General features: G+C 60.6%; 56 protein-coding genes and 1 pseudogene (2 of these 57 running past the window's edge). 27 read left to right on the forward strand and 30 right to left on the reverse strand.

What is annotated here, in order from left to right:
• From pstB to SOP95_RS14170, 4 genes are all read left to right on the forward strand, one after another.
• Positions 1–499: the 3' portion of a phosphate ABC transporter ATP-binding protein PstB gene (pstB, locus tag SOP95_RS14155; protein WP_008064516.1), read on the forward strand. 335 nt of this gene lie to the left of the window's left edge; only the last 499 of its 834 coding nucleotides appear in the window; its start codon lies off the left edge, out of view; the stop codon is at positions 497–499.
• Positions 500–613: 114 nt separating this feature from the next.
• On the forward strand, positions 614–1375 hold the full coding sequence (gene phoU, locus SOP95_RS14160) for a phosphate signaling complex protein PhoU (RefSeq protein WP_008064514.1): 762 nt from the start codon (positions 614–616) through the stop codon (positions 1373–1375).
• Between the two features lie 80 nt (positions 1376–1455).
• Complete coding sequence (locus SOP95_RS14165) at positions 1456–2355, forward strand: response regulator (protein WP_323607392.1); 900 nt, start codon at positions 1456–1458, stop codon at positions 2353–2355.
• A gap of 287 nt (positions 2356–2642) precedes the next feature.
• The gene (locus SOP95_RS14170; RefSeq protein WP_274073737.1) at positions 2643–3539 is read left to right on the forward strand and encodes a peptidoglycan DD-metalloendopeptidase family protein; all 897 of its coding nucleotides are present in this window, start codon (positions 2643–2645) and stop codon (positions 3537–3539) included.
• A 113-nt stretch (positions 3540–3652) separates the two neighbouring features.
• Here SOP95_RS14170 and SOP95_RS14175 read toward each other — a convergent pair whose 3' ends face one another.
• The 3 genes from SOP95_RS14175 to phoB all read right to left on the reverse strand — a co-directional run bounded on the left by SOP95_RS14175 (position 3653) and on the right by phoB (position 7173).
• Positions 3653–4993: a hemolysin family protein gene (locus SOP95_RS14175; RefSeq protein ID WP_274073736.1), complete on the reverse strand. Its 1341-nt coding sequence runs from the start codon at positions 4991–4993 to the stop codon at positions 3653–3655.
• A gap of 123 nt (positions 4994–5116) precedes the next feature.
• Positions 5117–6403, reverse strand: a complete 1287-nt coding sequence (gene phoR / locus SOP95_RS14180; RefSeq protein ID WP_274073871.1) for a phosphate regulon sensor histidine kinase PhoR — start codon at positions 6401–6403, stop codon at positions 5117–5119.
• Between the two features lie 80 nt (positions 6404–6483).
• Positions 6484–7173 carry a phosphate regulon transcriptional regulator PhoB gene (gene phoB / locus SOP95_RS14185; RefSeq protein ID WP_020797927.1) on the reverse strand — a complete coding sequence of 230 codons (690 nt, stop codon included), beginning with the start codon at positions 7171–7173 and terminating at the stop codon, positions 6484–6486.
• A gap of 152 nt (positions 7174–7325) precedes the next feature.
• Here phoB and SOP95_RS14190 point away from each other — a divergent pair, with 152 nt between their 5' ends.
• Positions 7326–7712 (forward strand): COG4315 family predicted lipoprotein, encoded by a 387-nt coding sequence (locus SOP95_RS14190; RefSeq protein ID WP_274073735.1) that lies wholly within the window; start codon positions 7326–7328, stop codon positions 7710–7712.
• Between the two features lie 71 nt (positions 7713–7783).
• Here the strand turns inward: SOP95_RS14190 and ubiA are convergent, their stop codons facing one another.
• Both ubiA and SOP95_RS14200 read right to left on the reverse strand, forming a co-directional pair.
• Positions 7784–8674 (reverse strand): 4-hydroxybenzoate octaprenyltransferase, encoded by an 891-nt coding sequence (ubiA, locus tag SOP95_RS14195; RefSeq protein WP_323607393.1) that lies wholly within the window; start codon positions 8672–8674, stop codon positions 7784–7786.
• Complete coding sequence (locus SOP95_RS14200; protein ID WP_323607394.1) at positions 8674–9225, reverse strand: chorismate--pyruvate lyase family protein; 552 nt, start codon at positions 9223–9225, stop codon at positions 8674–8676. The genes ubiA and SOP95_RS14200 overlap by 1 nt, the downstream gene beginning before the upstream one ends.
• A 199-nt stretch (positions 9226–9424) precedes the next feature.
• On the opposite strand from SOP95_RS14200, the gene SOP95_RS14205 reads away from it, so the two are divergent.
• The 5 genes from SOP95_RS14205 to SOP95_RS14225 all read left to right on the forward strand — a co-directional run bounded on the left by SOP95_RS14205 (position 9425) and on the right by SOP95_RS14225 (position 12558).
• A complete protein-coding gene (locus tag SOP95_RS14205) occupies positions 9425–9592 on the forward strand; it encodes a rubredoxin (protein ID WP_003437744.1) in 168 nt (55 codons plus the stop codon).
• A gap of 20 nt (positions 9593–9612) precedes the next feature.
• The gene (locus SOP95_RS14210; RefSeq protein ID WP_323607395.1) at positions 9613–10761 is read left to right on the forward strand and encodes an NAD(P)/FAD-dependent oxidoreductase; all 1149 of its coding nucleotides are present in this window, start codon (positions 9613–9615) and stop codon (positions 10759–10761) included.
• 194 nt (positions 10762–10955) lie between these two features.
• On the forward strand, positions 10956–11231 hold the full coding sequence (locus tag SOP95_RS14215; protein ID WP_003213368.1) for an HU family DNA-binding protein: 276 nt from the start codon (positions 10956–10958) through the stop codon (positions 11229–11231).
• A gap of 425 nt (positions 11232–11656) precedes the next feature.
• Entirely contained in the window at positions 11657–12031 is a 375-nt protein-coding gene (locus tag SOP95_RS14220; RefSeq protein ID WP_274073731.1) for a DUF6124 family protein, read from the forward strand.
• 146 nt (positions 12032–12177) lie between these two features.
• On the forward strand, positions 12178–12558 hold the full coding sequence (locus tag SOP95_RS14225) for a helicase (protein ID WP_274073730.1): 381 nt from the start codon (positions 12178–12180) through the stop codon (positions 12556–12558).
• A gap of 43 nt (positions 12559–12601) precedes the next feature.
• On the opposite strand, the gene SOP95_RS14230 is transcribed toward SOP95_RS14225, so the two are convergent.
• From SOP95_RS14230 to exbB, 6 genes are all read right to left on the reverse strand, one after another.
• On the reverse strand, positions 12602–14002 hold the full coding sequence (locus SOP95_RS14230; RefSeq protein WP_323607396.1) for an aminoacyl-tRNA deacylase and HDOD domain-containing protein: 1401 nt from the start codon (positions 14000–14002) through the stop codon (positions 12602–12604).
• 78 nt (positions 14003–14080) lie between these two features.
• Positions 14081–16156 carry an ATP-dependent DNA helicase RecG gene (gene recG, locus SOP95_RS14235; protein ID WP_274073728.1) on the reverse strand — a complete coding sequence of 692 codons (2076 nt, stop codon included), beginning with the start codon at positions 16154–16156 and terminating at the stop codon, positions 14081–14083.
• A gap of 8 nt (positions 16157–16164) precedes the next feature.
• Positions 16165–17094, reverse strand: a complete 930-nt coding sequence (locus SOP95_RS14240) for a hydrogen peroxide-inducible genes activator (protein ID WP_274073727.1) — start codon at positions 17092–17094, stop codon at positions 16165–16167.
• Between the two features lie 193 nt (positions 17095–17287).
• Complete coding sequence (locus SOP95_RS14245) at positions 17288–18037, reverse strand: TonB family protein (protein WP_274073726.1); 750 nt, start codon at positions 18035–18037, stop codon at positions 17288–17290.
• Positions 18034–18462 carry a TonB system transport protein ExbD gene (exbD, locus tag SOP95_RS14250; protein ID WP_008064483.1) on the reverse strand — a complete coding sequence of 143 codons (429 nt, stop codon included), beginning with the start codon at positions 18460–18462 and terminating at the stop codon, positions 18034–18036. Before exbD ends, SOP95_RS14245 begins: the two co-directional genes overlap by 4 nt.
• 6 nt (positions 18463–18468) lie before the next feature.
• Positions 18469–19443 (reverse strand): tonB-system energizer ExbB, encoded by a 975-nt coding sequence (exbB, locus tag SOP95_RS14255; RefSeq protein WP_323607397.1) that lies wholly within the window; start codon positions 19441–19443, stop codon positions 18469–18471.
• A gap of 189 nt (positions 19444–19632) precedes the next feature.
• Between exbB and SOP95_RS14260 the strand changes: the two genes are divergently transcribed.
• Positions 19633–20490, forward strand: coding sequence for an SDR family oxidoreductase (locus SOP95_RS14260; protein ID WP_323607398.1), 858 nt, complete (start codon positions 19633–19635; stop codon positions 20488–20490).
• A gap of 126 nt (positions 20491–20616) precedes the next feature.
• On the opposite strand, the gene SOP95_RS14265 is transcribed toward SOP95_RS14260, so the two are convergent.
• The 6 genes from SOP95_RS14265 to SOP95_RS14290 form a co-directional block, all read right to left on the reverse strand.
• On the reverse strand, positions 20617–21357 hold the full coding sequence (locus SOP95_RS14265) for a hypothetical protein (RefSeq protein WP_274073723.1): 741 nt from the start codon (positions 21355–21357) through the stop codon (positions 20617–20619).
• A 73-nt stretch (positions 21358–21430) separates the two neighbouring features.
• The gene (locus SOP95_RS14270) at positions 21431–21811 is read right to left on the reverse strand and encodes a RidA family protein (RefSeq protein ID WP_003229509.1); all 381 of its coding nucleotides are present in this window, start codon (positions 21809–21811) and stop codon (positions 21431–21433) included.
• A 25-nt stretch (positions 21812–21836) separates the two neighbouring features.
• Entirely contained in the window at positions 21837–23942 is a 2106-nt protein-coding gene (spoT, locus tag SOP95_RS14275) for a bifunctional GTP diphosphokinase/guanosine-3',5'-bis pyrophosphate 3'-pyrophosphohydrolase (protein WP_008062824.1), read from the reverse strand.
• 57 nt (positions 23943–23999) lie between these two features.
• Positions 24000–24263, reverse strand: coding sequence for a DNA-directed RNA polymerase subunit omega (rpoZ, locus tag SOP95_RS14280; RefSeq protein ID WP_007921129.1), 264 nt, complete (start codon positions 24261–24263; stop codon positions 24000–24002).
• 167 nt (positions 24264–24430) lie between these two features.
• Positions 24431–25051 carry a guanylate kinase gene (gmk, locus tag SOP95_RS14285; RefSeq protein ID WP_274073722.1) on the reverse strand — a complete coding sequence of 207 codons (621 nt, stop codon included), beginning with the start codon at positions 25049–25051 and terminating at the stop codon, positions 24431–24433.
• A 12-nt stretch (positions 25052–25063) separates the two neighbouring features.
• The gene (locus SOP95_RS14290; protein WP_274073721.1) at positions 25064–25927 is read right to left on the reverse strand and encodes a YicC/YloC family endoribonuclease; all 864 of its coding nucleotides are present in this window, start codon (positions 25925–25927) and stop codon (positions 25064–25066) included.
• Between the two features lie 267 nt (positions 25928–26194).
• Between SOP95_RS14290 and rph the strand changes: the two genes are divergently transcribed.
• The 3 genes from rph to gltS all read left to right on the forward strand — a co-directional run bounded on the left by rph (position 26195) and on the right by gltS (position 28811).
• Positions 26195–26917 carry a ribonuclease PH gene (gene rph / locus SOP95_RS14295; protein ID WP_047535109.1) on the forward strand — a complete coding sequence of 241 codons (723 nt, stop codon included), beginning with the start codon at positions 26195–26197 and terminating at the stop codon, positions 26915–26917.
• Between the two features lie 28 nt (positions 26918–26945).
• Positions 26946–27314, forward strand: a complete 369-nt coding sequence (locus SOP95_RS14300; RefSeq protein WP_274073720.1) for a DUF4870 domain-containing protein — start codon at positions 26946–26948, stop codon at positions 27312–27314.
• A 291-nt stretch (positions 27315–27605) separates the two neighbouring features.
• Positions 27606–28811 carry a sodium/glutamate symporter gene (gltS, locus tag SOP95_RS14305; RefSeq protein ID WP_323607399.1) on the forward strand — a complete coding sequence of 402 codons (1206 nt, stop codon included), beginning with the start codon at positions 27606–27608 and terminating at the stop codon, positions 28809–28811.
• A gap of 72 nt (positions 28812–28883) precedes the next feature.
• Here the strand turns inward: gltS and SOP95_RS14310 are convergent, their stop codons facing one another.
• Positions 28884–29663, reverse strand: a complete 780-nt coding sequence (locus tag SOP95_RS14310; protein ID WP_008062840.1) for an exodeoxyribonuclease III — start codon at positions 29661–29663, stop codon at positions 28884–28886.
• Positions 29664–29745: 82 nt separating this feature from the next.
• Here SOP95_RS14310 and pyrE point away from each other — a divergent pair, with 82 nt between their 5' ends.
• On the forward strand, positions 29746–30390 hold the full coding sequence (pyrE, locus tag SOP95_RS14315) for an orotate phosphoribosyltransferase (protein WP_007975175.1): 645 nt from the start codon (positions 29746–29748) through the stop codon (positions 30388–30390).
• A gap of 70 nt (positions 30391–30460) precedes the next feature.
• Here the strand turns inward: pyrE and argB are convergent, their stop codons facing one another.
• The 4 genes and pseudogenes from argB to coaBC form a co-directional block, all read right to left on the reverse strand.
• Complete coding sequence (gene argB, locus SOP95_RS14320; protein ID WP_008047078.1) at positions 30461–31366, reverse strand: acetylglutamate kinase; 906 nt, start codon at positions 31364–31366, stop codon at positions 30461–30463.
• A gap of 17 nt (positions 31367–31383) precedes the next feature.
• Positions 31384–32787 (reverse strand): annotated as a pseudogene (locus tag SOP95_RS14325) (phosphomannomutase/phosphoglucomutase); the annotation flags it as partial.
• A 176-nt stretch (positions 32788–32963) separates the two neighbouring features.
• Complete coding sequence (gene dut, locus SOP95_RS14330; RefSeq protein WP_047535088.1) at positions 32964–33419, reverse strand: dUTP diphosphatase; 456 nt, start codon at positions 33417–33419, stop codon at positions 32964–32966.
• Between the two features lie 5 nt (positions 33420–33424).
• Positions 33425–34633 carry a bifunctional phosphopantothenoylcysteine decarboxylase/phosphopantothenate--cysteine ligase CoaBC gene (gene coaBC, locus SOP95_RS14335; protein WP_323607400.1) on the reverse strand — a complete coding sequence of 403 codons (1209 nt, stop codon included), beginning with the start codon at positions 34631–34633 and terminating at the stop codon, positions 33425–33427.
• Positions 34634–34768: 135 nt separating this feature from the next.
• Between coaBC and radC the strand changes: the two genes are divergently transcribed.
• Entirely contained in the window at positions 34769–35443 is a 675-nt protein-coding gene (gene radC, locus SOP95_RS14340; RefSeq protein WP_274073718.1) for a RadC family protein, read from the forward strand.
• A 137-nt stretch (positions 35444–35580) separates the two neighbouring features.
• Here radC and SOP95_RS14350 read toward each other — a convergent pair whose 3' ends face one another.
• Positions 35581–37167 carry an ABC transporter substrate-binding protein gene (locus tag SOP95_RS14350; protein ID WP_323607401.1) on the reverse strand — a complete coding sequence of 529 codons (1587 nt, stop codon included), beginning with the start codon at positions 37165–37167 and terminating at the stop codon, positions 35581–35583.
• Positions 37168–37614: 447 nt separating this feature from the next.
• Here SOP95_RS14350 and rpmB point away from each other — a divergent pair, with 447 nt between their 5' ends.
• Complete coding sequence (rpmB, locus tag SOP95_RS14355; RefSeq protein ID WP_003176907.1) at positions 37615–37848, forward strand: 50S ribosomal protein L28; 234 nt, start codon at positions 37615–37617, stop codon at positions 37846–37848.
• Positions 37849–37859: 11 nt separating this feature from the next.
• Complete coding sequence (rpmG, locus tag SOP95_RS14360; RefSeq protein ID WP_007894709.1) at positions 37860–38015, forward strand: 50S ribosomal protein L33; 156 nt, start codon at positions 37860–37862, stop codon at positions 38013–38015.
• 173 nt (positions 38016–38188) lie between these two features.
• Here rpmG and SOP95_RS14365 read toward each other — a convergent pair whose 3' ends face one another.
• Positions 38189–38551 (reverse strand): cupin domain-containing protein, encoded by a 363-nt coding sequence (locus SOP95_RS14365; protein ID WP_008054608.1) that lies wholly within the window; start codon positions 38549–38551, stop codon positions 38189–38191.
• Between the two features lie 234 nt (positions 38552–38785).
• On the opposite strand from SOP95_RS14365, the gene SOP95_RS14370 reads away from it, so the two are divergent.
• Together SOP95_RS14370 and SOP95_RS14375 are read left to right on the forward strand one after the other, a co-directional pair.
• Positions 38786–40279: an aldehyde dehydrogenase gene (locus tag SOP95_RS14370; protein WP_274073716.1), complete on the forward strand. Its 1494-nt coding sequence runs from the start codon at positions 38786–38788 to the stop codon at positions 40277–40279.
• Positions 40280–40440: 161 nt separating this feature from the next.
• Positions 40441–41583, forward strand: coding sequence for an MFS transporter (locus SOP95_RS14375; protein WP_274073715.1), 1143 nt, complete (start codon positions 40441–40443; stop codon positions 41581–41583).
• A gap of 79 nt (positions 41584–41662) precedes the next feature.
• On the opposite strand, the gene SOP95_RS14380 is transcribed toward SOP95_RS14375, so the two are convergent.
• Together SOP95_RS14380 and SOP95_RS14385 are read right to left on the reverse strand one after the other, a co-directional pair.
• Entirely contained in the window at positions 41663–43231 is a 1569-nt protein-coding gene (locus SOP95_RS14380; RefSeq protein ID WP_323607402.1) for a phospholipase D family protein, read from the reverse strand.
• Positions 43232–43291: 60 nt separating this feature from the next.
• Entirely contained in the window at positions 43292–44713 is a 1422-nt protein-coding gene (locus tag SOP95_RS14385; RefSeq protein WP_274073713.1) for an aminotransferase-like domain-containing protein, read from the reverse strand.
• A gap of 179 nt (positions 44714–44892) precedes the next feature.
• Here SOP95_RS14385 and SOP95_RS14390 point away from each other — a divergent pair, with 179 nt between their 5' ends.
• Positions 44893–45138: a DUF1127 domain-containing protein gene (locus tag SOP95_RS14390; protein WP_274073712.1), complete on the forward strand. Its 246-nt coding sequence runs from the start codon at positions 44893–44895 to the stop codon at positions 45136–45138.
• Between the two features lie 144 nt (positions 45139–45282).
• Here the strand turns inward: SOP95_RS14390 and SOP95_RS14395 are convergent, their stop codons facing one another.
• Positions 45283–46596 carry an NAD(P)/FAD-dependent oxidoreductase gene (locus SOP95_RS14395; RefSeq protein WP_323607403.1) on the reverse strand — a complete coding sequence of 438 codons (1314 nt, stop codon included), beginning with the start codon at positions 46594–46596 and terminating at the stop codon, positions 45283–45285.
• A gap of 146 nt (positions 46597–46742) precedes the next feature.
• Here SOP95_RS14395 and SOP95_RS14400 point away from each other — a divergent pair, with 146 nt between their 5' ends.
• Positions 46743–47096: a YkgJ family cysteine cluster protein gene (locus tag SOP95_RS14400; protein ID WP_274073709.1), complete on the forward strand. Its 354-nt coding sequence runs from the start codon at positions 46743–46745 to the stop codon at positions 47094–47096.
• A gap of 79 nt (positions 47097–47175) precedes the next feature.
• Here SOP95_RS14400 and SOP95_RS14405 read toward each other — a convergent pair whose 3' ends face one another.
• Positions 47176–47664, reverse strand: coding sequence for an Lrp/AsnC ligand binding domain-containing protein (locus tag SOP95_RS14405; RefSeq protein ID WP_003177284.1), 489 nt, complete (start codon positions 47662–47664; stop codon positions 47176–47178).
• Positions 47665–47821: 157 nt separating this feature from the next.
• Here SOP95_RS14405 and dadA point away from each other — a divergent pair, with 157 nt between their 5' ends.
• The 5 genes from dadA to SOP95_RS14430 all read left to right on the forward strand — a co-directional run bounded on the left by dadA (position 47822) and on the right by SOP95_RS14430 (position 53750).
• Positions 47822–49126, forward strand: a complete 1305-nt coding sequence (gene dadA, locus SOP95_RS14410) for a D-amino acid dehydrogenase (protein ID WP_274073708.1) — start codon at positions 47822–47824, stop codon at positions 49124–49126.
• A gap of 142 nt (positions 49127–49268) precedes the next feature.
• On the forward strand, positions 49269–50342 hold the full coding sequence (gene alr, locus SOP95_RS14415; protein ID WP_274073707.1) for an alanine racemase: 1074 nt from the start codon (positions 49269–49271) through the stop codon (positions 50340–50342).
• A gap of 128 nt (positions 50343–50470) precedes the next feature.
• Positions 50471–51019: a cupin domain-containing protein gene (locus SOP95_RS14420; RefSeq protein WP_007947433.1), complete on the forward strand. Its 549-nt coding sequence runs from the start codon at positions 50471–50473 to the stop codon at positions 51017–51019.
• Between the two features lie 182 nt (positions 51020–51201).
• Complete coding sequence (locus SOP95_RS14425; protein WP_323607408.1) at positions 51202–51615, forward strand: c-type cytochrome; 414 nt, start codon at positions 51202–51204, stop codon at positions 51613–51615.
• 212 nt (positions 51616–51827) lie between these two features.
• A complete protein-coding gene (locus SOP95_RS14430) occupies positions 51828–53750 on the forward strand; it encodes an acetyl-CoA hydrolase/transferase C-terminal domain-containing protein (RefSeq protein ID WP_323607404.1) in 1923 nt (640 codons plus the stop codon).
• 69 nt (positions 53751–53819) lie between these two features.
• On the opposite strand, the gene SOP95_RS14435 is transcribed toward SOP95_RS14430, so the two are convergent.
• A complete protein-coding gene (locus tag SOP95_RS14435; RefSeq protein WP_007934646.1) occupies positions 53820–54392 on the reverse strand; it encodes a xanthine phosphoribosyltransferase in 573 nt (190 codons plus the stop codon).
• A 57-nt stretch (positions 54393–54449) separates the two neighbouring features.
• Positions 54450–55527, reverse strand: the 3' portion of a protein-coding gene (gene rep / locus SOP95_RS14440; RefSeq protein WP_323607405.1) for a DNA helicase Rep. The gene runs 932 nt beyond the window's last position; only the last 1078 of its 2010 coding nucleotides appear in the window; its start codon lies off the right edge, out of view; the stop codon is at positions 54450–54452.

The raw sequence follows: 55527 nt of genomic DNA on the forward strand, positions 1-55527 counted from the left end.
CGTCGGCATGGTGTTCCAGAAGCCGAACCCGTTCCCGAAAACCATCTACGAAAACGTGGTCTACGGCCTGCGCATCCAGGGCATCAACAAGAAGCGCGTACTGGACGAAGCCGTTGAGTGGGCATTGAAAGGCGCGGCCTTGTGGGACGAAGTCAAAGACCGTCTGCACGAGTCGGCACTGGGCCTGTCCGGTGGTCAGCAACAACGTCTGGTGATCGCCCGCACCATCGCCGTGGAACCGGAAGTGCTGTTGCTCGACGAACCCTGCTCGGCACTCGACCCGATCTCGACGCTGAAGGTCGAAGAGCTGATCTACGAACTGAAATCGAAGTTCACCATCGTCATCGTGACCCACAACATGCAACAGGCCGCGCGGGTTTCCGACTACACGGCGTTCATGTACATGGGCAAACTGGTGGAATTCGGCGACACCGATACTCTGTTCACCAATCCGGCGAAGAAGCAGACCGAAGACTACATCACCGGACGATACGGCTAGCCGTACAGCCGCAAGCTTCGAGCTGCAAGCGGCAAGTAAAAGCAGTTCAGCGTAACGACTCAAATCAGCTTGCAGCTTGTAGCTTGCGGCTTACAGCTTTTGCGGAGCAATCGCATGATTAGTAAAGAAGGCCTTACCCACCACATTTCCGCGCAGTTCAACGCCGAACTGGAGGAAGTGCGCAGCCACCTCCTGGCCATGGGCGGGCTGGTCGAGAAGCAGGTCAACGACGCGGTCACCGCGCTGATCGAGGCCGATTCCGGCCTGGCCCAGCAGGTGCGCGAGATCGACGACCAGATCAACCAGATGGAACGCAACATCGACGAAGAATGCCTGCGCATCCTGGCCCGTCGCCAGCCGGCGGCGTCCGATTTGCGCCTGATCATCAGCATCTCCAAGTCGGTGATCGACCTGGAGCGCATCGGTGACGAAGCGACCAAGATCGCCCGTCGCGCCATCCAGCTGTGCGAAGAAGGCGAAGCACCGCGCGGTTACGTCGAGGTGCGGCACATCGGCGACCAGGTGCGCAACATGGTCCGTGATGCGCTGGATGCCTTTGCCCGTTTCGACGCCGACCTGGCGTTGTCGGTGGCGCAGTACGACAAGATCATCGACCGCGAATACAAGACCGCCCTGCGTGAGCTGGCAACCTACATGATGGAAGACCCGCGCTCTATCTCGCGGGTCTTGAGCATCATCTGGGTCCTGCGTTCGCTGGAGCGTATCGGCGACCACGCGCGCAATATCTCGGAACTGGTGATTTATCTGGTGCGCGGCACTGACGTTCGTCACCTGGGCCTCAAGCGCATGAAGGAAGAAGTTGAAGGGACCAGCGGCGAAACCGCTAATGTTCCGGGTAAATCTGACGATAAGTAAGATTGCCCAACTAAAGCGCCCGGCCTATTGGCCGGGCGTTTTCGTTTGGGGTTCACCGGGATTTTTTAAAGGGGTTGTGGATGAGTAAGGTCAGTGTGTTGGTCGTGGACGATGCTGCGTTCATTCGTGACCTGGTGAAGAAATGCCTGCGCAACTATTTTCCGGGCATGCGCATCGAAGACGCGGTCAACGGCCGCAAGGCTCAGTCGCTGCTGGCCAGGGAAGCATTTGACCTGGTGCTGTGCGACTGGGAAATGCCGGAGATGTCGGGCCTGGAACTGCTGACCTGGTGCCGCGGGCAAGACAGCCTCAAAGGCATGCCATTCGTGATGGTGACCAGCCGCGGCGACAAGGAAAACGTCGTCCAGGCGATCCAGTCCGGCGTTTCCGGTTACGTCAGCAAGCCGTTCACCAACGAGCAACTGATCACCAAGGTCAAGCAGGCGCTGCACAAGGTCGGCAAACTCGACATCTTGACGAGCGTGGCGGCGACCAAAACGATCTCGGCATTCGGTACCGACACCCTGAACGCATTGACCGGCGCCAAGCCTGCCGTGAGCACACCGGCGGCCGCTGTACCGTCCCCAGGCTTGCTCAACAGCCCACCGGTCAAGGCTCCAGTGGTTGCTGCTGCTGGCGGCGGCGGGCGTGGCCAGGGTCAGCTGCGGCTGCCCAATGGCATCCAGCCGTGCGTGATCAAGGCGCTGAGCCTCAAGGAAGCGCTGCTGGTGGTCAAGCGCACCGACAGCCTGCCGCAGGTCCTCGACAGCGCCGTACTGGATCTGGAGCAGGGCGAGAGTGCCGAAGTGGCGCGGCTCAACGGTTATCTGCACGCCGTGGTGGCCCACGAGCCAAAGCCCGACAGCGACTGGCTGCAACTGACCTTCCGCTTCGTCGATCAGGACGCTCAGAAACTGGACTACATCTCCCGCCTGATTGCGCGGGGTACGGCGCAGAAACACTTTATTCCTGGCGCGTAAGCCTGGCGTCGCCTGCCAGCCCGCCATCGCGAGCAAGCCGCTCCCACAGGGTTTGCACCGTCCTGTGGGAGCTAGCCTGCTGGCGATGTCGTCAGGTCAGTCGGCATCAATGTTGAATGACAGCCCGTCATCGCCAGCAGGCTAGCTCCCACAGGTGATCGTGCTAACTTCTTGCTCGCGAAGAGGCCCCTGAAATCACCGTACATCCATCTGAACATCTGCCGACTTCACAGGTCCATTGCGCCTGCTAGGCTCAAACCCAAACCTGACTCGACAGAATCCCGCCCATGTTCGCGCGCCTGCTGTTTTTCTGTGGTCTTTTCATCGCCTCGACGTCGGCCATGGCCATGACCATCTATAAGTCCACCGACGCCGATGGCGTGGTCTCCTACAGCGACCGCCCCACCAAAGGCTCCAGCGTGTTCACGTTCCGCGATCGCATGGTCGAAAACCTCGAGCGTCAGGTGTACCTCGTGATCATGAAAAAGGACGGTGTGGACAGCGTCTACGTGCGCAATGACCTCTATGCGCCGGTAGAAATCGAATTGAGTTTCACCGGTTTGAAGAACGTCAGCGGTGCGCCGAGTCGACCCATTCGTCGGGTGATGCCTTTGCGTAGCAGCATTCGCCTTGCGCAGCTCACGCCGACCAAGGCCGGACAGCCACTCGCGTATCTGCCAAAGTTCGAATATTCCCTGGGTGACCCCGCAGGCGCTGCCGTGGCCTACCGATATCCGTACCCCTGGCGTGGCGGGCCGTTTCGCGTGAGTCAGGGTGCCGAAGGCCAGTACAGCCACTTCGGCCCGAGGAATCGCTATGCCATTGACATCGCCATGCCGGAGGGCACGCCGATTATTGCCGCGCGGGGCGGGATGGTGGTTAAGACTGAAAATGGACAGACCGGGCGTGGCACCGATCCGTCGGGCAATTTCGTGCGGGTGCTGCACGATGACGGGACGATGGGTGTGTACCTGCACCTGCAAAAAGGTTCGGTCAGCGTTCGCGAAGGACAGCGGGTGGGGGTGGGCAGCCCGCTGGCGCTATCGGGCAATACCGGCAACAGCAGCGGGCCGCATCTGCACTTCGTGGTGCAGCGCAATACCGGGATGGGATTGGTGTCGATTCCGTACCAGTTCAAGCAACCGATGGGCGCGTTGCCCAACTTTGCGTTGGGCAAGCGGTGATGGATAGTCTGACGTGACGCCTTCGCTGGCAAGCCAGCTCCTACAGGATCTGCGCATAACCTGTAGGAGCAAGCTTGCTCGCGAAGGGTTCGACTCGGTTCCAGATCAGCCCATCAATCGAGCATCAACACCTTGGCCAGCACAATCTTCGGCCCTTTCATCTTCTTGATGATGATGCGCAGGCCTTCGACTTCCAGCACTTCTTCCTCTTCAGGTACGCGCTTGAGGCTTTCGTAGACCAGGCCTGCGAGGGTTTCGGCCTCGACGTGGTCCAGGTCAATGCCCAGCAGCCGCTCGACCTTGAACAGTGGCGTATCGCCCCGTACCAGCAGCTTGCCTGGCTGATAGGCGAGGATGCCGCGCTCGGCCTTGCGATGTTCGTCCTGGATATCGCCTACCAGCACTTCCAGCACGTCTTCCATGGTCAGGTAGCCGATGATGTTGCCATCGGCTTCCTCGACCACGGCGAAGTGCGAGCCGCCCTTGCGGAACTGCTCCAGCAATTGCGACAACGGCATGTGCCGCGACACGCGCTCCAGCGGACGGGTCAGTTCGGCCAGGTTGAACGACTCGGGAATGTGGTCCAGGGCCGCCAGTTCAAGCAGCAGGTCCTTGATGTGCAGCAGGCCGACGAACTCCTGGCGCTCGCTGTCATATACCGGGTAACGGCTGAACTTGTGGCGACGGAACATCGCCAGGATTTCCTTGAGCGGTGCATTGAACTCCAGGGTCACCAGGTCTTCGCGGGAGTTGGCCCAGTCGACCACTTCCAGTTCGCCCATTTCCACGGCCGAGGCCAGTACGCGCATGCCCTGGTCGCTCGGGTCCTGGCCACGGCTGGAGTGCAGGATCAGTTTCAGTTCTTCGCGGCTGTAATGGTGCTCGTGATGCGGGCCGGGTTCGCCTTGCCCTGCGATGCGCAGGATCTGGTTGGCGCTGGCGTTGAGCAGGTAAATGGCCGGGTACATGGCCCAGTAGAACAGGTACAGCGGCACCGCGGTCCACAGCGACAGCAATTCCGGTTTGCGGATGGCCCAGGATTTCGGGGCGAGCTCGCCGACCACGATGTGCAGGTACGAAATGATGAAGAACGCGGTGAAGAACGACACGCCCTTGACCACTTCCGGCGACTGTACGCCGACCGTTTCGAGCACCGGCTCGAGAATGTGCGCGAACGCCGGCTCACCGACCCAGCCGAGGCCGAGGGAGGCGAGGGTGATACCCAATTGACACGCCGACAGGTAGGCATCGAGCTGACTGTGCACGGTGCGCAGGATGTGTCCGCGCCAGCCGTGTTGTTCAGCGATGGCTTCGACCCGGGTCGAGCGCAATTTGACCATGGCAAATTCCGCCGCAACGAAAAAGCCGTTGAGCAACACCAGGATCAGAGCAAAAAGAATCATGCCGAAGTCGGCGAATATTGTTGCGAGGGTCAAGCCAGGGGAAGGGTCCATGATGGAGTTTTGCGGGTTCCGTGTAATCGAAAGAAAAGAAAAAAGTGCACCTGAAAGGCAGGCACAAGTCAGCCAATGTAGCGGCTGACCGTGCGATTGCCTAGTGGCGCGTGCTGGCCGGTATCAGTCAGTGGTGCTGATAACCCGTGATCTGCTGACCTGGGCGGGCGCAAAGTGGCAGGTAAACGTGCTGCCGTGCCCCGGCACACTGCTGATTTCCATCCGCGCGCGGTGGCGCAACAGAACGTGCTTGACGATTGCCAGGCCCAGGCCGGTGCCACCGGTGTTGGAATTGCGACTGGAGTCGACGCGGTAGAAACGTTCGGTCAGGCGCGGCAGGTGTTTGCTGTCGATACCGATCCCGGAATCCTGCACGCTCAGGTGCGCACCTTGCTCATCGCCCCACCAGCGAATGCGGATGTTGCCTTCGGCCTGGGTGTATTTCACCGCGTTGAACACCAGGTTGGAAAACGCGCTGCGCAATTCCGCTTCACTGCCCTTGAGCAGGATCGTCGGGTCGGCTTCCAGGGTGATTTTCTGGTTTTTCTGGCCGGACAGCTGCTGGGCGTCACCCTTGATCGATTGCAGCAAGCCGTCGATGGCCACCGGCTGATTATCCGACGGGTAATCGGTGGCTTCCAATTTGGCCAGCAACAGCAGGTCGTTGAGCAAGGTCTGCATGCGTCCGCCTTGCTGCTGCATTTGCTGCAGGGCACGGGTCCAGCGCGGGTTCACTTCCTCGACATTATCGAGCAGGGTTTCCAGATAGCCACAGATCACCGTCAGCGGCGTGCGCAGTTCGTGGGAAACGTTGGCGATGAAGTCTTTGCGCATCTGCTCCAGCTGATGGATACGCGTCACGTCGCGCACCAGCATCAGGTGTTCATTGTTGCCATAGCGAGTGATGTACAGCTGGATCCGCATCCGATCGTTGGTCGGCGAAGGGATTTCCAGCGGTTCGGCGTAGCTGTCCTGCTCGAAGTACTCCTTGAAGCGCGGATGGCGTACCAGGTTGGTCACCGGCTGGCCGCTGTCCTGCGGCGTCTTTAAGCCCAGCAGGGTTTCAGCGGCGCGGTTCCACCATTCCAGGTTGCCATCGCTGTCGAGCATGACCACCGCGTCCTTCAAGGCGGCGGTGGACTCCTGGACCCGGTCGATGACCGCTTGCAGGCGTCCGCGAACGCGTTGGTCGCGACGTTGCAGGTGGTAGATGCTGTCGAACACTTCGCCCCACAGGCCGTAGCCATCGGGTGGCGCTTCATCGGGTTTGTGCAGGCGCAGCCATTCGTGCAGGCGCAGCAGTTGCTTGAGGGTCCAGGCCAGGTAAACGCCAAGTCCCGCGGCGAGGCTCCAGCCGTAGTAGCCGGTGATCAGGCCGATCACCAGGCAGGCGGTGACCAGCAGCAGCATGTGGCGAATCAGGGTGCCATGCCAGTTTTGGTTCACTTGAAGCGCGTCCTTGTCAGCTTGTCGGGCGGTGAACGTCCGGATCAGGCTTTGGTAGAAAAACGATAACCGGTGCCGCGCACGGTTTGTACCAGGTTTTCGTAGGCATCGCCGAGGGCTTTGCGCAGGCGCCGGATGTGCACGTCGACGGTGCGCTCCTCGACATACACGTTGCCGCCCCAGACCTGGTCCAGCAACTGGCCACGGGTGTAGGCGCGTTCCTGGTGGGTCATGAAGAATTGCAGCAGACGGTATTCGGTCGGCCCCATTTCCGCCGGTTTGCCGTCGATGGTCACGCGGTGGCCGATCGGGTCGAGCAGCAGGCCGCCAACTTCGATTGGCGCTTCGCCATCGCTAGGGCCGGCTCGGCGCAGCACTGCCTTGAGGCGCGCGACCAGCTCGCGGGGGGAAAAGGGTTTGGTGATGTAGTCATCGGCGCCGACTTCCAGGCCCTGGATCTTGTTGTCCTCTTCGCCCTTGGCGGTGAGCATGATGATCGGGATGTCCCCGGTCAGCTCGTCGCGCTTGAGGCGGCGGGCCAGCTCGATGCCGGACGTGCCGGGCAGCATCCAGTCGAGCAGGATCAGGTCCGGCTTGCGGTCGACGATAATGGCGTGGGCCTGCTGGGAGTTCTCCGCCTCCATGCAGTCATAGCCGGCCATTTCCAACGCAACGGCGATCATTTCGCGAATGGGTGCTTCGTCGTCGACGATCAGAATGCTCCTGCCAACCATGCGTTAATCCTCTTGTCATTTAACTGTCTTGCGCCGCATTAGATAACGGAATTATTGCAGTCGTGTGACAGTATTTTAGTCCCCCGGCGATTGTCATGAACCTGGACTAAGCTCTAAGTCCGAATCCTGACAACCACAAACGGAAGGTTTCCATGAAACACATTGCTCAATCCTGGAAGGCTTTGCTGGTGACTGCTGCGCTAACGCTGCCGACCATGGCCTTCGCCGCCGACCCGGCGATGATGAAAGATGGGATGATGGTCGACCATAAGGGCATGACCCTGTACACGTTCGACAAGGACTCGGGCGGAAAGTCGATGTGTAACGACGACTGCGCCAAGAACTGGCCGCCATTGATGGCTCCGGCGGGTGCCACGGCGTCTGGCAAGTGGAGCGTCATCAAGCGCGATGACGGTACCAGTCAATACGCTTACGACGGCAAGCCGATGTATACGTTCGTGAAAGATGAAAAGCCGGGAGACATGAAGGGCGACAAGATGAAGGACGTCTGGCACGTCATGCATGAGTCGCAAAAATAACCGGTGCCGTAATTCGCAAAAAGATCGCAGCCCCTGTAGGAGCTGCCGAAGGCTGCGATCTTTTAACATCCTCAACGCAACCCGTAATCCAGCACAATCCCGACAAAAATCGCCAACCCCGCCCAATGGTTGTGCAAGAACGCCTTGAAACAACGCATCCGGTCTTTGCTGCGGGTGTACCAGAACTCCCAGGCAAAACAGCCCGCCGCCACCGCCAGACCGAGGTGGAACCAGCCCCCCAGCTCGAATTTCGAACCGGCCAGCAACAGGCAACCCAGCGCCAACCCCTGCAAGGTCAGGATGATCACCCGGTCGGCCTCGCCAAACAGGATCGCCGTGGATTTCACGCCGATCTTCAAGTCATCATCGCGGTCGGTCATCGCGTAGTAGGTGTCATAACCCACCGTCCACATCAGGTTGGCGATGTACAGCAGCCAGGCTGCCGCCGGCAGTTCGCCGGTTTCAGCGGTGAATGCCATCGGCATGCCCCAGGAGAACGCCGCCCCCAGCACCACCTGTGGGTAATAGGTGTAGCGCTTCATGAACGGATAACTGAACGCTAGCGCCAGGCCGCCGAGTGACAACCAGATGGTGGCGGCATTGGTGCACAGCACCAACAGGAAACTCACGCCCATCAGCAGCGCAAAGAACACCAGCGCTTCCCGGGAGCTGATCTTGCCGCTCACCAGCGGTCGCTGCTCGGTGCGTTTCACATGGCCGTCGACCTTGCGGTCCGCCCAATCATTGATCACGCAGCCGCCCGCGCGGGTCAGTACCACGCCGAGGACGAAAATCACGATATTGGCCAGGGACGGCGAGCCCTTGCCGGCAATCCACAGCGCCCACAGCGTCGGCCACAGCAGCAGATAGATGCCGATCGGCTTGTCCATGCGCGTCAGCTGAATGAAGTCCCAGGCCCGGGGATTCAAGCGGTTCAAGGACTTGAGCAGGCTCTGGTACATCAGCAATTCTCCGGATCGGCGCCGGCGGCGCTCCACAGGGTCGGCAGGAAGATCTCGGCCACCAGCACACTCAAGGCGCCACGGTCGAAGCGCGAGCGACGGCCCCACAGCCCGGGCGCGCGCACGTCCGTCGGCAGCCACGCCTGAGGATAGTGACAAACCTCGATGGCCCGGCGCTCAAAGGCGTGATCGCAAAACAGCAATTCGCCCAGGGAGCGGCTGCCCAGCTCGTCCATGTGCAAGCCGTCGCCCTGTAGCGCACTGCGGGCCGCGACACTGCGGGCAAACACCCAAGCCTCGCCATGGCCACGCAGATACACCTCGCGCACCCAGCCCTCACTGGCTTCGGCCAGGTCCAGGGCGGCACATTCGTCAGCGCGCAGAGGCTGCCAGCCTTCGAACAGCGGCGTGACGCTGAAGCCGTCATTCGACAAACGGGTCAGGCGACGGGTCAGTGATCCTTCGTCGAACAACCAGTCGAGGGTAGACGTGTCGGGGAGGGGAGCGAGTTGGCTTCTGGTCACCCAGAATGGGGGTTTTGAGTGCGGCACAGTGAGTCATTATTGGCAGCAAATGAGGCGGCGAGCTTACCATGTCAGCTGATAAGTTTGAGTGATCCGGGCGTCCATTGCGCCGAACACGCTTGCATCTGTCCGGCCCCATCAGTACAAAACGCCCTGAGCCGGACAGCAGCACTTTATCCATCGACCGTTCGCGCCAGTAAAAGCCTGAATTTGAGGAAGTACCTGAATGAAAAAGTGGCAATGTATCGTCTGCGGCCTGATCTATAACGAAGCCGACGGTTGGCCCGATGACGGCATCGCGCCGGGCACCCTGTGGCAAGACGTGCCGGAAGACTGGCTGTGCCCGGATTGCGGCGTCGGCAAAATGGATTTCGAAATGATCGAAATCAACTGAGACAATTAGAGGAGTAAGGAATGAACGCACCTGTCGTCATCATTGGTACCGGGCTGGCTGGCTACAACGTCGCCCGCGAGTTTCGCAAACTCGACAGCGAGACCCCGCTGCTGCTGATTACCGCCGATGACGGGCGCTCCTACTCCAAGCCCATGCTCTCCACCGGATTCGGCAAGAACAAGGATGCCGACGGCCTGAGCATGGCCGAGCCGGGCGCGATGGCCGAGCAGTTGAAGGCCGAAGTGCGTACCCATACCCGCATCAGTGGCATCGACCCGGGCCACAAGCGTCTGTGGATCGGCGAGGAAGCAGTGATCTACCGTGACCTGGTGTTGGCCTGGGGCGCCGAAACCGTGCGCGTGCCCATCGAAGGCGACGCAGCGGATTGCGTATTCCCGATCAACGACCTGGAAGACTACGCGCGCTTTCGCGCGGCAGCGGCCGGCAAGCGACGGGTATTGTTGCTGGGCGCCGGCCTGATCGGCTGTGAATTCGCCAACGACCTGACCCTGGGTGGCTACGAGGTGCAACTGGTGGCGCCGTGCGAGCAGGTCATGCCGACCCTGTTGCACCCGGCGGCGGCTGCAGCGGTCCAGGCCGGGCTGGAAAGCCTGGGCGCACGCTTCCACCTCGGCCCGGTACTCAATCGCCTGCAGCGGGTTGCTGACGGCCTGGAAGCCCATCTTTCCGACGGTCAGGTGATTCCGTGCGACGTGGTGGTCTCGGCCATTGGCCTGCGTCCGCGCATCGACCTGGCCGCGGCTGCTGGCTTGCAAGTCAATCGCGGCGTAGTGGTCGACCGCCACCTGCAAACCTCCCACGCCAACATCTACGCCTTGGGTGACTGCGCCGAGGTCGATGGGCTGAATCTGTTGTACGTGATGCCCCTGATGAGTTGTGCGAGAGCGCTGGCCCAGACCCTCGCCGGTAACCCGACGGTGGTCAACTATGGTCCGATGCCCATTACCGTGAAAACCCCGGTCTGCCCCTTGGTGGTATCGCCGCCACCACGGGGTTCGGAGGGCGTCTGGACGGTCGAAGGGCAGGGCGCCGACATCAAGGTTTTATGCCGCGATAGCAACGGCAAACTGCTCGGATATGCCCTGACAGGCGCGGCCGTGATGGAAAAACTGGCCCTCAACAAAGAGCTTCCGGCACTGCTGGCGTAAATACCGGTCGTTCTGTCGGAATAACCCCCCTTTTGCTCAAACATTGGCCGCGCCGACACTGGCGCGGCTCCTCGCTGCGTGCCATCCTCACTCCCGTCTGCCGCAGAGTAGAGCACCTGCGGCGCTTTGGGCGCTGCTCCGCAGAGAGCAGCACGGACATAACAACAACAAACCGTCAAAGGGGCTTCACTCATATGCGTAAACCAGAACTCGCCGCAGCCATTGCTGAAAAAGCAGATCTCACCAAAGAGCAGGCCAACCGCGTCCTCAATGCCGTTCTCGAAGAAATCACCGGCGCCCTGCACCGCAAGGACAGCGTGACGCTGGTAGGTTTCGGCACCTTCCTGCAACGCCACCGCGGTGCCCGCACCGGCAAAAACCCGCAAACCGGTGAGCCGGTTAAAATCAAGGCCAGCAACACTGTTGCGTTCAAGCCGGGTAAGTCGTTGAAGGATAGTGTTAATCCGTAATTCGCATGCCCCTTTGCGGGGCTGCTGAAAAAATGGGCACGCCAACAAGGTTGGGTGCCTATTTTTTTTGTCTCGACTCCGGCCTTTGCAGGAGCTGGCTTGCCAGCGAAGGCGGTGTGTCAGGCACCATCAAACTGCAAGCGATACGCGGCCGCCACCAATCGGAGGATCCTTAAGTTTGAAGGAAATTTCCGAAAGGTTTGCGAGAGGGAAAAATCAAAGGATCGCAGCCTGCGGCAGCTCCTACAGGAGAGTGCACGCGCGAGGTGGGGGGCTTACAAACGGCGAGTTTCAAATCCTTAAACACGGTTCGAAAATGATGAAATTGCTTACAAAATTGAGGAAGCATCCGACGCTTTTTTAAGGTTGGCCTTCGGAAGCGCGAAGGTTAGCGTGGTCACTCCAATATTCCTCGGAGATTCACCATGCCCAAGGTCAATGATTTACCCGCCGGATCGGAAACCGAAAGCACTACCCCGTACATGTCCGCGACTTCCAGAAAGTTGCACCAGGCTGCCAATCGCGCCCTGGACCATTACCTGAAACCCAATGCCCTGGTCATGACCGGCGCCCATACGCCCAGCACGATCTTTGTCGTGGCACCGGACATCGACAACGAAACGCTGTTGGCCCACGCCTGTGAGTCGTTGGCCTCGGCGAACGTGATGGCGAGTGAAATCGCCGCGATGCTGGAAGGGGCGCACCGCAGCACGATGTTGGCGCTGCAGCAGGTGATCATGCTCGGTGAGTTGGCGGTCAATCGGGTGCTGGATAATGTTGCCCCGTCGCAACCTGTTTGAGCCCTAAAAGGAGCTGTCGTCATTGACTTGGTAGTCATCGGCGTCAAAAAACCTGGCATCTCCTCCAAACGTATCGCGAAGGTGGCATTCTGGCTTTTAATCGCTACACTGCGCCGGCCGTTCATTTTTCTTTTGAGGCTGTGCACATGAAATTTCGTTTTCTGCTGTGGATGATGGGTCTATTGATGAGCCGGGCCAGTCGCTCCAATCCTGCGTTCCAGCAGCAGCTGGGTGACAAGGCGTTGGTATTTCAGCTGCAGACCCTGGACGGGAAAGTAGCACGGCACTTCCGGGTGAAGGATCAGCGCATTACCAGCAAGGCGGGTGTGCACGATGAGCCGGCGTTTGCGATTGCCTTCAAGGACGCGGCGTACGGCTTTGCCACGATGCAGGCGAAGAACAAGCAGTTGGCGTTCATGACGGGGATCCAGGACAAGTCGATTCAGATCAAGGGCAACCCGGCGCTGGTGATCTGGTTCCAGGGGTTGACCAAGTATTTGAAGCCGAAGAAGCCGAAGAAGGTGTAGGAGCAAGCTCGCTCCTAAAGGGGTGGCGTTCCGATGAGGTACTTCACCCCTGGCTGAATTGCGACGCGAGTTCGCGCAGCATCACTTCGGCTTCAAGCACCTTGCTGACGACGTCTTCGGCCTTGGCGCGGCTCAGGCCGAGGCGCTCCAGCAGGGCGTCGGGGATGTCTTCGTCCGGTCCGGAGCCGATGCCTCGGCTGCGCAGCAGGCGCACGGCGAGGCACACCAGGTTCGGGTACTCGGCGAACGTGCCGTCGTAGGTCGGGTCGTGCTGGAAGCGCAGCGCGGTGGTGAGCTCTTCCGGCATGTCCCAGTAGCGCATCAGCCATGAGCCGATCTGTTCACGGCTGATGCCCAGCAGGTGTTGTTCCACAAAGCTGTGGCACAGGTGCGGGTTGACCTCCATGTGCCGGCAGATCAGCGAGAAGTGCGGCGGGAACACGTGGGCCAGCAACAGGTAGCCGAAGTTGTGCAGCAGGCCCGCCAGGTAGGTCAGGCCCGCTTCCGGGCGCTGGGCGCGGGGCATGGCGCGGGTCAGGCCTTCGATGACCGCGGCCGTGTAGATCGATTGCTGCCAGTAGGGTGTGCTGTGTTGCGGGCGGTCCTTGGGCAGGCTCAGGGTTTTGCCCAGGGCCAGGCCCAGCGCCAGGTTGATCACCAGGTCGAAACCCAGTACCCGGACGATCGCGTCTTCCACCGAACGGATCTTGCCCGGTGAAGCGTAGTACGGCGATGCCGCCCAGCTCACCACTTGTGCGGCCAGCGCCGGGTCGGTTTCGACCACGCCGGTAATGTCGTCGATGGTGGCGTTGGGATCGACGCGCAGCTTGATGATCTTCTGCGCCGTTTCGGCCAGCGGTGGAATCTCGATGGTCGCTTCCAGTCGTTGCTGGATGCGGCGCGCGGTGAACGCCTGGACGGCCTGGGAGATTTCCTCGCGGTCATCGTCAGGGCGATCGAGGTTGGGGCGGATGCTGCTCAGGTTCTCGCCGAAGTTGGCGGCGCTGGCCTTGGTCAGCATGGACCGGAAGGCTTCACTGCTGATCTCCAGCAGTACGCCCGGCTCCCCCGAGTTGATCAACACCATGGGCTCGCGCAACAGGCTTTCTTCGTACAGGCAGGGCGAGCTGGTCAGCGATGGCAAGCCCGGCAGCAGGCTCAGGTGGTGCTTGCCGAGCATTTTTTCCAGGCGTTCGGTCGACACGGCCGTGAGCCGCCGGCCGGTGAGTTCGGTCAGGCGATTGAGGTCGAGCAATTGGCTCTGCGGATACAACACCATCAGCGAACCGACACTGTCGTCGAGCAGCACGGCCTGGACTTTGCGCGCGGCATTCAGGCCGTGGTGGTCGAGCACTTCTTCGAAGGTGATGCCCATTTTTTCCAGCAGCAGACGAATGACCGACGGAGCGTGCGGAGTATCAGGTGCGAGGGCAACTTCGGTCATGGTCTGTATCCGGTTCAAAACAATTTCAGGAGTATAACCAGCTTGCTCAAAGCCATGGCCTGGAAACTGAGACGGTGCTCACACTTGGCCGTATTGCTGCCCATGGCGCAACCAGCGGTCGAGTAATGGGCTGACATGCTCAGGCCAGCGTTCCAGCAAGGCCTGGGCGGCGTCGCGTACGGCGGGCAGCAGATCGGCGTCGCGCATCAGGTCGGCGACCTTGAATTGGAGCAGGCCGGTTTGCCGGGTGCCGAGCATTTCGCCGGGGCCGCGCAGCTCGAGGTCCTTTTCGGCGATCACGAAGCCGTCGTTGGTTTCGCGCATGATACCCAGCCGCTGGCGCCCGATCTGTGACAACGGCGGATGATAGAGCAGCACGCAATGGCTGACCGCGCTGCCCCGTCCGACGCGGCCGCGTAACTGGTGGAGTTGCGCCAGGCCCAGGCGTTCGGGGTTTTCGATGATCATCAGGCTGGCATTGGGCACGTCGACGCCGACTTCGATCACGGTGGTGGCGACCAGCAGCTGCAGGTTGCCCGCCTTGAACTGGGCCATCACTTCGGCTTTTTCGGCAGGTTTCATGCGGCCGTGAATCAGCCCCACTTTCAACTCGCCGAGGGCCGCGGTGAGGTCTTCGTAGGTGGTTTGCGCGGCCTGGCAGGTCAACTCTTCCGACTCTTCGATCAGCGTGCATACCCAGTAGGCCTGACGCCCTTCGGCGCACGCACCCCGTACCCGTTCGATGACTTCGACGCGCCGTGTATCGGTGATCAGTACGGTGTTCACCGGGGTTCGGCCAGGTGGCAACTCATCGAGGATCGAGGTGTCGAGGTCGGCGTAGGCGCTCATGGCCAGGGTGCGAGGGATCGGTGTGGCAGTCATGATCAACTGATGCGGGCACATGCGCCCGCCGACCCCTTTCTGCCGCAACGCCAGGCGTTGTTGCACGCCGAAACGGTGCTGTTCATCGATGATCACCAGCGCCAGGTTCTGGAACTGCACTTCGTCCTGGAACAGCGCGTGGGTGCCTACCACCATGGGTGTGCCGTTGGCGATCTGCTCCAGCGCGCTCACACGGTTCTTGCCCTTGAGCTTACCGGCCAGCCAGGCGACTTCGATGCCCAGCGGTTCGAGCCAGCGCTTGAAGGTGATGTAGTGCTGCTCGGCGAGAATCTCGGTCGGTGCCATCAGCGCGACCTGATAACCCGCCTCCAGGGCCTGCAGCGCGGCAAGCGCGGCGACCACTGTCTTGCCGGCGCCGACGTCACCTTGAATCAGGCGCAGCATCGGCTCGTGCTGACTGAGGTCGTAGGCAATTTCGTTGCCGACCCGCTGCTGTGCGCCTGTGGGGCTGAAGCCGAGGTTGGCCAGGTACTTGCCCGGCAGCCGGGTGGCCTTGGGCATCGCCGGTGCGCGCAGCGAACGCATGCTCTCGCGCAGCCGTTGCTGGGACAGTTGATGGGTCAGCAGTTCTTCGAAGGCCAGGCGATGCTGGGCCCAGTGATGACCCAGGGCGAGTTCGTCCACATCGGCATCGGCAGGCGGGTTATGCAGGTAGCGGATTGCATCGGCCAGCGGCGCCAGTTGGTAATCCCGGGCCAGCTCCTTTGGCAGCCAGTCGGGCAGGCTGCTGGGGCCCAGCAGGGTCAGGGTTTGCATGCACAGCTGGCGTAGGCGCTGTTGAGTCAGGCCTTCGGTGAGCGGGTACACCGGGGTCAGGGTTTCATCCACAGGCGGCGGTTCGTCGCCGGTGATGGCGCGGTATTCCGGGTGGTAGATCTCCAGCCCCGAGGCGCCGGGCCGCACTTCACCGTAGCAGCGAATCCGTGTGCCGCGCTTGAGGCCTTCTTTCTGTGCATTGCTGAAATGGTAGAAGCGCAGGCTCAGGCCGCCGGTGCCGTCCTGCATGCGCACGACGAGGCTGCGGCGCCGGCCCATGACCACGTCGGCGCCGCTGACGGTGCCTTCGACGACGGCGTCCTGTCCCGGTCGCAAGTGGCCGATCGGCACCACGCGGGTGCGATCCTGGTAACGCAGCGGCAGGTGAAACAGCACGTCCTGGAGATTTTCCAGGCCGACCTTGGCGAGTTTTTCGGCCATGGCTTCGCCAACACCCTTGAGTGCCGTCACCGACACTTGCGACAACTCGGTCATGGCGTTGCTTAACCCGCCGTTACCGGTGCCGCGGGTTTGGCCACCGAGCACAGGCGAATGGAATCAGCGAGGATTTCAATGGCCTTCGGCCGCGGGAAGCTCGCACGCCAGGCGATGGCCACGGTGCGATAGGGCGCTGGTGGCGACAGCGGGCGAACTTCGATCACACCGGGGGCGTAGTGATGGCTATCGACTGCCGACAGCGGCAGGATCGAAATGCCGAGGCCGGAAGCCACCATGTGACGGATGGTTTCCAGTGAGCTGGACTCCACCGTGGTGTGCTTGGCGCCGTCGTTGCCCTTGGTCAGGGTCGGGCAGGCTTCGAGTACCTGATCGCGGAAGCAATGGCCTTCGCCGAGCAGCAGCAGGCTCTTGTCGTTGAGCAGGCTGGCGTCGATGGTTTCTTTCTGTGTCCACGGGTGCTGGGCCGGCATCAGGACATAGAACGGCTCGTCATAGAGCTGCAAGGTCAGCACGTCGGCTTCGTTGAACGGCAGGGCGATGATGATCGCGTCGAGCTCGCCGTTGCGCAGTTTGTCGCGCAGCACGTGGGTGAAGTTTTCTTCGATGTACAACGGCATCTGCGGGGCAACCCGGTGCAGTTGCGGAATCAGGTGCGGAAACAGGTACGGGCCGACGGTATAGATCGCACCGACCTTCAGGGGGGCGGTGAGCTGGTTCTTGCCGGCCTGGGCCAGTTCGCGGATGCCTTGGGCCTGTTCAAGCACTTTTTGCGCCTGGGCGACGATCCCTTCGCCGACCGGGGTCAAGCGCACGGCGCTTTTGCTGCGCTCGAAAATCAGCACACCGAGTTCGTCTTCAAGCTTTTTCACGCCCACCGACAGGGTTGGCTGGCTGACGTGACAACGCTCGGCGGCATGGCCGAAGTGCTGTTCTTGGGCGAGGGTAACGATGTAGCGTAATTCTGTGAGGGTCATAGCAAGCGTCCATGAAGTTGCAGGCCAAGCATACCGGCTGCAATCGATAGACGCACGTTATCAGACTGTGTGTGCCGCGTGACACAGGGCAATGCAAAAGGCAAAAAAGATCGCAGCCTGCGGCGGCTCCTACACGGGTTACTGCGATCCCTGTAGGAGCTGCCGAAGGCTGCGATCTTTTGATTTGTTGCGTTTACCGCCGACGCTTCTCCAGCGAATAAACAAACGGAGCAACAATTTCGATGGAGCCATTGGTCAGCATGTCTGCCGGTGGCTTGGGCAGCGGTTGCGCGCGGCGGATCATTTCCAGGGTTGCCCGGTCCAGGTCCGCGGTGCCGGAGGCACCCACCAGCTCAAACGACAGCACGTTGCCTTCCCCGTCCACCACAAAGCGCAGCCGGTTCATGCCTTCCTTGCCCCGAGCCTGTGCACTGGCCGGGTACTTCTTGTACTTGGCCAGGTGGGCGAGCAGGGTGCCTTGCCAGCTCGCTTTGGCGGCCAGTTGAGCAGGGGACGGACCCGGCGCAGGCTGGGCGGATTTCTCCGTCGGAGCCGGGGTCGGTGGTGCCTCGCTCGGCTTGGCTTCCGACGGTTTTTCCTTCGGCGGCTCAGGCTTTTTCTCTACCGGCTTGGGCGGTTGCGGTTTCGGCTTGGGTTTGGCCGGCTTGGGCACGGCAATTTCGGCCTTCGGCGCTTCGGCAAGCTTGGGTATCGGCAGTTCTTCAACCGGAGCGGGTGGTTGCGGTGGCGTGACGACCTTCGGCGGTGCAGGCGGTGGCGGAGCGGGAACCGGCGCCAGCTCGACCATCATTGCCTGGGGCGGCAATTCGATGGGCGGGTGGGCGGTCCAGTTCACAGCCAGCGCGATCGCCAGCGCGTGAACGCCCAGCACGATCGCCAGGCTACCGCTGTAACGCGTCAGCTTATGGCGCGTAGTGATCATTTCTTGGCTGCCGTCTCAAGTCCGACCAGGCCCACCTTCAGGTAACCGGCGGCACGCAGATTATCCATCACGCTCATCAGGTCGCCATAATCCACGCCTTTGTCGGCCTGGAAGAAGATCGTCGTGTCTTTCTTGCCCTGGGTCCTTGCGTCGAGCGTGGCGCCCAGTGCTTCGGCCTTCACTTCGTCTTCGCCAAGGAACAGGCGCTGGTCAGCCTTGACGCTGAGGAACACCGGTTTCTCCGGCCGCGGCGCCGGTTTGGCGGTGGACGCAGGCAGGTCGACCTTGATGTCCACGGTGGCCAGCGGAGCCGCCACCATGAAGATGATCAGCAACACCAGCATCACGTCGATGAACGGCGTGACGTTGATTTCGTGGTTTTCGGACAGATCGTCGTCTGCCCCTTCTTTCAAATGCAGGCCCATGGCCGATTACCCCACTTTCACCATGTGCGGATGCGAGCTGCGCTCGGGCTGGTGGTCGAGGTCGCGGCTGACCAGCAGCAGGACTTCTGCCGACGCATCGGATACCTGCGCCTTGTAACCGGCGATGGAGCGGGCGAACACGTTGTAGATCACCACCGCAGGGATCGCTGCAACCAGGCCCAGTGCGGTCGCCAGCAGGGCTTCGGCGATGCCGGGGGCGACGACGGCGAGGTTGGTGGTCTGGGTCTTGGCGATGCCGATGAAGCTGTTCATGATGCCCCATACGGTACCGAACAGGCCGACGAACGGCGCGGTGGAACCGATGGTGGCGAGCACGCCAGTGCCGCTGCTCATGTTGCGACCGCAGGCCGCCACCAGGCGCTCAAGACGGAAGCTGACGCGTTCCTTGATGCCTTCTTTCTCGCGGCTGCTGGCCGACAGATGCATTTCTTCCAGGGCGTCATGAACCAGCAGGTTGGCCAGGGTGCCTGGTTTGGTCGCCGATGCGGCGGCTTCCTTGAGCGTGGCGGCTTTTTTCAGGTGCACGATTTCAGTGCGCAGACGACGCTTGGCACCCATCAGCTCAAAGCCTTTGGCGATCCAGATGGTCCAGGTGATGATCGAGGCGATGGCCAGGCCGATCATCACGATTTTCACGATGATGTCGGCGTTCTGGTACATGCCCCACGGCGACAGGTCATGGGCCATGCCCAGGGTGTTGTCGGCTTCGAGGACTTCGGGAGCGTCTTCACCGATAGCATCTGCCGCTACTGCCTGGGCAGGATCGGTGGCGGCCGGGGTCACTGCCGGAGCGGTATGATCGGTCGGCGCAGGTGCGGCGGCCGCAGCCGGGGTGGCGGGGGCTTGTGCGTCAGCAAAGGTGGCGGTTGGCGCCAGCATCAGGCTGAGTAGCAGGGCGGCCACCGCGCTCCAGGCGCGAGGTCGTTTGGTTGGCGAAGCGGAGAGTTGATTACGTGTCATGCTGGGCCGGACCTGAGAGGAAAAGACAGTTAATGTTCTTCCAGGCCTCGTGAGGCCGAGAACAAAGTGGTCCGCATTATTGCAATTAATTCTTGTTAACAGAAGTAATAGCGTCTCTTTTTTTCCTGTATTGCTAGCCGCTCGTCCATTGCCAGCGCTGGTTTGTCCCTTTTTGAGGAGAGTTTCCTGATGTCCGCACCCTCTGTTTTGATCGCCGGTTGCGGTGATGTCGGCAGTCGCCTGGCCACGCAATTGCTGGCTGGCGGGTGGGAGGTCCATGGTCTGCGCCGTGACGTTTCGCGCCTGCCCGACGGCGTTGTCGGGGTGGCCGGCGACTTGTTCGACAAAGAATGTCCAGCGACCTGGCCGGTCGGTGCGGTGGATTACCTGGTGTATTGCGCGGCCGCCACCGATCACGATGAGGCCGGTTACCGCGCCGCCTATGTCCAGGGCCTGCAGCATGTGCTGGAGTGGCTGGGCGACTATGGGCAGGTGCCTAATCGCCTACTGTTCGTGTCCAGCAGCAGTGTCTACGGCCAGCAGCAGGGCGAGTGGATTGACGAGACGTCGCCAGCCGTGGCGGCGGGTTATTCAGGGCGTGTGATGCTCGAGGCCGAGCAGATTGCGCTCAACAGCGGCATCCCGGCCAGTATCGTGCGATTGACCGGCATCTACGGCCCGGGTCGCGAGTGGTTGCTGACTCAGGTTCGCCGGGGGTATCGCGTGGCGGTCGATCCACCGCTTTACGCCAATCGAATTCATGCCGATGACGCCGCCGGGCTGATGGCCTGTCTGCTCGAGGCGGATCGGCGTGGCGTGGCACTGGATGACGTTTATATAGGCGTTGACGACGCGCCCGCAGCGCTGGCGGATGTGGTGGGCTGGCTGCGTGAATATCTGGGGGTGACCGAATGGGCGGAGGACGCCACTGTGCGCCGTACGGGGAGCAAGCGTTGCAGCAATGCGCGGGCGAGGGCGTTGGGTTGGGTGCCGAAGTATCCGAGTTTCCGCGAAGGTTATGCAGCGATCATTGAAGGGCGTTGCTGATTTGTAAACGCCACAAATCCCTTGTAGGAGCGAGCTTGCTCGCGAAAGCGGCCTAACAGGCAACAAATTGTTGAATGTTATGGCCTCTTCGCGAGCAAGCTCGCTCCTACAGGAGTTATGTGTTGCTTATTGCTTTTCCAGCAACCACTTGCGGTTACCCGGCGTGTACTGGGGCATTTCGTCTGCCTGGGCGGCATTCACGGCCTGGAAAATTTCCAGTTCCTTGCCTTTGCGGGCAAAGATCCAGGGGTTTCCCTGGCCATTGAGCTGCAACCACATGTTGTCGTTGCCACCGCTCATCGACGCACAGTCACCCGCCAGGCACAGGGCATAACGATCGGCTTCCGGCAGCCCGATGACCTGGCCGTCGGCCTGGAATTGCACGCTATTGCCTTCGCCGGGGCCGCTGACGACCTTCCAGCTACCGCCCATGTACGCCGTGTACAGTGCGCGTTCGAAGCTGGCGCCCATCGGTGCACCATCCGGAACCGGAATCGGCGCGCGGTCGAAGACCTGCTCGGGTTCGTTGTCGCTGGCGGCCTGGCTCAGCTGCTTGCCGTCTCGCTTGAGCTCGCTGGCAGAGCTGCCATAAAAGTCGACTTTCCAGGCGCCGGACTGCTCGCCCAGCAACTTGCCTTCGACATTTTCAAAACCATTGGTGTAGCGGGCCTGGCTGGCCTTGGTGTTGACGTCCCACTCCAGGTTCGGACCATAGGCCTGGAGGGCTTCACGCAGGGGGCCGCCTTTGGCCGCAGCATCGATTGCCGCCTGGTTGATCCAGGTGCCACTGATATCACGGTCGGCAGGGTTGCTGGCACAACCGCCCAAGAACAGGGCGACCAGCGAGAGGGCTAGCGCAGCGCGCATGGTGGAATCCTTTCAAAACGCTTTTTTATACATACGGCAGCGGCGCAGCCTTCAAAGGGCTGCGCCGGACGTATTACTCGATGACCAGGATGGCATCCATTTCAACCTGCGAACCCTTTGGCAGGGCGGCTACGCCGATGGCGGCGCGGGCAGGGTATGGCTGGTCGAAGTACTTGCCCATGATCTCGTTGACCTTGGCGAAGTGGCTCAGGTCGGTGAGGAAGATGTTCAGCTTGACGATGTCCTTGAACGAACCGCCAGCGGCTTCAGCCACGGCCTTGAGGTTCTCGAACACCTGGACGGTCTGGGCTTCGAAGCCTTCGACCAGCTCCATGGTTTTTGGGTCCAGGGGAATCTGGCCCGACATGTAGACGGTGTTGCCAGCCTTGATCGCCTGGGAGTAAGTGCCGATGGCGGCCGGGGCCTTGTCGCTGGTGATAACAGTCTTGGTCATGAATGACTCCTTGTAAGGGGATGGCTTAGGCGCGCATGCGGGTGATGCGAATCACCCCGGTCAGGGCGCGCAGTTTCTTGATCACGCGGGCCAGGTGCACACGGTCGTGTACGCTGACCACCAGTTGGACCACGCTGATGCGACCATCGCGTTCATCCATGCTGATTTTCTCGATGTTGCCGTCGGCCGCGTTGACGCTGCTGGCCAGCAGGGCGATCAGGCCGCGCTGGTGTTCCAGCTCGACGCGCAGTTCGACGTTGAATTCGCCGGTGACATCCTTGGCCCACGAGAGCTGGATGCATTTTTCCGGGTTGTGGCGGATTTCGCTGATGTTGCGGCAGTTGTCCAGGTGCACGACCATGCCTTTGCCGGCGGACAGGTGGCCGACAATCGGGTCGCCCGGGATCGGCGTGCAGCACTTGGCGTAGCTGAGGACCAGGCCTTCGGTGCCACGAATTGCCAGCGGGCCTTCCGGACTTGGCAACTGCTCGCCCTCGCCCAGCAGGCGCCGAGCCACCACATAGGCCATACGATTGCCCAGGCCGATGTCTTCGAGCAAATCTTCGATCAGTTCCAGGCGGTACTCGGCGAGCATCGCCTTGACGCGCTCTGCCGGGATTTTTTCCAGCGAGCTGTCGAAACCGTTGAGCACCTTGTTCAGCAGGCGTTCGCCCAGGCTGATGGACTCGGAACGGCGCTGCAGTTTCAGCGCATGGCGAATGTGCGTGCGCGCCTTGCCGGTGACCACGAAGTTGAGCCACGCCGGGTTCGGCCGTGCGCCCGGAGCGCTGACGATCTCGACCGTGGAACCGCTTTGCAGCGGTTCGGACAGCGGCGCGAGGCGGCGGTTGATCCGGCAGGCAATGCAGCTGTTGCCGACGTCGGTGTGCACCGCGTAGGCAAAGTCGACCGCCGTGGAGCCCTTGGGCAGCTCCATGATCCGGCCTTTGGGCGTGAACACGTAGACCTCGTCCGGGAACAGGTCGATCTTCACGCTCTCGATGAATTCCAGCGAGTTGCCGGCACGTTGCTGCATTTCCAGCACGCCTTTGACCCACTGGCGCGCACGGGCGTGGGTGCCTTTTGGCTGCTCGTCGCCGCTGGATTTGTACAGCCAGTGGGCAGCGATGCCGTTGTTGGCCATCTCTTCCATTTCACGGGTGCGGATCTGGATCTCGATCGGTACGCCATGCATGCCGAACAGCGTGGTGTGCAGCGACTGATAGCCGTTGGCCTTGGGGATCGCGATGTAATCCTTGAAGCGCCCCGGTAATGGTTTGTACAAATTATGTACAGCGCCCAGTACGCGGTAGCAGGTATCGACCTTGTCGACGATGATCCGGAACGCATACACGTCCATGATCTCGTTGAAGGCCCGGCGCTTGCCGCGCATCTTCTTGTAGATACCGTAGAGGTGTTTTTGGCGACCGCTGACCTCGCCCTGGATGCCATCGATGGCCAGGCAGTGGCTGAGGGATTCTTCGATCTTGTTGACGATTTCCTTGCGGTTACCCCTGGCGCGCTTGACTGCCTGGTAGATCCGCGCGGAACGCATCGGGTGCATGGCCTTGAAGCCGAGGTCTTCGAATTCTATGCGGATGGCGTGCATGCCCAGCCGGTTGGCGATGGGCGCATAGATTTCCAGGGTTTCCTTGGCGATGCGCCGGCGCTTTTCGCCAGACAGCACTTCCAGCGTGCGCATGTTGTGCAGGCGGTCAGCCAGCTTGACCAGGATCACGCGAATGTCGCGGGCCATGGCCATGGCCATTTTCTGGAAGTTTTCAGCCTGGGCTTCGGCCTTGGTCTCGAAGTTCATCTGGGTCAATTTGCTGACCCCGTCGACCAGTTCGGCCACGGTTTCGCCAAATTGCGCTTGCAGCGCTTCCTTGGCAATGCCGGTGTCTTCGATCACGTCATGCAGCATGGCCGCCATCAGGCTCTGATGGTCCATGTGCATGTCGGCAAGAATATTCGCCACCGCAAGGGGATGCGTGACGTACGCCTCGCCGCTACGGCGGCGTTGGCCGTCGTGGGCTTGTTCGGCGTAGAAATACGCTCGGCGGACCAGGTTGACCTGGTCTTTGCCGAGGTAGGTCGATAAGCGATCGGCGAGGGCGTCTATGCTCGGCATGATGTCTCCTGCCGTAAGCTTTTATCCCGCGCCGTGCTACGTCGACCAGGCATAGGCTTAGACGGCCTCGTTGGACTCGTCCTCGAATGCAGCGAAAAGCGGTTCATCTTCAACGATTTCGGCTTCTGCGATAGCTGCGTAGTCGATCAGGCCTTCAGCGATTTCACGCAGGGCGACGACGGTAGGCTTGTCGTTTTCCCATGCTACTTTCGGCTCTTTGCCGCCGGTGGCCAGTTGACGGGCACGCTTGGTAGAGAGCATGACCAGCTCAAAGCGGTTATCCACGTGTTCTAGGCAGTCTTCAACGGTTACGCGGGCCATGGTCTTCCTCGTAGCAAATGCAATATGCGCGCTGCCCGGATGGGCAAGCGGACTCAACAGTTTAAAAAATCACCAGCGATTAGGGAAGCGCTGATTTTTTGACCAAGCCCTTCAACGCGCTGCAAGTGCCAATGTAAAGCCCTTGCAGCTGTTTTGGGAAGCCCTCTTTAGCCGAGCAATTCAGCCAGCAATTTGCCAAAACGTTGCTGCTGGCGTTTCTGCTGCAGCTGATTGGCGCGGAAAATCGCCTTCAGATCGTGCAGCGCGTGGGCGAAATCGTCGTTGATGACCAGGTAGTCGTAGTCGACGTAGTGGCTCATTTCGCTGACGGCTTCGCGCATCCGGCCGTCAATGATCTCGTCACTGTCCTGGCCACGGTTGGTCAGGCGCTGGTGCAGTGCCTGCAATGACGGCGGAAGAATGAAGATCGAGCGGGCCTGGGGCATCAGCTTGCGCACCTGCTCGGCGCCTTGCCAGTCGATTTCCAGAATCAGGTCGTGGCCTTCATCCAGGGTCTGTTGCAGGTGGCTTTGCGAAGTGCCGTAGAGATTGCCGAATACTTCGGCGCGCTCGAGGAAATCGCCGTGCTCGATCATCTTCACGAACTCGCTGCGGTCGACGAAGTGATAGTTCACGCCATTCACTTCACCGGGACGCATGGTGCGGGTGGTGTGGGAGACCGAGACGCGGATTTCCGGATCGGCGTCGGTCAGGGCCTTGACCAGGCTGCTCTTGCCCGCGCCGGAAGGGGCGGAAATGATGTACAGGGTGCCAGTGCTGTGGGTCATGTCGGGGTTGCCTTACTCAATATTCTGCACTTGTTCGCGCATCTGCTCGATCAACACCTTGAGGTTGACCGCAGCCTGGGTGCTGCGCGGGTCGAAGGCTTTGGAGCCCAGTGTGTTGGCTTCGCGGTTGAGCTCCTGCATCAGGAAGTCCAGGCGCCGCCCGGCGGCACCGCCGGACTTGAGCACCCGACGAACTTCGATGATGTGAGTGCTCAGGCGATCCAGTTCTTCGGCGACGTCGCTTTTCTGCGCGAGCATGACCATTTCCTGCTCCAGGCGCTGCGGGTCCATCTCGGCCTTCATGTCGGCGAAACGGTCGAGCACTTTCTGGCGCTGGGTGGCGAGCATTTGCGGAACGAGCTCGCGCAGGGTCACCACGTCTTCTTCGATGGACGACAGGCGCTCGTTGATCAGTCGCGCCAGCTCCGCGCCTTCGCGCTCGCGGCCGGCCTTGAGTTCCTTGAGGCCCTGGTTGAACAGTGCCAATGCCTCGGCGTTCAGCGCTTGCGGGTCGCTTGCATCGCCCACCAGTACGCCGGGCCACGCCAGGACTTCGAGCGGGTTCAGCGCCGCCGGATTCTTGATCAGGCTGGCGATCGTCTCGGCGGCTGCAACCAGTTGCGCCGCGCGTGCCTGATCCACTTGCAACGCTTTGCCGGTGTTCTCCTCGGTGAAGCGCAGGGTGCATTCGAGCTTGCCCCGCGATACGCCCTGGCGCAAGGCTTCACGGACGCCGCCTTCAAGGTCGCGAAAGGATTCCGGCAGGCGCAGGTGGGGTTCGAGGTAACGGCTGTTGACCGAGCGCAGTTCCCAGCTCAGGGTGCCCTGGACCCCGGCTTTCTCGACGCGGGCAAAGGCGGTCATGCTGTGCACCATGGAGGGACCTCGCAATGCAGATCGGCGCGCAACTGACGTTCCGCCGATCCGATATCAATGAATTTAAGCTGACGGGCAGCAAAGGCGCAGGATTGTAGCGCAGTGGCGTGGATGCGCCCAAACACAGGGTGTTACAAAGGCCTGCTCGTCGTCGGTTGCGGGCCGTGCAGAGCCTTCGCTGGTCCGAGGATTTTTTTAGAAGTGCCCAGTCGGGGCTGGCGGCTCTATAATGCTCCGCAGTTTTCCGTCCCCGTACAGGTATCCCTTATGAAACGTCCAAGTGGTCGCGCTGCCGATCAGCTCCGCTCGATCCGCATTACCCGCAACTACACCAAACACGCCGAGGGATCCGTGCTGGTCGAGTTCGGCGACACCAAGGTCATCTGCACCGTCAGCGTCGAGAACGGCGTGCCGCGGTTCCTCAAGGGCCAGGGCCAGGGCTGGTTGACGGCCGAGTACGGCATGCTGCCGCGCGCCACTGGCGAGCGTAACCAGCGTGAAGCCAGCCGCGGCAAGCAAGGCGGGCGTACCCTGGAAATCCAGCGCCTGATCGGCCGTTCCCTGCGCGCTGCGCTGGACATGTCCAAGCTGGGCGACGTCACCCTGTACGTTGACTGCGACGTGATCCAGGCTGACGGCGGTACACGCACCGCGTCCATCACCGGCGCCATGGTTGCCCTGGTCGATGCCTTGAAAGTGATCAAGAAGCGTGGCGGCCTCAAAGGTGGCGACCCGCTCAAGCAAATGATCGGCGCGGTGTCGGTGGGCATGTACCAGGGCGAACCTGTGCTCGACCTCGACTACCTGGAAGACTCGGCTGCCGAGACCGACCTGAACGTGGTGATGACCAGCACTGGCGGCTTCATCGAAGTCCAGGGCACTGCCGAAGGCGCGCCGTTCCAGCCTGAAGAGCTGAACGCCATGCTGGAACTGGCGAAAAAAGGCATGAACGAAATCTTCGATCTGCAAAAGGCTGCACTGGCTGACTGATCGAATGGCCACGGACAAGGAGGACGCCATGGGTGACGAGCAACAGTTGCTTCCCGCACCGAGCAAAGAAGTTCGGCAGTGGGCAATGTTTTGTCACTTGTCCGCCTTGCTGGGCATCTGGATTCCGTTCGGCACGCTGCTCGGCCCGCTGGTCCTGTGGCAGATGAAGCGCGAGATGGACCCGTTCATCGACGCACAGGGCAAGGAGGCGCTGAACTTTCAGATCACCGTCGCCATTGCTTCTGCCATTTGCCTGCTGCTGATGCTGGTGATCATCGGGTTTTTCCTGTTTGGGCTGGTGGCGATCGGGGCGCTGGTCTTGACCATCATTGGCGGCGTAAAAGCCAATGAAGGGGTGCCTTATCGGTATCCGTTCACCTGGCGGCTGATCAAGTAACCCAGAAAAGAATCTCGATTTAAAATGAATGCCCCGACCTGTCGGGGTATTTTTTTAAACTCAATTTAGTCACAAACTGCAATGGTTCAATACGGGCCATGTGCTTGGCAATGAGACTTGGCGATTGTTAAAGTCCGCACTAAGTTATATTCACTAAGAAATATTTCGATACATTCAGACCATTGAGGGTCCCTGAATCTAAAACAAATCAGTGTTGAGATGAATCAACCTGTTCATGCGGCGTGTCCAGGTAAAAAGTTCGCCCATGAATGTAATTCAAGGAAACCATTAATGATTGAGCTCGATTTTTATGGAACACTTGTCGCCGCCTCTTTAGTTTTGTTATTGGGGCGCGGTCTCGTTGCACGTTTCGGTTTTTTACGCACTTATAATATCCCGGAACCTGTAGCTGGCGGCCTGGTGGTGGCCCTGGTTCTTTTGTTTTTGCGAGGCCTTGATGTTCAAGTTAGATTTGATACCTCGCTGCAAACTCCGTTGATGTTGGCGTTTTTTGCCACCATTGGCTTGAGTGCAGACTTCGCCAGCCTGAAGAAGGGCGGACGCGTAGTGGGGATTTTCCTGCTGGCGGTCACCGGACTACTGGTGGTCCAGAATGCCATGGGCATCGGACTCGCAACGACTCTGGGGCTCGATCCTTTGATGGGCTTGCTGACAGGCTCGGTTACCTTGGCCGGCGGCCACGGTACGGGTGCTGCGTGGGGAGCGACGTTCAGTGAGAAGTTCGGACTGGCGTCCGCTTCTGAACTGGCGATGGCCTCTGCGACCTTTGGCTTGGTGCTGGGAGGTTTGATTGGTGGGCCTGTTGCTCGCCTGCTCATCAACAGGGTTCAGGCACCTGGCCTTGAGCAAGATAAGCCACGGCTGCCAAAGGGCTTCGAGCAGCCGAATAAAGAGCGCTCGATCACGGCCTTTTCGTTCATCGAGACACTCGCACTGATTTCGGTCAGCTTGCTGGCAGGCTCCCTTCTCAATGGCCTGCTACACGAAACCGCGTTTGAATTGCCGACTTTCGTTTGCGTATTGTTTGTGGGCGTACTTTTACGCAACGGGCTTTCAGCGCTTGGTGTGTATCAGGTGTTTGAGCGTGAAGTTTCGGTGCTGGGGAATGTCAGCCTGTCACTGTTTCTGGCGATCGCCTTGATGTCGCTCAAGTTGTGGGACTTGGCGGCACTTGCTTTGCCTTTCTTCATTATCTTGGCCGTGCAAACTTTGGTCATGGCACTGTTTGCGATATTCGTGACGTTCAGGGTCATGGGCAGTAACTACGATGCGGCCGTATTGGCGGCAGGGCATTGCGGTTTCGGACTGGGGGCTACGCCAACTGCTATCGCCAACATGCAAGCGGTGACACAGCGCTACGGACCATCTCAAATAGCGTTCCTGGTGGTGCCAATGGTGGGTGCTTTCTTCATCGACATCATTAATGTAATTGTAATAAAGATGTACCTTGCTCTGCCGTTATTTGCCGCTGCCTGAAGTTCACGTTACATCCGGCCATAAAAAATGCCCGTATCTTGCGATACGGGCATTTTCCTTTACCGGCCAGACTCAGATAGTCAGCGTCCAGTCGTAGTCCACGATCAACGGCGCGTGTTGCGAGAACCGTGGCTGACGTGGCAGGCGCGCACTGCGTACGAAGCGGCGCAGGCCCGGGGTCAGGATCTGGTAATCGAAGCGCCAGCCGAGGTTGAGCATTTCGGCCTGTTCGTTATCCGGCCACCAGCTGTACTGATCACCTTCACGGCTGACTTCGCGCAGGGCGTCGACATAACCCATGTTGCCGACAATCTCGTCCATCCAGGCCCGTTCAGGCGCCAGGAAGCCCGGAGATTGCTGGCTGTCACGCCAGTTCTTGATGTCCAGTTTCTGTTGCGCCACGTACAGCGAGCCACAATAAATGTACTCGCGGCGTTTGCGCCGCTGCTTGTCCAGGTATTTGGCGAAGTCGTCCATGAGCTTGAACTTCTGGTTCAAGTCCTCATCGCCGTTCATCCCGGAAGGAAGCAACAGGGTTGCAATACTGACTTTGTCGAAATCTGCTTGCAGGTAGCGCCCGTAGCGGTCCGCCGTCTCGAAACCGAGACCGCTGATGACAGCCTTCGGTTGCAACCGCGAGTACAAAGCCACGCCGCCTTGGGCGGGAACTTCGGCGTCGCAGGCATAAAGGAAGTATCCATCCAGTTGGAAGGCTGGATCGTCCAGTTCAAAGGCGGAGGCACGGGTGTCCTGCAGGCAGATGACGTCGGCATTCTGTGCCTGCAGCCAACTGAGCAAACCTCGCTCGACTGCAGCCTGAATACCATTGACGTTCACACTGATGATCCGCATAAATGGCCCCAAAAATCGCGTGCGTGTATGATACACGGCGTCAACCTAATTAGCTAAATCCGTGGTATTTGGGGTTTTTTTCATGCAAGCGTATCAGCGCGATTTCATTCGTTTTGCCATCGATCGCGGCGTTTTGCGCTTCGGTGAGTTCACCCTGAAGTCCGGGCGCACCAGTCCTTACTTCTTCAATGCGGGCCTGTTCAATTCGGGTTCGGCCCTGGCGCAGCTGGGTCGTTTCTACGCCGCAGCCATTGCCGAAAGCGGCATTGCCTTCGATGTCCTGTTCGGCCCGGCCTACAAAGGCATCCCGCTGGCGGCAACCACCGCCGTTGCACTGGCCGAGCATCACAACCGTGACCTGCCATGGTGCTTCAATCGCAAGGAAGCCAAGGCCCACGGTGAAGGCGGCAGCCTGGTCGGCGCACCGCTGACCGGCGAAGTGCTGATCATCGACGACGTGATCACGGCCGGCACCGCGATCCGCGAAGTGATGCAGATCATCGCTTCCCAGGACGGCGCCAAGGCGGCCGGCGTGCTGATCGCCCTGAACCGCCAGGAGCGTGGCAACGGTGAATTGTCAGCGATCCAGGAAGTGGAGCGTGATTTCGGTATTCCGGTGATCAGCATCGTTTCGCTGAACCAGGTACTGGAATTCCTGGCCGACGATCCGCAGCTCAAGCAACACCTGCCAGCCGTAGAAGCCTACCGCGCCCAATTCGGCGTGTAACACGGTCCCCCGCAGGCAAAAAAAGACCCCGTTCAGCCAAGCCGAACGGGGTCTTTTTTGTGGGTGCTGCTTATGGACGCTTGCGATTGCTGATCAAGGTGCCCACACCGGTGTCGGTGAAGATTTCCAACAGGATCGCGTTAGGCACACGACCGTCAATGATCAGCGAGCTGCCCACGCCGCCCTGGACCGCTTCCAGTGCACAACGGATCTTTGGCAGCATGCCGCCATAGATCGTGCCGTCGGCGATCAGGTCGTCGACCTGCTGGGTGGTCAGGCCGGTCAGGACCGTGCCCGATTTGTCCATCAGGCCCGCGATATTGGTCAGCAACATCAGTTTCTCGGCTTTCAGCGCCTCGGCCACCTTGCCGGCCACCAGGTCGGCGTTGATGTTGTACGACTCGCCATTGGCGCCCACGCCGATTGGCGCGATCACCGGGATGAAATCACCTTTGACCAGCAGGTTCAGCAGATCGGTATTGATACCGACTACTTCGCCGACATGGCCGATATCGATGATCTCCGGGGTGGTCATCTCCGGCGTCTGGCGGGTGACGGTGAGCTTCTTCGCACGAATCAGCTCGGCGTCCTTGCCGGTCAGGCCGATGGCGCTGCCGCCGTGACGGTTGATCAGGTTGACGATGTCCTTGTTGACCTGGCCACCGAGGACCATCTCGACCACGTCCATGGTCGCGGCATCGGTCACGCGCATGCCGTCGACAAAGTGGCTCTCGATCGACAGGCGCTTGAGCAGATCACCGATTTGCGGGCCGCCGCCGTGAACCACGACCGGGTTGATACCCACGGCCTTCATCAACACGATGTCGCGGGCGAAGCCGGTCTTGAGCTCCTCGCTTTCCATCGCGTTGCCGCCGTATTTGATCACCAGTGTCTTGCCGACATAGCGGCGAATGTAAGGCAGCGCTTCGGACAGGACCTTGGCGGTGTTGGCGGCGGCTTCGCGTTCGAGGGTCATTCAGGGCTCCGGGTGAATCAGAACGGTAGTTGGAGATCAGGTGCAACACGCTTCAACTGGGCGTGGAAAACGTCCTTGATGCGTTGCAATTCAGCCTCGTCATCGGCCTCGAAACGCAGGACCAGCACCGGTGTGGTGTTGGAGGCGCGAACCAGGCCCCAGCCTTTGGCATAGTCGACTCGCACGCCGTCGATAGTGGTCAGGTCGGCGCCTTCGCCCCACTTCGCGTCGTGCAATGCATCAATGATGCTGAATTTGCTCTCTTCGGTCACATGGATATTGATCTCTGGCGTAGAAATATCGTTCGGGAAGGTCGCGAACAGCTCCTCCGCCGTGGATTTTTCCTTGCTGAGGATTTCCAGCAACCGCGCGGCGCTGTAGATGCCGTCGTCGAAACCGAACCAGCGCTCCTTGAAGAAGATGTGCCCGCTCATTTCGCCGGCCAACAGGGCGCCGGATTGTTTCATTTTCTTCTTGATCAACGAATGACCGGTCTTCCACATCAGCGGACGACCACCGTATTCCTTGATCAGCGGGATCAGGCGGCGGGTGCATTTGACGTCGAAGATGATTTCCGCATTCGGGTTGCGCGCTACCACGTCGCGGGCGAACAGCATCAGCAGGCGATCCGGGAAGACGATGCTGCCGGTGTTGGTCACTACGCCGACGCGGTCGCCGTCGCCGTCGAAAGCCAGGCCGATATCAGCGTTGGTTTCCTTGACCTTGGCGATCAGGTCGACGAGGTTTTCAGGCTTACCCGGGTCCGGGTGATGGTTGGGGAAGTTGCCATCGACTTCACAGAACAACGGGATGACTTCGCAGTTCAGCGCTTCGATCAATTGCGGGGCGATCACGCCGGCCGCGCCGTTGCCGCAGTCCACCACGACTTTCAGGCGGCGGGCCAGCTTGATGTCCTGGACGATTTCGGTGGTGTAGCGGTCGAGGATTTCGACCTGGGTGATGCTGCCCTTGCCGCTGGTCAGGTTGTTGGTCTTGAGGCGGTCATGCAGGGCCTGGATCTGTTCATTGGCCAGGGTATCGCCGGCAATGACAATCTTGAAACCGTTGTAATTCGATGGGTTGTGGCTGCCGGTGAGCATCACGCCGGACTTGCCAGCCAGCACATTGGCCGCGTAGTACAGCGCCGGGGTCGGCACCAGGCCGACGTCGCTGACATGGCAACCGCTGTCGGCCAGGCCCTGGATCAGTTGTTCAACCAGCTCCGGGCCGGACAGGCGACCGTCACGGCCAACGGAAACGTTCGGTTCATCCTGGGCCAGGCTCTGGGCACCGATGGCGCGACCGAGCCAGTAAGCCGTTTCGGCGTTGAGAAATTCCGGGACTGTGCCGCGTATGTCATAGGCGCGGAAAATGCTGTCGGGGAACTTGGGGGCAACGCGCACTGGGGTGCTCATCTGGGGTAATGCTCCATCTTGAAAGTGGCTGGACAGGCCGGCGAATGACTCGCCGGCAGGTTCAAACTGAAAGGTATGACGGCGTTTTTCGCGCAGAGTTCGTGGTGCGAAAAGGCCATGCCAGCGACGCGAGCGGCTTTTTGGCCGATCAATCCCTTGATTTCAGGCGTGTAGATAAGGTGTCAGTGGCTTCCGGAATGACCGAAACCGCCGGTACCGCGCTGGGTCTCGACGAACTCTTCGACCATCTCGAAATGTGCCTGCACCACCGGTACCAGCACCAGTTGCGCCAGGCGTTCGCCGACGGCCATGGTGAAATCGGTCTGGCCACGGTTCCAGCACGAGACCATCAGCGGACCCTGGTAGTCGGAGTCGATCAGCCCGACCAGGTTGCCCAGGACGATGCCGTGCTTATGGCCCAGGCCGGAGCGCGGCAGGATCAGCGCCGCCAGGTTCGGGTCGCCGATGTAGACCGACAGGCCAGTGGGGATCAGTACGGTTTCACCCGGCTTGATCACGATGTCCTGCTCCAGCATGGCGCGCAGGTCGAGGCCGGCGGAGCCTGGCGTGGCGTACTGCGGCAGCGGGAATTCGGTACCGATGCGGGGGTCGAGGATCTTGGCTTGCAAAGCGTGCATGTAAATTAAACCTGGTTCAGACGTTCGGCGATAAAAGTGATCAGCTGGCGAGCAATCTTGCTCTTGCTGGTCTGGGCGAAAAGTGTGGCGTGAAGCTCACGGTCGATCACGCTGCAGGCGTTTTCTTCGCTGTTGAAGCCAATGCTCGGGTTGGCGACGTCGTTGGCGACGATCAAATCGAGGTTCTTGTCTTTCAGCTTGCGGGCAGCGTAATCGAGCAGGTGTTCGGTCTCGGCGGCGAAACCGACACTGAACGGACGGTCGGGGCGTGTGGCGATGCTGGCCAGGATGTCCGGGTTGCGTACCATTTGTAGCAACAAGCCGTCGCCGTTCGTAGGATCTTTCTTGAGTTTCTGTGGGGCGACGACTTCCGGGCGGTAGTCCGCGACTGCTGCGGAGGCGATAAACAAGTCGCAGGGAATCGCCGCTTCACACGCGGCGAGCATGTCGCGGGCGCTGACGACGTCGATGCGCGTAACACGATCCGGCGTTGGCAGATGCACCGGGCCGGTGATCAGGGTGACGCGGGCGCCGGCTTCAACCGCCGCTTCGGCCAGGGCAAAGCCCATTTTTCCTGAGCTGTGGTTGGTGATGTAGCGCACCGGGTCGATGTTTTCCTGGGTCGGGCCGGCGGTGATCAACACGTGCTTGCCGGTCAGGGCCTGGCGCTGGAAGCAGTCTGCCGCGCATTGGGCAAGTTCCGTGGCTTCGAGCATGCGCCCCAGGCCAATGTCACCGCAGGCCTGGCTGCCGGAGGCCGGACCGAAGGCTTTGATGTCACGGCTTTCGAGGGTTTGCAGATTGGCTTGGGTGGCCGGGTCGCGCCACATGGCCTGGTTCATCGCCGGTGCGACGGCAACCACGGCGTCGGTCGCCAGTACCAGCGTGGTCAGCAGGTCATCGGCAATGCCTTGGGCCAGTCGCGCGATCAGATCGGCGGTGGCGGGGGCGATCAGCACCAGATCGGCCCATTTGGCCAGTTCGATGTGGCCCATCGCGGCCTCGGCCGCCGGGTCCAGCAGGTCCAGGTGGACCGGGTGCCCGGACAGGGCCTGCATGGTCAGTGGCGTGATGAACTCAGCACCGCCACGGGTCATGACCACGCGCACTTCCGCGCCCTGATCGATCAGGCGGCGAACCAGGTCGGCGCTCTTGTAGGCAGCGATACCGCCGCCGACGCCCAGAACAATGCGTTTCCGATACAGCCGCTGCATAGGCCTGCCTTTCATTTCGTTGATGACTGCGTTGCGATACCCCCTCCCCAGGAGTGAAATCGCCCGCAAAAAAGATGGGCTACGATATCACAGCGACCGCTACGGAACAGCGGCGCCCACAGACAGGGAGGTGCTATGAGTATTCGCGATTGGCCGTCGGCGGAACGGCCGCGGGAGAGGTTGCTTGAACAAGGCTCGGGAAGTCTTTCGGATGCCGAGTTGCTGGCGATATTTTTACGCACCGGCGTTGTGGGTAAAAGCGCTGTGGATCTGGCGCGACACCTGTTGACTCAGTTTGGCAGCCTGCGTTTGTTGCTGGAGGCTGATCAGGAAACGTTCAGCAAACAGTTGGGGCTCGGGCCGGCGAAATTTGCGCAGCTGCAGGCTGCTCAAGAAATGAGCAGACGCCACCTGGCCGAGCGGGCGCGGGACAAGTCGGCGCTGGAAAACCCGCAGGCGGTGCGTGACTACCTCAAATCGATGCTGCGCCATGAGCCCCACGAGGTGTTCGGCTGCCTGTTTCTCGACTCCAGGCATCAGGTACTGGGATTTGAGGTGCTGTTCCGTGGCTCGATCGACAACACCAGCGTCCATCCGCGGCAAGTGGTCAAGCGTGCCCTGGCGCACAATGCGGCGGCATTGATCCTCTGCCACAACCATCCGTCGGGCAACACTGACCCCAGCCAGGCCGACAGGGTGCTGACCAAGCGCCTGCAAAAGGCGCTGGACCTTATCGATGTACGGGTACTCGACCATTTCATCATCGGCGACGGCGATCCGTTGTCGATGGCCGAGTATGGCTGGATGTAGGAGATAGTCGGGGCGAGCGAAACCCATGTGGGAGCGGGCTTGCTCGCGAAGGCGGTGTATCAGTCAGCATTGATGGCGACTGACTCTCCCTCTTCGCGAGCAAGCCCGCTCCCACAGGGTTTTGTGTGCGGCGGCTATTACTTGATGTTGACCTTGGAGTAGTCCTGCCGCCCGAACGGGCTGACCGAATACCCCTCGACATCCTTGTTCGTCAGCGCGAAGGCAGTCGGATGAGCCAGCGGCAGCCACAGCGCCTGTTGCTGGATCTGCGTCTGGGCCTGCTCATAGAGTTTGGTGCGCACGCCTTGCTCGCCGGTGGTTTTGCCGGCGCTGATCAACTTGTCCAGGTCCTGGTTGCAATAGCGGGCAAAGTTGGTGCCGGACTTGACCGCAGCACAGGAAAACTGCGGCGTGAGGAAGTTGTCAGGGTCGCCGTTGTCACCGGCCCAGCCCATGAACAGCAGGTCGTGTTCACCGGCCTTGGCGCGGCGGATCAGCTCGCCCCATTCGATCACGCGAATTTCCGCCTGAATGCCGATTTCCGCCAGGTCGGACTGAAGCATCTGGGCACCCAGGCTCGGGTTGGGGTTCAGCAGGCTGCCGGACGGGCGGGTCCATATCGTGGTCTGGAAGCCGTCCTTGAGCCCGGCCTTGGCCATCAGCGCCTTGGCCTTCTCGATGTCATGGGGGTAGCCCGGCAAGGCTTTCGCGTAGCTCCAGGTGTTGGGCGGGTAGGGGCCGTTGGCGGGTTCGGCGGTGTCCTCGAACACAGCCTTGACGTAGTTGGCCTTGTCGAAGGCGAGGTTGATCGCCTGGCGCACTTCAGGTTTGTCCAAGGGCGGGTGCTGACTGTTGATGGCGACGAACGCGGTCATGAAGGCGTCAGTTTTTTCGACTTTCAAGGTCGGTTCTTTCAGCGCGGCCTGGACATCCAGCGGTTTGGGCGACAGGGCGATCTGGCATTCATTGCGGCGCAGTTTCTGCAGGCGCACGTTGGCGTCAGGGGTGATGGCAAAGATCAGCGGGTCGACAGAGGGCTTGCCGCCGAAGTACTCGGCATTGGCCTTGTAGCGAACGGTGGCGTCCTTCTGGAAGCGCGTGAATACGAACGGGCCGGTGCCGATCGGCTGGCTGTTGAGCTTCTCCGGCGTGCCGGCCTTCATTAGCTTGTCGGCGTACTCAGCCGAGTAGATCGAAGCGAACCCCATGCTCAGGGTGGCGAGGAAGGTGGAGTCCGGGTGATCCAGGGTAAAGCGAACAGTCAGAGGGTCCAGCGCATCGATCTTCTTGATCAGCGCAGGCAATTGCATCGATTGCGCGTGGGGAAAGCCGCTCTGGGCGACTTTGTGCCATGGGTTGGCCGGGTCGAGCATGCGGTCGAAGCTGAACTTCACGTCCTCGGCGGTCAATTCGCGCGTCGGGTTGAAATAGTCGGTGCGGTGAAATTTAACCTGCGGGTGCAACTTGAAGACGTAGCTCAGGCCATCAGGGGTGACCTCCCAGCTGTCCGCGAGGCTGGCGACCACTTTGCCGCTGGCGGTGTCGAAATCCACCAGGCGGTTCATCAACACGTCGGCCGAGGCGTTGGTGGTGGTCAGCGAGTTGTATTGCACCACATCGAACCCTTCCGGGCTGGCCTCGGTGCAGACGCTCAGGGCGGCGGCGAAGGCCTGTGGGCCCAGCAGGAGCGGGGCAAGCAACAGCGGTAGGGCAGCGAGGCGCATGGTCGGGTTCCTTTACAGATCGAAGGCCCATCTGCAAGTGCAGTCTGGAAAAGGCTTACCCTAGTGGCTGGATTGCAAATGACTATCCCCTTTTTCGATTTCAGGGGACTATAGCCGATCGATTCGGGTGAGCACGGGTTGGAAAAAAGCTGGATCTTGCCGGTCGAGCGAATTCTCTGCGACGAGCGGTAGAAATCGACGGCAGCCTTGATCCAAGGCGCCTGGCGCCTGAAAAACGGGTTTTTTATCAACTCAACGCACACCGAATGTTGTTGCTCTCGAGTCTTTCTGGTATAAAGCAGCGCTCTTTTCTAGGGGCCCGGTTCCTTCGTTTGTAGGTGTAGCCGGTAAGACCCTTAAAGAAACGCGGCGCCTGGCGCCAAATGACTGAGAGATTAAGCGGCCAACCCATGCCGGGTTGGGCATGTGGTTTTAGAGGGCTGAGGCATGTCGAGAGTCTGTCAAGTTACCGGTAAGGGTCCGGTGACTGGGAATAACATTTCCCACGCAAATAACAAAACCCGTCGTCGTTTCCTGCCGAACCTGCAGCATCACCGCTTCTGGGTTGAAGAAGAGAAACGTTTCGTGCGTCTGCGCGTATCTGCCAAAGGCATGCGTATCATCGACAAGCGTGGCATCACTGTCGTGCTGGCCGAAATCCGCGCCGCTGGCAAGATCTAAGGGAGCTAATCATGCGTGAATTGATTCGTTTGATTTCGAGCGCCGGTACTGGTCACTTCTACACTACCGACAAGAACAAGCGCACTACCCCGGACAAAATCGAGATCAAGAAATTTGATCCGGTTGTTCGCAAGCACGTGATCTACAAGGAAGGCAAAATCAAGTAATTGATTTTTCCCGACTTACGAAAAAGGCCCGTATCGCGAGATACGGGCCTTTTTTGTTGCCTGTGGTTTGTGTGTTGCCTGTCAGGGCCCCTTCGCGAGCAAGCCCGCTCCCACATTTGAGCGCTGTGGACCCGGACAAATGTGGGAGAGGGCTTCCCTGGCAACAAAAATCCTCAGGCCTTCTGCTCAAACGCCACATAGATCTTGCGGCACGGCTCCAGCACTTCCCAGGTACCGCGGAACCCGGCCGGGATCACGAAGCGATCGCCCGCGCGCACGGTTTTGCTGTTGCCGTCGTTGTCGCGCAGCACGGAAACGCCCTGGACGATTTCGCAGTATTCATGCTCGGTGAAATTCACCAGCCACTGGCCGACGGCGCCTTCCCACACGCCGGCATTCAGTTGGCCGCAAGGACTGTTGTAGTGGTTGTACACTGCTTGTTCGGGATCGCCCTTGAGGACTTTTGCCGGGTCTGGGCGATAGCGTTCGACGGCCGTGGTGGCCTGGCTGAAGTCGACGATGTTCTGGATGCTCATTGTTGTATTCCCCCGTCATTGCGGTGCGAGTGGTTGGTAATGCCGAAGTCTATGTTTATTAAAATGAACATCGCAAGGCCGTTTGCCGGCGTTATGTCAAATATATTGAAACTTCACCTGCCGCTGGTTTAGGGTGGTGGTTGCCTTGGGCCGTAAGCAGGCTGGCCAGGCAGAATTCCTGACAGCGCCCGCGAAGAACGCGGGTGTCGTATTCAATAAGAGGAGGACACTCGCATGACCACCCTGACTCGTGCCGACTGGGAGCAACGCGCTCGCGATCTGAAGATCGAAGGCCGCGCCTACATCAATGGCGAATACACCGATGCTGTCTCCGCCGAGACCTTCGAGTGCATCAGCCCGGTCGATGGTCGCCTGCTGGGCAAGATCGCCAGCTGCGATGCCGCCGATGCCCAACGCGCTGTTGAAAACGCCCGCGCCACCTTCAATTCCGGTGCCTGGTCGCGCCTGGCGCCGACCAAGCGCAAAGCCACCATGATCCGTTTCGCCGGCCTGCTGAAAAAGCACGCCGAAGAGCTGGCCCTGCTTGAAACCCTGGACATGGGCAAGCCGATCAGCGACTCCCTGTACATCGATGTTCCTGGCGCGGCGCAAGCCCTGAGCTGGAGCGGCGAAGCCATCGACAAGATCTACGATGAAGTGGCCGCTACCCCGCATGATCAACTGGGCCTGGTCACTCGCGAGCCAGTCGGCGTTGTCGGCGCCATCGTGCCGTGGAACTTCCCGCTGATGATGGCTTGCTGGAAGCTCGGCCCGGCGCTGTCCACCGGTAACTCGGTGATCCTCAAGCCGTCGGAAAAATCCCCGCTGACCGCCATCCGTATCGCAGCCCTGGCCGTTGAAGCCGGGATCCCGAAAGGCGTGCTCAACGTGCTGCCGGGTTACGGTCACACCGTCGGCAAGGCCCTGGCCCTGCATAACGATGTCGACACCCTGGTGTTCACCGGTTCGACCAAGATCGCCAAGCAGCTGCTGATCTACTCCGGCGAGTCGAACATGAAGCGCGTCTGGCTCGAAGCCGGTGGCAAGAGCCCGAACATCGTGTTCGCCGATGCACCGAACCTGCAAGAGGCTGCCGAAGCCGCTGCCGGCGCCATTGCGTTCAACCAGGGCGAAGTCTGCACCGCCGGTTCGCGCCTGCTGGTGGAGCGTTCGATCAAGGACCAGTTCCTGCCACTGGTGATCGAAGCGCTGAAAGCCTGGAAGCCGGGCAATCCGCTGGACCCGGCGACCAACGTCGGTGCGCTGGTGGACACCCAGCAGATGAACACCGTGCTGTCGTACATCGAATCGGGTCACAGCGATGGCGCCAAGCTGGTTGCCGGTGGCAAGCGCACGCTGCAGGAAACCGGCGGTACCTACGTTGAGCCGACGATTTTCGATGGCGTGAGCAACGCGATGAAGATCGCCCAGGAAGAAATCTTCGGGCCGGTGCTGTCGGTCATCGCTTTCGATACCGCCGAAGAAGCCATCGCGATCGCCAACGACACGCCGTACGGCCTCGCCGCGGCAGTGTGGACCAAGGACATCTCCAAGGCTCACCTGACCGCCCGTGCACTGCGTGCCGGTAGCGTGTGGGTCAACCAGTACGACGGTGGCGACATGACGGCGCCATTCGGTGGCTTCAAGCAGTCTGGCAACGGTCGCGACAAGTCGCTGCATGCGTTCGACAAGTACACCGAGCTGAAGGCGACCTGGATCAAGCTATAAGTCGGTTTTCTTAACGACGTAGATCCCCTGTGGGAGCGGGCTTGCTCGCGAAGGCGGTGTGACAGTCAACATTGATGTTGAATGTGATGGCCTCTTCGCGAGCAAGCCCGCTCCCACAGTGTTTTGTGCAGGCCATAAAAATATCCACAGGAGCGTGGAACATGCGTTGGGCGACGTATTTCGCCGTGTTGGCGTCTGTCTTGAGTGTCGGCCTGGCCCTGGGTGTCAGCATGCCGCTGGTGTCATTCCGCCTGGAAAGCTGGGGTTACGGCTCGTTTGCCATCGGCGTGATGGCAGCCATGCCGGCCATTGGCGTGCTGCTGGGCGCGAAGATTTCCAGTCATCTGGCGGCCCGTCTGGGTACGGCCAATCTGATGCGCCTGTGCCTGTGGGCCGGGGCGGTGTCCATCGGTTTGCTGGCATTGTTGCCGAGTTATCCGATCTGGCTGGTCCTGCGCCTGATGATCGGCGTGATCCTGACCCTGGTCTTCATCCTCGGTGAAAGCTGGATCAACCAGCTGGTAGTCGAAGAGTGGCGTGGACGGCTGGTGGCGCTGTACGGCAGCAGTTACGCGTTGAGCCAGTTGGCCGGGCCAATCCTGCTGGGCGTGCTGGGTACCGAGCACGATTATGGTTTCTGGGTCGGCGTCGGGCTGCTGGTGGCGGCGCCGTTCCTGTTGCTGGGACGCAGTGGTGCGCCCGGCAGTGAGGCCTGCAGCGTGACCTTCGGTGATTTGCTGACCTTCTGCCGTGGCCTGCCGGCCATTGCCTGGGCGGTGTCGCTGTTCGCCGCCTTCGAGGCGATGATCCTGACGCTGCTGCCGGTGTACTGTCTGCGCCAGGGCTTCACCACGGAAATCGCCCTGGCGATGGTCAGCACCGTGGTGGTGGGGGATGCCTTGCTGCAACTGCCCATCGGTGCATTGGCTGATCGCGTGTCGCGGCGTGCGCTGTTTACCGGCTGCGCGGTAGTGCTGCTGGTGTCGAGCCTGGCGATCCCGTTGCTGATCGAGACCCTGCTGATCTGGCCGCTGTGGGTGCTGTTCGGTGCCAGTGCCGGCGGGCTGTTTACCTTGTCGCTGATCCTGATTGGCGAGCGGTATCGCGACGATGCGCTGGTGCGGGCCAATGCGCACATTGCCCAGCTGTGGGGCATCGGTTGCCTGCTCGGGCCGTTGATCGCCGGTGCCGGCAGCCAGTGGATCAGCGGGCATGCGTTGCCGTTGCTGATGGCGGCGGGGGCGTTTGGGTTGGTGATACTGGTGTCGCGCCAGGGTGCGTTTGGCGCGATACAGCCCGCATAAGATCAAAAGATCGCAGCCTGCGGCAGCTCCTACAGGGGGAATGCGTACATCTGTAGGAGTTGCCGAAGGCTGCGATCTTTTAAAGCATCCGCTCCAGCCCGACGACGTCGCTGAGCCAGGCATTGAAGCGCCGCCACCAGCTGCCCGGTTCCTCGGTCATGGTGTGCATTTTGCCGTCGTCTTCGGTGGTCCATACGACCTGTTCATTCTTCAACTGCACATGGTAACTCAAGGCCGGTGCCATGCCCTGCAACGCCAGGTCGCGAACGTGGGCCGCCAGTTCCGGACTGTCCACCAGCACCCCGACCTCGGTGTTCCACAGTACCGAGCGCGGGTCGAAGTTGAACGAGCCGATGAAGGACTTTCGCTGGTCGAAGATCATGGCCTTGCTGTGCAGGCTGGAATCGGAATCGCCGTAAGACTTGCTGGAAAACAGCCGAGGTCCGCTACCGCTGCTGTCTCCGGGCTGGCGGCGCAGTTCGAAGAGCTGCACGCCGTGCTCCAGCAGCGCCTTGCGATACGGTGCATAGCCGCCATGCACCGCCGGCACGTCAGTGGCTTCCAGTGAGTTGGTCAGCAGGCGTACCGTTACACCGGCGTCAGCCCGTCCGGTCAGGTAGACCAGCCCCGGTGGCCCAGGCACGAAATAGGCCGAGATCATGATCAGCTCTTTGCTGACGCCATCGAGTGCGGGCGCCAACTGAGTCGTCAGCAGCAACTGAGGGTCAGGCTCGCCGTCGGCCAGGACCTTGCTCGGTGCATCCCACAGCGCCTGATTCCAGGCCCAGATCAGGTCTTCGCGCCAGATATCCAGGCGCGGCTGCGTGGCGAATTTCATCAGCTGTTGATAGAGCGCGTGGTTCTGTTTGCGCGATTCCTCCAGGGACTCTTCCAGCCGGGTGCGGGTGTTTTGCAGGTCCTCGGCAGTCGGTTTGCTGGAGACAAATTCAGCGATCGGCTTGCTCAGGGCGCTGTTCCAGTACTGGTCGAAACTGTGCCCCAACTGCTCGGCGACCGGCCCGACACTGAGCATGTCGATGTCGGTGAAGTTCAGGTTGGGCTTGGCATCGAAATACTCATCCCCCAGGTTTCGCCCACCGACAATCGCCATGCTGTTGTCGGCCAACCACAGTTTGTTGTGCATGCGTCGATGTTGCCGCGACACATTGAGCAATCGGCCGATGGTGCGCGTCACGCCGGTGCTGCGACCCAGATGCAACGGGTTGAACACGCGAATCTGGATTTGCGCATGCGCCGCCAGCGTGGCGATGGTCTTGTCCAGGCCATCGCTGGTGGTGTCATCGAGCAGGATGCGTACGCGTACGCCGCGGTCCGCGGCCTTGAGCAATTCAGAAACCAGCATCCGCGTGCTGATGCCGTCATGCACGATGTAGTACTGCAGGTCGAGGCTGCTTTGCGCGTTGCGAATCAGCTCGGCGCGGGCGGTAAACGCCTCGGTGCTGTCGGACAGCAGGCGAAAGCCCGATTTCCCCTCATGGGTGGCGGCCTGGGCCTGGACCGATCGGCCGAATGCCGAGCCGCTCGCCGGTAGCGCCTGGCTCGGTTCAACCTGCAGGTCGAAGTTGGCGCAGCCGCCGAGGAACGAAGTGAGTAACACAAGAGCAAGCAGGGACTGTCTGGCTGTCACTTGGGATCGTTCCGGGTGGCGGCAGTTGTAGGCATATGGACGCTGGTGTGATCAAAAAGGTCAGTCGGCTTGAGCCAGCAGTCTGATGGCTGCAGCGCCGACCTTGCGCACGGCTTCTTCAATCTGTGCCGTTGGTTTGGCAGCGTAGTTCATGCGCAGGCAATTGCGGTATTTGCCCGATGCGGAAAAGATGCTGCCGACGGCAATCTGCACGCCTTGATCGTGCAGTTCGCGATTGAGTTTCAGCGTGTCGAATCCTTCCGGCAGCTCGACCCACAGCATGAAGCTGCCTTGGGGGCGACTGGCGCGAGTGCCCGGTGGGAAGTAGCGAGCGACCCAGTCGATCATCATGTCGCGATTACGCTGGTATTGCGTGCGCATCCTCCGCAAATGCGGTTCGAAATGGCCGCCCTTGAGGAATTCGGCGATGGCGATCTGCGGTTGCGGAGCGGTCGAGCCGGTGCTGATGTATTTCATGTGCAGCACCCGTTCCAGATAGCGCCCGGGCGCGACCCAACCGATGCGCAGGCCTGGAGCCAGGGTCTTGGAAAATGAGCTGCACAGCAGCACGCGGCCGTCCTCGTCGAAGGATTTGATCGTGCGTGGGCGCGGATAGGAATAGGCCAGTTCGCCATACACATCGTCTTCGATGATCGCCACGTCGAAACGCTGTGCGAGCGTCAACAGCGAGCGTTTGCGCGACTCCGGCATGATGTAGCCCAGCGGGTTGTTGCAGTTGGGGGTCAACTGTATGGCCTTGATCGGCCACTGCTCCAGTGCCAGTTCCAAGGCATCCAGGCTGATCCCGGTAAGCGGGTCGGTGGGAATCTCCAGGGCTTTCATGCCCAGTCCCTTGAGGGTCTGCATGGCGCCGTGAAAACTCGGCGAGTCCACCGCGACAATGTCCCCAGGTGCGCAGATCGCCCGAATGCTGGTGGACAGCGCTTCGTGGCAACCGGTGGTCACCACCAGGTCGCCGGGCCCCAGCTGGCAGCCCGAGTCGAGCATCAGGCGGGCGATCTGTTCGCGCAGTTCGAGGTTACCGTGGATGTTGTCGTAATACAGGCCCGGCATGTCTTGCCGCCGGCTGATGCGCGCCAGATCGCGCAGCAAGGGTTTCATGGTCGGGCTGGTGATGTCCGGCATGCCGCGACCCAGTTGCACCACGTCCTTGCGCGGCACTGCGCGGATCAGTTCCAGCACCTGGTCCCATTGCGAAATATCCACCGGCCGTTGGGCCGGACGGCCAATCGCCGGCAGGTCCGGCAGTTCGCGGCTGACGGGCACGAAGTACCCGGACTTCGGTCGTGGCGTGGCCAAACCGTTGTCTTCCAGCACCCGATAGGCTTGCTGCACCGTGCTCAGGCTGACCCCGTGTTCGACGCTCAGCGCCCGCACCGAGGGCAAGCGGTCACCGGGACGATAGAAGCCCTGTTCGATACGCGTGCCGAGCAATTCGGCGAGGTTGACGTAAAGGGTCATGGTGCAGTCTCGGCGTGGGAGAGGGGGATGACCAGTACAGATCGGGCAAAAATTCAGGATTCAGCGGCTTGAACGGTAAATCTGTATGGATTTAATACAGCTGCTTTGAATCTGTAATGCTTTTGCTCGCCCCAGCATCATGAAAGCTCTGGCTACCCAAGTAAACAGGAGCAATCAAAATGAACGGCTTGAGCGATGTGCGGCTGACGTTACACAGTCAGGAACTGACGGCAGGGCAAAGGGACGGTGCACGCCATGCGCCCATGCGCAATGCGCCGTCCCACCTGAGCCGCTGGGGTCTGTTCTGGCAGCGACTGCACACGCGCAAGGCATTGCTGGCGCTGACGGCGGAACAGCTCAAGGATGTCGGGCTGACGCGCGAGCAGGCGCGGGAGGAGGGGCTTAAGCCGTTCTGGCGGATCTGACTCAAGTGGTGTTCTTTATATCGATTCGCGAGCAAGCCCGCTCCCACATTGGATCTTGGTGAACACGGATTTTGTGTTCGATCACATATCAAATGTGGGAGCGGGCTTGCTCGCGAAAGCGTCGGTACAGACGCCTCGAATTGTTCAGACCAACTCTTTCATCCGATGCCACAACATCCCCAACGCCAGCAACGGCGAGCGCAAATGCTTGCCGCCGGGGAAGGTGATGTGCGGCACCTGGGCAAACAAGTCGAAGCCTCCACCGTGCTGACCACTGATGGCCTCGGCCAGCAGCTTGCCCGCCAGGTGCGTGGCGTTCACCCCATGACCGGAATAGGCCTGGGCGTAATACACGTTCGGCTGGTCCTTGAGCCGCCCGATCTGCGGTAGGCGGTTGGCACCGATGCCGATCATCCCACCCCATTGATAATCGATCCGCACGCTGGCCAGTTGCGGGAAGACCTCCAGCATTTTCGGGCGCATATAGGCCGCAATGTCTTTCGGATCTCGCCCCGAGTAATGGCAGGCGCCGCCGAACAGCAGTCGTCGGTCCGCCGAGAGTCGGTAGTAATCCAGTGCCACCCGTTGATCGCAGACCGCCATGTTCTGCGGCAGCAGGGCGTGGGCCTGCTCTTCACTCAAAGGCTCGGTGGCGATGATATAGCTGCCGGCGGGCAGCACTTTGCCGCTGAGTTCGGGATTGAGTTCATTGAGGTAGGCGTTGCAGCCCAGTACCAGGGTCTTGGCCCGGACCGAGCCCTGGGCGGTGTGCACCTTGACCTCGGGGCCGTAATCGATGCGCGTGACGGCCGACTGTTCAAACAGCCGGGCCCCCAGTTGCCGGGCGGCCGCGGCTTCGCCCAAGGCCAGGTTCAGCGGATGCAGATGACCGGAGCCCATGTCGATCAGCCCGCCGACGTAGCGTTTGGAGCCCACCACCGTGTGCATTTCATGGGCTTGCAGCAGTCGGGTTTCATAGCGGTAACCGAGACTGCGCAGTTCTTCGGCGTCTTCGGCGAAGCCTTCGAGGTCGCGAGGCTTGTTGGCAAGGTCGCAATAGCCCCAGGTCAGGTCGCAGGGAATGCGAAACCGCTCGACTCTCTGTCGGACGATTTCCACCGCTTCCAGGCCCATGAGCTTCATCTGACGTACGCCGTCGGTACCGATCACATTGGCAAACTGATCCAGGCCATGGCCAACCCCCCGAATCAACTGCCCGCCGTTGCGGCCGCTGGCGCCCCAGCCGATTTTATGGGCTTCGAGCAGCACCACGCTCAGGCCGCGCTCAGCCAGTTCCAGCGCTGTGTTCAGCCCGGAGAACCCGCCACCGACCACGCAAACGTCAGCCACCATCTCGCCGGTGAGCACCGGATGGTCGGGCTGGGGCAGGCTGCTGGCGGCATAATAAGAGCCGGTGTGCTGGTGATTCGCGGCAGGCGGCTGGGCACGGCCATTCATGTGCGTGATCCTGATTCGAGCGTCTGGAAAATTTGACGGAGCATAAGCCGGACCTCGTAGGCGGGCAACACTGGTCGGCCGGTGCTGTCTGGATCGGGGCTTTTACGTCAGAATCCGACCCTGTTCCGAGATCGGTAGTGTTTTAGATGAGTTGCAACAGTCAGAAAATTCGCACGCTGCGCCAACAGATTCCCTCGTTCGAGTGCGTGCCCGGTTGCCATGACTGCTGCGGCCCGGTAACCACTTCGCCGGAGGAAATGTCCCGTCTGCCGCGCAAGAGCCGCGCCGAGCAGGAGGCGGCGATGGACGAACTCAACTGCGTTCACCTGGGGCCGAACGGCTGCACGGTATATGACGAGCGGCCGCTGATCTGCCGGTTGTTTGGCACCACCAAGACCCTGCCGTGCCCCAATGGGCGAGGGCCGGTAGAGTTGATTCATCCGCGGGTGGAGAAGCAGGTATTCGAGTACATGGCCTCGAATCGGCAGGTGCTGGTTTAAAAGATCGCAGCCTGCGGCAACTCCTACATGGGATTGCGTTCCCCTGTAGGAGCTGCCGCAGGCTGCGATCTTTTGATCTTCAATCCGGAATCGGCAAACTCAAACTCTCCTTCACCTCTTCCATCACGATATAGCTCTTGGACTCGCGCACATGCGGCAGCTTGAGCAGGATGTCGCCCAGCAGTTTGCGGTACGAGGCCATCTCGGATATCCGTGCCTTCACCAGGTAGTCGAAATCCCCTGACACCAAATGGCACTCCAGCACGTGGGGCAGCTTCAGGACCGCGCGCCGGAACTCTTCGAAGGTATCGCCGGACTTGTAATCGAGGCTGATCTCGACGAACACCAGCAGGCTGCCCTTGAGGTGCTGCGGATTAAGCCGGGCGTTGTAGCCCATGATGATCCCCTCGCGCTCCAGGCGGCGCACCCGCTCGGTACAGGGCGTGGTCGAGAGCCCGACTTTTTCCCCAAGCTCGGTAAAGGATATGCGCCCGTCCGCTTGCAGGATCCGCAGGATGTTGCGGTCGATCTTGTCCAGCTCACGTTTGGTCTGAGTGTTGGTACGCATAGGGGATGCGCCTCCGTGAAAAGGGTTTTTGCCGAGAATTGTCGCCAAATATAGGCGCTTATATAGTGAAAAGCACTGGCAAATCTTTTTTAAACTGCGCACATCTGAAGCTCTGAACAACAAACGTCAGCGGTTAGCCGCGATGAGGGAAATGAAAATGCGCGTCATGGTCTTGGGCAGCGGCGTCATCGGTACCACCAGTGCTTATTATCTGGCGCGTGCCGGGTTTGAAGTGGTGGTGGTCGACCGGCAGCCAGCGGCCGCCATGGAGACCAGTTTCGCCAACGCCGGGCAGGTTTCGCCGGGTTATGCCTCGCCGTGGGCCGCGCCGGGTGTGCCGCTCAAGGCCATCAAATGGCTGCTGCAGCGCCATGCACCCCTGGCGATCAAGGCCACTGCCGACATCGATCAGTACCTGTGGATGGCACAGATGCTACGCAACTGCACCGCCAGCCGTTACGCGGTGAACAAGGAGCGCATGGTCCGCCTGTCCGAGTACAGCCGTGACTGCCTCGACGAATTGCGCGCTGAAACCGGCATCGCCTACGAAGGCCGCAGCCTCGGTACCACGCAACTGTTCCGCACCCAGGCCCAGCTTGATGGCGCCGCGAAAGACATCGCCGTGCTGAAAGAGTCCGGCGTGCCGTTCGAACTGCTCGACCGCGAAGGCATTGCCCGCGTCGAACCGGCCCTGGCCAGCGTCACCGACATCCTCGCCGGTGCCTTGCGCCTGCCGAACGACCAGACCGGTGACTGCCAGATGTTCACCACCAAGCTCGCGGAAATGGCCGCCAACCTCGGTGTGCAATTCCGTTTCGGCCAGGACATTCAGCGCCTCGACTTCGCCGGTGACCGTATCAACGGCGTGTGGATCGACGGCAAGCTGGAAACCGCTGACCGCTACGTACTGGCGCTCGGCAGCTACTCGCCGCAACTGCTCAAGCCGCTCGGCATCAAGGCGCCGGTGTATCCACTCAAGGGTTACTCCCTGACCGTGCCGATCACCAACCCGGCGATGGCCCCGACCTCGACCATTCTCGACGAGACCTACAAGGTCGCGATCACCCGTTTCGACAACCGCATCCGCGTTGGCGGCATGGCGGAGATCGCCGGTTTTGACCTGTCGCTGAACCCGCGTCGCCGGGAAACCCTGGAGATGATCGTCAACGACCTTTATCCTCAGGGCGGCAACCTGGCCGAAGCCAGCTTCTGGACCGGCCTGCGTCCGACCACACCGGACGGCACGCCGATCGTCGGTGCGACCCCGTTCAAGAACCTCTTCCTGAACACTGGTCACGGCACTCTCGGCTGGACCATGGCGTGCGGTTCCGGTCGCTTGCTGGCGGACCTGATGGCCAAGAGAAAGCCGCAGATCAGCGCCGAAGGCCTCGATATTTCCCGTTATGGCAGCAAAACCCAGGATACTGCAAAGCATGTCAGCCCTGCGCCAGCTCACCAATGAGGCCTCGCGCCACGGTTGTAGCCGCTCCGCCATGACTACCTTGCAGTAAACAGCTCAGAAAGATCCCTCTTCCGGTGCTACTGGCGGTTTACGCCGTCGGCAGCACCGGTTTTTTTTAACGACCGACCAGAAGTCTGCCGCCATGCGTCCTGCCCGTGCCCTGATCGACCTTCAAGCCCTGCGTCACAACTACCGGATCGCCCGTGAAGTCACGGGAGCCCGTGCCCTCGCGGTGATCAAGGCCGATGCCTATGGTCATGGCGCGGTGCGTTGCGCCCAAGCGCTGGAAGCCGAGGCGGACGGGTTTGCCGTGGCCTGCATCGAAGAGGCCCTGGAGTTGCGCGCGGCGGGCATTCGCGCGCCGGTGTTGCTGCTGGAAGGTTTTTTCGAAGCCGATGAGTTGTCGCTGATCGTCGAGCATGATTTCTGGTGCGTGGTGCATTCGCTGTGGCAACTCGAAGCCATCGAGAAAGCTGCCTTGAGCAAGCCGATCACGGTCTGGCTCAAGCTCGATTCGGGCATGCACCGGGTCGGCCTGCATCCGAAGGATTATCAGGCAGGCTATCAACGCCTGCTGGCCAGCGGCAACGTGGCGAAGATCGTGCTGATGAGCCACTTCGCCCGCGCCGATGAGCTGCACAGCCAGGCCAGTGCCGAGCAGGTCGCGGTGTTCGAAGCGGCGCGCCAGGGTTTGTCGGCCGAAGTCAGCCTGCGTAACTCGCCGGCGGTGCTCGGTTGGCCGCAGGTGCCGAGCGATTGGGTACGTCCGGGCATCATGCTCTACGGCGCCACGCCTTTCGAAGAAGCCAACGCCGTGGCCTCGCGCCTGCAGCCGGTGATGACCCTCGAATCGAAAGTGATCAGCGTGCGTGAATTGCCGGCGGGCGAGCCGATTGGCTACGGCGCCAGGTTCATCACTCCCAAGCCGATGCGCGTAGGCGTAGTCGCCATGGGGTACGCCGATGGCTATCCACGGTTGGCGCCCACCGGCACGCCGGTGCTCGTCGCCGGGCAACGCAGCCAGTTGATTGGCCGGGTGTCGATGGACATGCTCTGCATCGACCTGACCGATGTACCGCAAGCCGGCCTCGGTTCGACCGTCGAGTTGTGGGGCAAAAACATCCTCGCCAGTGACGTGGCAATCGCCGCCGGCACGATTCCTTACCAGATCTTCTGCAACCTGCGCCGGGTGCCAATGCTCTATTCCGGGAGCTAAGGCCAAACGGCAGGCACCGGAAGTCGCCTCGCCGAACAGGATTCAGGTCAAAGTGTTGTAAATACTGAACGCTGTCGCCATGATAACGCTCAATATTCCAACAACCTGAATCCCTGGAGGCTCCTGCATTGGACGTCGGTGAACGACTGCAATCAATCCGCAAGCTCAAAGGTCTTTCCCAGCGTGAGCTCGCCAAACGCGCGGGCGTCACCAACAGCACGATTTCGATGATCGAGAAGAACAGCGTCAGCCCCTCGATCAGTTCGCTGAGGAAGGTGTTGGGCGGGATTCCCATGTCCATGGTCGAGTTCTTTTCTGAAGAAATCCTCCAGGAAAAACCGACTCAGATCGTCTACAAAGCCAACGAGCTGATCGATATTTCCGATGGTGCAGTGACCATGAAACTGGTCGGCCGGGCTCACCCGAGCCGGGCTATCGCCTTCCTCAATGAAATCTACCCGCCTGGCGCCGACACCGGTGACGAGATGCTCACCCATGAGGGTGAGGAAACCGGCATTTTGGTGGAAGGGCGGCTGGAACTGGTGGTCGGGCTTGAAACATTTGTGCTCGAAGCCGGCGATAGCTACTACTTTGAAAGTACCAAGCCGCATCGTTTCCGTAATCCGTTCGATGCGCCGGCGCGACTAATCAGCGCAGCAACACCCGCGAATTTTTAAGGAAAGAGGCGCCCTGCCAGCATGGCTGAGGCACCCGAGCTGTTAGACCGTTGCGCAACAAGACCCCTTCGACTTTGGGGTTGTTTCAGTGTCGCGGGCTTACCGCTATACTTGCGCCCGCCTGCGAACCGTGGCCGTAGGCGTGACTAGCCACCATTGAGGGTGAACGCGTGAATCTAATTATGAAAATGCTGGCCGCACCAGCAACCGTATTGGCCCTCTGGGCTGTCAGCGCTCAAGCTGCGACGAACGACGAAATTGCCAAGCGCCTTGAGCCAGTCGGCCAGGTTTGTGTCCAGGGCAAAGAGTGCAAGGGCATGGAAGTCGCCGCTGCGACTGGCGGGGGTGGCGGTGCCAAGGCGCCTAAAGACGTCATTGCCAAGCATTGCAATGCCTGTCACGGTACCGGCTTGCTGGGCGCGCCGAAAATCGGTGACAAGGCCGCGTGGAAAGAGCGCGCCGACCACCAGGGCGGCCTCGATGGCATCCTCGCCAAAGCCATCACCGGTATCAACGCGATGCCGCCAAAAGGCACCTGCGCCGACTGCTCCGACGACGAGCTGAAGGGCGCCATCAAAGAGATGTCCGGCCTGTAACCGGTCCGCCTCTTTCGCGAAAAAGCCGCTTGCGAGCGGCTTTTTTGTGCCTGCGATTTCCCCTGAGCTGCCGCAGGCTGCGATCTTTTGATCTTGATTGTTAAAAAACAAGATCAAAAGATCGCAGCCTTCGGCAGCTCCTACTGTTCAATGCAGTAAAGACCCGGCAAGCTCGGTCCAACCCCACTTCATGGAATGTACGGGAGGATCGGATGGTACAGCTGTGTTCTATCGAGCAAGCGGTCGATGAGGTGTTGGCGCGGTTGCCGGCGCATATCCACATGGGCCTGCCCCTGGGCCTGGGCAAACCCAACCCTTTCGTCAACGCGCTGTATCAACGTGTGGCGCAATTGCCGCAGCGGCAACTGACGATCTACACCGCCCTGTGCCTTGGTCGTCCAGCGCTGGGTGACGGATTGCAAAAGCGTTTTCTCGAACCCTTTGTCGAACGGGTCTTTGGCGATTATCCGGAACTGGATTTCCTCGCCGGCCTGCAGCGCGATAACTTGCCGGCAAACATTCACATCCAGCAGTTCTTCATGCAGCCGGGCAGCCTGCTCCACAGCGCGTCGGCCCAGCAGGATTACGTCAGCAGCAACTACAGCCACGCCGCCCGGGACATCAACGCCGCCGGCTTGAACCTGGTTGCGCAATTGGTGGCCAGCCATGCTGAGCATCCCGATCGCTTGAGCCTGAGCTGCAACCCGGACATCACCCTCGACCTGCTGCCGATGATCGCCAGGCGCCGGGAAGCCGGGGAGACGATCCTGATGGTCGGCCAGGTGCATGACGATTTGCCCTACATGCCCGGTGATGCCGAAGTCGGTATCGATACCTTCGACTTGCTGATCGACGAGAAGGACAGCACCACGCTGTTCTCCACGCCGAACATGCCAGTGGGTTTCCAGGATCATTTCATCGGGTTGCACGCCAGTACCTTGGTACGCGATGGCGGCACCCTGCAGATCGGCATCGGTTCCATGGGTGATGCGTTGACCGCTGCGTTGCTGGCGCGACAGGCCGACAGCGACGCTTACAAGGCTTTGCTGACCGACATCGATCTCAGCCCATGGGCGCAATTGATCGAGCGCGAAGGCGGCATCGATCCGTTCGCCAAGGGCCTGTACGGGTGCAGTGAAATGTTCGTCAACGGCTTGCTGGTGCTGGCCGACGCCGGGATCGTGCGGCGCAAGGTGTACCCGGATGTGTCGACCCAGCAGCAGGCCAATGCCGGCACCCTCGACGAAGCGGCGCAAACCGACGGCATTTCGGTGCATGGCGGGTTTTTCCTCGGGCCGCGCAGTTTCTATCAACGCCTGCGCGAGTTGCCGCAGAGCAAGCGGCTCGAATTCAACATGACCCGTATCAGCTACATCAACGAGCTATACGGGCAGGAAGAGCTCAAACGCTTGCAGCGGCTCGATGCGCGGTTCATCAACACGGCATTTACCATGACCCTGCTGGGCGCTGGCGTAGCGGATCAGCTGGAAGACGGGCGGGTGCTCAGCGGTGTGGGCGGGCAGTACAACTTCGTGGCCCAGGGCCATGCGCTGGAAGGGGCGCGGTCGGTGTTGCTGCTGCGCAGCTGGCGTGAGTCGGGCGGTGACGTCAGTTCCAACATTGTCTGGGAATACGGTCACTGCACGATCCCGCGACACCTGCGGGACATCGTGGTCACCGAATACGGCATTGCCGACCTTCGCGGGAAAACCGATGCGGCGGTGATCGAGGCATTGCTGAATATCAGTGATTCGCGCTTTCAGGCGGGGCTTATCGAGCAGGCACAGAAGGTGGGTAAGTTACCCAAGGATTTTCGCCTCGATCCGCGCTTCACCGATAACCGACCTGAGCGTTTACAGGCGATTCAGGCAAGGCATGCACGTCTGTTTCCGGAGTATCCGCTGGGCTGTGATTTCACCGAGGTCGAACGGGATCTGTTGCGGGCGTTGAACTGGCTCAAGAGCAAATTCAAGCTGAGTGAAGTGTTGGAGCTGGGTAAAGCTGCGCTGGATGCGCCGGAGCCTGCATCGTTCCCAGAACACCTGGAGCGTATGCAGCTGACGAAGCCGGAAGGGCTGAAAGAGGATTTGTATCAGCGGTTGCTGCTCACCGGCCTAAAGGCCACCGCGCAATAACGCCCAACGCAAAACCAACTGTGGGAGCCAGCAGGCTGGCTCCCACAGGGGAAATGCGGTGCTGCTGGCTTATTCGATGAAGGTTACAACGCCATCCTTCAGCGACTGAACACGGGCCAGGGACTCAACGCGATACCCCTGCGCATCCAGCTCCGCACGGCCGCCCTGGAACGACTTCTCGATCACGATCCCCAAGCCAGCCACGGTCGCGCCAGCCTGCTTGATGATCGAGATCAGCGCCTGTGATGCCTTACCGTTGGCCAGGAAGTCATCGATGATCAGCACGCGGTCGCTGCTGGTCAGATGGCGTGGAGAGATCGCCACGGTGCTTTCGGTCTGCTTGGTGAACGAGTAAACGGTCGCCGACAGCAGGTTTTCAGTCAGGGTCAGGGACTGGTGCTTGCGAGCGAAAATCACCGGCACACCGAGGTTCAGACCGGTCATGATCGCCGGGGCGATGCCCGAGGCTTCGATGGTGACAATCTTGGTGATGCCCGAATCCTTGAACAGCGTGGCGAATTCATCGCCGATCAGCTTCATCAGGGCCGGGTCGATCTGGTGGTTCAGAAAGGCGTCGACTTTCAGGACCTGATCGGAAAGCACGATGCCTTCTTCGCGAATTTTCTTGTGCAGTGCTTCCATGAAGCTGTCCTCGTTTGGCGTCTTTTGCGCCGAAGGTCTAAATAAAAGTGGTCAATTCTAGCGCTTTAACATCGCGCGTATATCCGCCAATGCGCTATTGCCGCGAACGGCCTTGACTTCGGTCGGGGTGTCGTCGTTGCCTTCCCAGGCAAGGTCGTCCGGCGGCAGTTCGTCGAGGAAGCGGCTCGGTGCGCAATCGATGATCTCGCCGTATTGCTTGCGCTTGGCGGCGAAGGTGAAGGCCAGGGTCTGGCGCGCGCGGGTGATGCCCACGTAGGCCAGGCGCCGCTCCTCTTCGATGGTGTCGGCTTCGATGCTGGAGCGGTGCGGGAGGATTTCCTCTTCCATGCCCATGATGAACACGTAGGGGAATTCCAGGCCCTTGGAGGCATGCAGGGTCATCATCTGCACGCCTTCGGCGCCATCTTCTTCTTCCTGCTGGCGCTCGAGCATATCGCGCAACACCAGTTTGCCGATGGCGTCTTCGACGGTCATCTCGCCGTCTTCGTCTTTCTCCAGGGTGTTCTTCAGCGCCTCGATCAGGAACCACACGTTGCCCATGCGGTAATCGGCGGCCTTGTCGCTGGAGCTGTTGGTGCGCAGCCAGTTCTCGTAGTCGATGTCCATGACCATGCTGCGCAGAGCCGAGATCGGGTCTTCGCCAGCGCATTGCTCGCGCACCTTGTCCATGAAGCGCTTGAACCGCGACAGGCGATCGGTGAAGCGGCTTTCCAGATGCTCGCCCAGGCCGATTTCGTCGGTGGCGGCATACATCGAGATTTTTCGCTCGGTGGCGTAGTTGCCCAGCTTCTCCAACGTAGTCGAACCGATCTCCCGGCGTGGGACGTTGATCACGCGCAGGAAGGCGTTGTCGTCGTCCGGGTTCACAATCAGGCGGAAATAGGCCATCAGGTCTTTCACTTCCTGGCGGCCGAAGAAGCTGTTGCCGCCGGACAGGCGATACGGCACCTGGTGGTGCTGCAACTTCAGTTCGATCAACTTGGCCTGGTAGTTACCCCGGTACAGGATCGCGAAATCGCTGTACGGCCGGTCGGTGCGCAAGTGCAGGCTGAGGATTTCCACGGCCACGCGCTCGGCTTCGGCGTCTTCGTTGCGGCAGCGGATCACGCGGATC

This window comes from Pseudomonas sp. YuFO8 (genome assembly GCF_035065025.1).
GTDB classification, from domain to species: domain Bacteria; phylum Pseudomonadota; class Gammaproteobacteria; order Pseudomonadales; family Pseudomonadaceae; genus Aquipseudomonas; species Aquipseudomonas putida_AE.

Coding starts and splice junctions, on each gene's coding strand:
- SOP95_RS14205 (WP_003437744.1), top strand. CDS start 9,425: ATGAAAAAGTGGCAATGTATCGTCTGCGGCCTGATCTATAACGAAGCC.
- rpmB (WP_003176907.1), top strand. CDS start 37,615: ATGTCGAGAGTCTGTCAAGTTACCGGTAAGGGTCCGGTGACTGGGAAT.
- SOP95_RS14190 (WP_274073735.1), top strand. CDS start 7,326: ATGAAACACATTGCTCAATCCTGGAAGGCTTTGCTGGTGACTGCTGCG.
- SOP95_RS14395 (WP_323607403.1), bottom strand. CDS start 46,596: ATGAATGGCCGTGCCCAGCCGCCTGCCGCGAATCACCAGCACACCGGC.
- spoT (WP_008062824.1), bottom strand. CDS start 23,942: ATGCCGAGCATAGACGCCCTCGCCGATCGCTTATCGACCTACCTCGGC.
- SOP95_RS14430 (WP_323607404.1), top strand. CDS start 51,828: ATGGTACAGCTGTGTTCTATCGAGCAAGCGGTCGATGAGGTGTTGGCG.
- SOP95_RS14175 (WP_274073736.1), bottom strand. CDS start 4,993: ATGGACCCTTCCCCTGGCTTGACCCTCGCAACAATATTCGCCGACTTC.
- pyrE (WP_007975175.1), top strand. CDS start 29,746: ATGCAAGCGTATCAGCGCGATTTCATTCGTTTTGCCATCGATCGCGGC.
- phoU (WP_008064514.1), top strand. CDS start 614: ATGATTAGTAAAGAAGGCCTTACCCACCACATTTCCGCGCAGTTCAAC.
- SOP95_RS14400 (WP_274073709.1), top strand. CDS start 46,743: ATGAGTTGCAACAGTCAGAAAATTCGCACGCTGCGCCAACAGATTCCC.
- rph (WP_047535109.1), top strand. CDS start 26,195: ATGAAACGTCCAAGTGGTCGCGCTGCCGATCAGCTCCGCTCGATCCGC.
- SOP95_RS14425 (WP_323607408.1), top strand. CDS start 51,202: ATGAAAATGCTGGCCGCACCAGCAACCGTATTGGCCCTCTGGGCTGTC.
- SOP95_RS14245 (WP_274073726.1), bottom strand. CDS start 18,037: ATGATCACTACGCGCCATAAGCTGACGCGTTACAGCGGTAGCCTGGCG.
- SOP95_RS14365 (WP_008054608.1), bottom strand. CDS start 38,551: ATGAGCATCCAGAACATCGTCGACTTCAGCCAGGCCACCACGGCCGTC.
- coaBC (WP_323607400.1), bottom strand. CDS start 34,633: ATGCAGCGGCTGTATCGGAAACGCATTGTTCTGGGCGTCGGCGGCGGT.
- SOP95_RS14350 (WP_323607401.1), bottom strand. CDS start 37,167: ATGCGCCTCGCTGCCCTACCGCTGTTGCTTGCCCCGCTCCTGCTGGGC.
- SOP95_RS14165 (WP_323607392.1), top strand. CDS start 1,456: ATGAGTAAGGTCAGTGTGTTGGTCGTGGACGATGCTGCGTTCATTCGT.
- gltS (WP_323607399.1), top strand. CDS start 27,606: ATGATTGAGCTCGATTTTTATGGAACACTTGTCGCCGCCTCTTTAGTT.
- SOP95_RS14310 (WP_008062840.1), bottom strand. CDS start 29,663: ATGCGGATCATCAGTGTGAACGTCAATGGTATTCAGGCTGCAGTCGAG.
- phoR (WP_274073871.1), bottom strand. CDS start 6,403: ATGCTGCTGCTGGTCACCGCCTGCCTGGTGATCGGCCTGATCACCGGC.
- radC (WP_274073718.1), top strand. CDS start 34,769: ATGAGTATTCGCGATTGGCCGTCGGCGGAACGGCCGCGGGAGAGGTTG.
- gmk (WP_274073722.1), bottom strand. CDS start 25,051: ATGACCCACAGCACTGGCACCCTGTACATCATTTCCGCCCCTTCCGGC.
- SOP95_RS14225 (WP_274073730.1), top strand. CDS start 12,178: ATGAAATTTCGTTTTCTGCTGTGGATGATGGGTCTATTGATGAGCCGG.
- recG (WP_274073728.1), bottom strand. CDS start 16,156: ATGACCGAGTTGTCGCAAGTGTCGGTGACGGCACTCAAGGGTGTTGGC.
- SOP95_RS14370 (WP_274073716.1), top strand. CDS start 38,786: ATGACCACCCTGACTCGTGCCGACTGGGAGCAACGCGCTCGCGATCTG.
- SOP95_RS14290 (WP_274073721.1), bottom strand. CDS start 25,927: ATGGTGCACAGCATGACCGCCTTTGCCCGCGTCGAGAAAGCCGGGGTC.
- argB (WP_008047078.1), bottom strand. CDS start 31,366: ATGACCCTCGAACGCGAAGCCGCCGCCAACACCGCCAAGGTCCTGTCC.
- dut (WP_047535088.1), bottom strand. CDS start 33,419: ATGCACGCTTTGCAAGCCAAGATCCTCGACCCCCGCATCGGTACCGAA.
- dadA (WP_274073708.1), top strand. CDS start 47,822: ATGCGCGTCATGGTCTTGGGCAGCGGCGTCATCGGTACCACCAGTGCT.
- rpmG (WP_007894709.1), top strand. CDS start 37,860: ATGCGTGAATTGATTCGTTTGATTTCGAGCGCCGGTACTGGTCACTTC.
- SOP95_RS14240 (WP_274073727.1), bottom strand. CDS start 17,094: ATGACCCTCACAGAATTACGCTACATCGTTACCCTCGCCCAAGAACAG.
- SOP95_RS14230 (WP_323607396.1), bottom strand. CDS start 14,002: ATGACCGAAGTTGCCCTCGCACCTGATACTCCGCACGCTCCGTCGGTC.
- SOP95_RS14375 (WP_274073715.1), top strand. CDS start 40,441: ATGCGTTGGGCGACGTATTTCGCCGTGTTGGCGTCTGTCTTGAGTGTC.
- rpoZ (WP_007921129.1), bottom strand. CDS start 24,263: ATGGCCCGCGTAACCGTTGAAGACTGCCTAGAACACGTGGATAACCGC.
- SOP95_RS14270 (WP_003229509.1), bottom strand. CDS start 21,811: ATGACCAAGACTGTTATCACCAGCGACAAGGCCCCGGCCGCCATCGGC.
- SOP95_RS14390 (WP_274073712.1), top strand. CDS start 44,893: ATGAACGGCTTGAGCGATGTGCGGCTGACGTTACACAGTCAGGAACTG.
- SOP95_RS14435 (WP_007934646.1), bottom strand. CDS start 54,392: ATGGAAGCACTGCACAAGAAAATTCGCGAAGAAGGCATCGTGCTTTCC.
- SOP95_RS14385 (WP_274073713.1), bottom strand. CDS start 44,713: ATGACCCTTTACGTCAACCTCGCCGAATTGCTCGGCACGCGTATCGAA.
- SOP95_RS14405 (WP_003177284.1), bottom strand. CDS start 47,664: ATGCGTACCAACACTCAGACCAAACGTGAGCTGGACAAGATCGACCGC.
- ubiA (WP_323607393.1), bottom strand. CDS start 8,674: ATGTACCAGAGCCTGCTCAAGTCCTTGAACCGCTTGAATCCCCGGGCC.
- SOP95_RS14265 (WP_274073723.1), bottom strand. CDS start 21,357: ATGCGCGCTGCGCTAGCCCTCTCGCTGGTCGCCCTGTTCTTGGGCGGT.
- alr (WP_274073707.1), top strand. CDS start 49,269: ATGCGTCCTGCCCGTGCCCTGATCGACCTTCAAGCCCTGCGTCACAAC.
- phoB (WP_020797927.1), bottom strand. CDS start 7,173: ATGGTTGGCAGGAGCATTCTGATCGTCGACGACGAAGCACCCATTCGC.
- SOP95_RS14260 (WP_323607398.1), top strand. CDS start 19,633: ATGTCCGCACCCTCTGTTTTGATCGCCGGTTGCGGTGATGTCGGCAGT.
- exbB (WP_323607397.1), bottom strand. CDS start 19,443: ATGACACGTAATCAACTCTCCGCTTCGCCAACCAAACGACCTCGCGCC.
- exbD (WP_008064483.1), bottom strand. CDS start 18,462: ATGGGCCTGCATTTGAAAGAAGGGGCAGACGACGATCTGTCCGAAAAC.
- SOP95_RS14210 (WP_323607395.1), top strand. CDS start 9,613: ATGAACGCACCTGTCGTCATCATTGGTACCGGGCTGGCTGGCTACAAC.
- SOP95_RS14300 (WP_274073720.1), top strand. CDS start 26,946: ATGGGTGACGAGCAACAGTTGCTTCCCGCACCGAGCAAAGAAGTTCGG.
- SOP95_RS14170 (WP_274073737.1), top strand. CDS start 2,643: ATGTTCGCGCGCCTGCTGTTTTTCTGTGGTCTTTTCATCGCCTCGACG.
- SOP95_RS14220 (WP_274073731.1), top strand. CDS start 11,657: ATGCCCAAGGTCAATGATTTACCCGCCGGATCGGAAACCGAAAGCACT.
- SOP95_RS14215 (WP_003213368.1), top strand. CDS start 10,956: ATGCGTAAACCAGAACTCGCCGCAGCCATTGCTGAAAAAGCAGATCTC.